Here is a 55,334-nt window from a genome sequence, read left to right on the forward strand (position 1 = left end):
ATGAAATTGCACGTGTTGCTGAGCATTATAAACTAGACACATACCCTAACCAAATTGAAGTGATCACTGCTGAGCAAATGATGGATGCTTACTCCAGTGTAGGCATGCCTATTGGCTATACTCACTGGTCTTACGGTAAAAAGTTTATCCAAACAGAACAAAATTATAAACGAGGTCAAATGGGCCTTGCATATGAAATTGTGATTAACTCCAATCCATGTATAGCTTATTTAATGGAAGAAAATACGCTGCCGATGCAGGCATTGGTTATGGCACATGCGTGTTACGGGCATAACTCTTTTTTTAAGGGGAATTATTTATTTAAAACATGGACTGATGCCGGTTCTATAATTGACTATTTATTGTTTGCTAAAAACTATATTAGCCGCTGTGAAGAGAAATACGGTATTTCTGAAGTAGAAAGCATACTCGACTCTTGCCATGCATTAATGAGTTATGGTGTTGACAGGTATAAACGTCCGCAGCGTATTTCGTTATTTGAAGAACAAAAACGCCAGCAAGAACGGGCTGAGTACTTACAATCACAAGTTAATGAACTATGGCGTACCATTCCCTCTCAGCAACAAGAATCAAAAAAAAGTGAGCGCCACTTTCCGCAAGAGCCACAGGAAAACATTCTGTATTTTATTGAAAAAAATGCTCCTTTACTTGAGCCATGGCAACGAGAAATCGTACGTATTGTGCGAAAAATATCGCAGTACTTTTATCCGCAAAAACAAACACAGGTTATGAATGAAGGTTGGGCCACTTTTTGGCACTACACTATTTTGAACCACTTATATGATGAGGGAAAACTAACCGACTCATTTATGTTAGAGTTTTTACAAAGCCATACAAATGTTGTATATCAACCCCCTTATAATAGCGATTATTACTCAGGTATTAACCCCTATGCGCTGGGTTTTAATATGATGGTAGATATACGCCGAATTTGTGAAAACCCGACAGAAGAAGATAAACGCTGGTTTCCTGAACATGCTGGTAGTGACTGGCTTGAAACTCTTCACTTTGCAATGCAAAACTTTAAAGATGAAAGTTTTATTAGCCAATTTTTATCGCCAAAACTGATCAGAGACTTTAAATTGTTCACTATAGTAGACCATGCTAACAACCCACATTTAGAAATAGGCGCTATTCATGACGATAATGGCTACAAAGCGGTTAGAGAGGCACTTTCTTCACAATATAACCTTAGTAATCATGAACCTAACATACAAGTTTACGATGTAGACTTGCGTGGCGATCGCTCATTAACCCTGCGATATATCCCTCACAACGCCATTCCACTGGCCAACTCCCATGAGGAGGTATTAAAACACCTTTACAGACTATGGGGCTTTAAGGTAAAACTGGAACAGGAGTCAAATTCTGGTGATATTTCAACCATTGGTCAATGCCCAAGCGATGACTCACGCCATACAACAGAGTAAAAATATGCATAGCGAACCAATTGTGAGTTTTATGCAGGTTATACTGTCTATATTTCTCCAATATTAAGAGATTTAGGCTTGGTTTTTTCTAAGGAACAACTCGTTAATGCGTTTGAGAACTACCGCAATCGCAGCAGGCCCTTATAACTGATAATAACTTACGCTATAAGCTTCATATTAAAGCGGGATTCCCGAGCAGGTGATCTTAAGCTTAGTGGCTAAGCTTAATGCTGATTTAGTGATTATAGGCTCTGTAGGAAATGTAGGGATTAAAGCTAAACTCATTGGTAATACCGCAGAAAAAATAATGCGTTTACTCAAAACTGATTTACTTATTTTACCTCCCAATTAAAAAATGATGCTTACGCATCATTTTTTATATCAGCATATACCGACACTTTATTTCGACCGGTTTCTTTTGAATGGTAAAGTGCTTTATCGGCAGCTTCAATCCAACGCTCATGATCTTTAAATTCGTTGTCAAAGCAGGCAATACCCACACTAATGGCCATATGCATAGTGTGCTCTTTGTATTTCGCTGGTGAGGTTTCGATTAATTGGCGTAAGCGCTCAGCAAATACGATAGCCCCTTGTTTATCGGTATCTAATAAAGTAACAACAAACTCTTCACCGCCGTATCGCCCAGCAATATCAGTTTCACGCAATGCAGTTTTAAGTAAACTCGCTATATGACGAAGTGCTTCATCTCCCGCACTATGACCAAAGTCATCGTTTACCTTTTTAAAGTGATCAATATCAAAAATTAATAACGAGCAGCAACCTTCACTGCGCTTAGTACGTAAAAATTCTTGATGTAACAAATGCTCCCAATGTCCTCGGTTTGCAAGTTGGGTAAGGCTGTCAGTTTGGCTTACTTGCTCTAATTTTTTGTTTAACTCTTCAAGCTCTTTTTTGTTAACTGCAATATCCGTTACATCGTAGATAATAATACAAATATGCTCTACTTCCCCTCGTACATTCGTAAGTGGAATAAACGTGGCGTTTTGATACATATAATCCGCTTTACCTGTAATCGGTCGATAATTTTTAAAACGAAAAATATACGGCTGCTGTTCCCAAATAGTAAATGAGCGATTTTTTAATACAAACACTGACTCTGCTTTACTTCTAAACCATTTTTCATCTATGGCTGGAAATAGATCAAACAAGTCTTTATCTTTTACTGCACTCGGTAACAGCCCAGAATGGTTTTCCATAAAGCCATTCCAAACGCATACCTTGTAGTCTCGATCAAGCACCACAAGGCCTACATCAACAGTATTAAACATGTCCATTAACCAATGGATTTCATTTAAATCTAAATCAGCTGGCATAAATATTTAATCTTCCAGTAGATAGGCAACTTTATATTTCAAAGTTTTAAGTGAATCTTCAGTAAAGAGCAACATTAAATCACAACTAATATCATGATTTTCAATACCGTAACTAATTTCTATGGCAAGTGTCCGTTGCCAACGCGACTTATTAGACTGAACAAGCTCAGAAACATCACGGTGCTGGCCCAATACAATGGGATGGCCTTGACTAAAGGTCATGTCGAGCTGCTTTGATAAGCCTGTTAATATAGCGCCAATTAAAATGTTACTTACATCCATTAGCAACTCTAACTCAACCTTGTCGTTTAATTCACCTTCGTAATTCATTAATGAGGCTATTTCTTTAAAACTAGAATCATTTAAAAGTAATAACGCCTCACCAGATACCCCGCCGCCAATAAAACCTTGGCAAATACCCGACGTAGTGTCATTGGTATCAACAGAGCTTAGCGCCATATTAAGCTCACTGACTTCTAAAACATTAACATTAGGAATGGGTAGCTTAACAAATACATTAAGCAGTCGTGCAAGTAGATCCCCTGCTTGGCCCATAGCAACATTAGTCAGCTCTTGGTATATATCACGAACATCAGGGTCAACTTGTTCACCTAAAGTGTGGGACAAACGTTCACGCAGTGCTCTATCTCTTATGCCATGGTGCTCTATAATGGCAGCGAGCTTTTCAGGGGAACATGGTTTTTGAATAAAGTCTATGGCGCCAAGTTCAAGTACACGTTGATGTGCGCTTGGTTGAATATCGCCCGATACCACCACAGTGAGCACGTCTAGTCCCTGATCTTTCATTGCTGCCAACACACCATAGCCGTCCATCTCTGGCATATTTAAATCAAGGAAAAGAATTTCAGGTTGGGCTTTGCTTATTTGTTTTATGCAGTCTACACCGTCACATGCAAATTCAATTTTAATATCCCAATCATCGGGTAAGGAACGAGCCAACTGGCGTCGTGCTAATTTTGAATCATCACATATTAAAACCGATGTTGACATACAATCTCACTATTTTAAAACTGGGTGTAATTTTAAGCGTGTAGAACAAGCCACGGATACATAAAAAATAATACCTATTTCTTATACATACATAGTAATCAATGTATTACTTATTTTCAATTTTAGGCAAAAATAAAGCTGTGGATTTTTCTGCTTGGTTACTTATCTACATTATAATACACTCACAACTATTGCGTTAATTTAAAAGGAAAAAACTCCATGCGTCGTACATTAGCTTTTGCATTAAGCCTATTTTGCTGTGCCAGTTTTGCCGCAGATTTACCCGAAAACACACTCGATGCAGGAAAAGTAACTGCACAAGGTAAGCCAGTTACCTTATTAGGGAAAGGCCTTAAAGTTGGTGAAGATGCCCCTAACTTTAAAGTAGTTAATGACAGTTTCACTGCTGTTACGTTAGAAGATTATAAAGGCCAAGCTGTATTAATTAGTGTTGTTCCGAGCTTAGATACCGGTATTTGTAGCTTACAAACTAAGCACTTTAATGAAAAAGTCGCCCAACAATTTCCAGGCGTGGCCATGCTCACTATTAGTGCCGATTTACCATTTGCGCAAAAGCGTTTTTGTAAGGCCGAAAATATCGATAAAGTAACGACGCTTTCTGATTCTGTATGGCGTGATTTTGGTCAACAGTATGGCTTAATCATTAAAGATATGGGATTACTTACCCGCTCTGTTTTTATTCTTGATAAGAGCCATAGGGTTATTTATAAGCAATTAGTTAGTAGTTTATCAACCGAGCCTGAATATGATAGCGTCATTGAAAAGCTTAAAATGCTTTAAAGGTCAAATTTCAGGAAATAAAAAACCGCTATAAAAGCGGTTTTTTATTTTGCTGTGTGGTTAAAAAATTAACCTAGTAGCTCAGCTAGTTGCTTGCTTACTGCTTCAACCGCTTGGGTACCATCTAATTTATGGTACTGAGTATTACCCGCTTTAGCTTCTGCTTGGTAGTAGTCAACCAATGGCATTGTTTGCTCATGGTAAATACCTAAGCGTTTACGAACAGTCTCTTCGGTATCATCTGCACGAATAATTAGCTCTTCACCTGTTTCGTTGTCTTTACCTTCCTCTTTTGGAGGATTGTAAACAACATGGTAAACACGGCCAGAGCCAGGATGAACACGACGTCCGCCCATACGCTCAACGATAACTTCATCAGCAACATCAAATTCAATAACGTGATCAACCACTACGCCATTTTCTTTCATTGCATCAGCTTGTGGAATTGTGCGTGGGAAACCATCTAGTAAGAAGCCTTTTTCACAATCTGGCTTGGCAATACGCTCTTTAACAAGGCCAATAATAATATCGTCAGAAATAAGCTGACCTGCGTCCATTACTTTTTTTGCTTCTAGGCCTAGTGGTGTGCCCTCTTTAATTGCAGCTCGTAGCATATCACCGGTAGAAATTTGTGGAATACCGTATCTATCCATTAAAAACTGAGCTTGAGTACCTTTACCTGCACCCGGCGCGCCCAAAAGAATAATGCGCATATCATTGTCCCCTAATATGAGAGTTTATTTTAAAGTCTGAATTCTTCCATAAGCGCTGCAGATACTCAAGTAACTTATACTAATTGTCTAGGGTCTGTTGACCTTTGCGGATTAATATTTGTTCAAACTAGGGAGAATTTAATCGCGGCGCGGGGTTTGTAACCTAGTGGGCTAAGTAAAAACCGAGTAAAGCTTCCGCGTCCTGCTCACCCCCTGCCTATATCCATGTAAGCAACAAAGAGTAAATCGCCCTTAGGCAGAACCCTTCGAGCAGGGCATAAAAAAGGGAACAGACGTTCCCTTTTTACTCAATCATTGATTTTTATACTTATTTGCTTAAATCAAGCATAAGTTTATTTAAGCGAGTTACAAATCCAGTTGGATCTTTAAGCGTACCGCGCTCTGCAAGCAAGGCTTGGTCTAGTAGTACATGTGACCACTGTGCAAACTTATCTTCGTCTTGTTCATCATTTAAATGCTTAACCAGTTGGTGCTCTGGGTTTAATTCAAACACAGGCTTAGCCTCTGGAACAGCTTGACCTACTGACTCCATTAGCTTTTGCATTTGCGAGCTCATGTCATTGTCATCACTCACTACACACGCTGGAGAGTCGGTTAAGCGGTGAGTAAAGCGTACATCTTTAACATCATCTCCTAATGCAGTTTTGATACGCTCAACCAAGCCTGCAACTTCTTTTTCAGACTCTTCTTGTGCTTTTTTAGTTTCTTCGTCATCTAGCTTACCTAAATCTAGATCACCGCGGGTAATTGACTGAAATTGCTTTTCGCCAAATTCCGTTAAATGGCTCATCATCCACTCATCTACACGGTCGCTAAGTAATAGTACTTCAATACCTTTTTTGCGGAAGATTTCTAAGTGCGGTGAATTTTTAGCAGCAATAAATGAGTCAGCAACCACATAGTAAATTTTATCTTGGCTGTCCTTCATGCGCTCAATGTATTGCTCAAGTGAAACATCTTGAGTTTCTGAGTCGGTGTGCGTTGATGAAAAGCGCAGTAATTTAGCAATGCTTTCTTTGTTGGTCGCATCTTCTGCAGGCCCTTCTTTCATTACCTGACCAAATTCATTCCAAAATGTTTGGTAATCATCGGCTTTGTTTTTAGCCATACGCTCAAGCATTTTAATAATACGCGACGTACACCCCTTACGAATAGCTTGGGTAACTTTGTTGTCTTGTAAAATTTCACGCGATACGTTTAGTGGTAAATCGTTTGAGTCTAATAAGCCTTTAACAAAACGTAAGTAGCTTGGCATAAACTGTTCAGCGTCATCCATAATAAACACGCGTTGAACATAAAGTTTTAAACCACTTTGGCGCTCACGATTCCATAAATCAAAAGGTGCTTTTTTTGGAATGTATAACAAACTGGTGTATTCAGTTTTACCTTCAACTTTATTATGTCCCCAGCTAAGCGGATCTTCCCAGTCGTGGCTTACATGCTTATAAAACTCTTTGTATTCGTCCTCAGAGATTTCTGATTTGTCACGTGTCCATAATGCAGTTGCACGGTTAATGCTTTCCCACTCACCTGGAACAGCCGGAATTTTTTCACCATCTTCACCTTCAGACTCAGGTACTTCTGCCTTGTACATTTGTACTGGTGTAGAAATATGATCAGAGTATTTAGTTACGATACTGCGAAGACGCCATTCATCTGCATATTCATTTTCTTCTTCACGAAGATGTAAAATAATATCTGTACCACGGCCTTCTTTTTCGATTTCTTGTAGCGTGTACTCGCCTTCACCTTTTGACTGCCATTCAACCGCTGTTGTCTCTCCTGCTTTACGAGTACGAACAGTCACTTCATCAGCAACAATAAATGCTGAGTAAAAACCAACACCAAATTGACCAATAAGCTGTGAATCTTTACTTTGATCGCCCGTTAAGTTTTTGAAAAATTCAGCCGTACCCGACTTAGCAATGGTGCCTAATGAGCTGATCACTTCATCACGCGTCATACCAATACCATTATCAGAAATGGTCACTGTGTTAGCGTCTTTATCTGCGCTTATACGTACGCGTAAATCTGCATCACCTTGATAAAGGTCACCGTTTGAAAGGGCTAAAAAGCGTAGTTTATCGGCTGCGTCAGATGCATTTGATACAAGCTCGCGTAAAAAGATTTCTTTATTTGAATAAAGCGAGTGAATCATTAAGTTTAATAGTTGTTTTACTTCTGTTTGAAAGCCTAATGTTTCTTTTTGTGCTGCAGTCATTTATGTATCTCCAATTTGCAAAGTGTCTGCGTTATGCACTTAATATGGGGTGAGCCGTGAGAAGTTCAAGTAAAAAAAATAAAAAACCCCATTCAAAGACACTTTAAAGGGCTTAATCAACTAAAAAGGCGTTGTGGCATGCCCGTGCATTGGCTTATCAGTGCATGGATGCACAAAAAATAAATCGCTGGCATGCAATAATAATCGTTGAGCACCCAGATCACTGCAATCATTTTTATATAAATCACATCCTAGTATAGGGTGGCCAAAAATTAAACTGTGAATTCTAAGTTGATGAGTGCGTCCAGTTATAGGAGTAAAATCGACCAAAGTTTTTTGCTCTTTGTTAAAGCGTTTAACCACTTTAAATTGAGTGCGCGAGGGTTTGCCGCTCTGGTGACAAATTTTCACTTTCGGAAATAACATTTTATCTTTTGCTATAGGTGCAGTAATTTCTCCCTGAGGCTCAGCAACCAATCCAAAGAGCATTGCGCGATATTGCTTTTTAACACTTCGGGATTGGAATTGCTGATTCAGTGCTTTAGCTGCTTGCTCATTAAGTGCTACCACCATCACTCCGGAGGTACCTAAATCTAAACGGTGGGGTAATATCGCAGTAGGAAACGCTGCTGTAACGCCTTGTTGGCCATTAACAAGCCTATAGTGAACCGAATCCCAGTTAAGAGGGTTTTTACCCGACAAGCTCAACAAGCCGCTAGGTTTATTGATCAATAAAATATCATCATCTTGATAAATAATTTTTATGTGTTCATGGCAAACAGGTGCGATAAAGTCATCAACAATCACATTAGCACTTTGAGTTATTGCAGCCATACCATCCTTAAACTTTTGTTTATATTGCAATTAAAGCCAACAAAAAAGCCTACAGTATGTATGTAGGCTTTTAAAGTAAGTTCAAATAGTTAAGCTTAAAATAAACTATTCATGGCTGACTAAGCGCCTGCCACTAAATGCATGCATTAAGGTTGTGCCATCGACTAAATCAAGCTCGCCACCCACAGGAATACCATGAGCTATTCGCGATGCACCCACTTTGTATTTATGACAAAGCTGGGCAATATAATGAGCCGTTGTTTCACCTTCAACCGTAGGGTTAGTGGCTAATATAACTTCATTAATACCGCCATGCGCAAGCTTTTGCTCAAGCACGTCTAGACCAATTTCTTTAGGCCCTATGCCATCAATCGGTGACAAATGTCCCATTAATACAAAATAGAGTCCTTTGTATTGGCCTGTTTGCTCAATCGCTAACACATCTGTAGGCGACTCAACCACACATAAAATGCCGCTATCTTGGCGTTTAGTACTTAAGCAAATATCACATTGTGCTTGCTCGGTAAACGTGCGGCACGACTGACAATGCCCTACAGCCGTCATCGCTTTTGTTAGCGCATTCCCAAGCTGAGTGCCACCTTTGCGGTCGCGCTCTAATAAATGAAATGCAATACGCTGAGCAGATTTCGGGCCAATACCTGGCTGACAACGAAGTGCTTCTATTAGCGATGTTAAACTATCTGAAAGTTGCATAGTTGCTTAGAACGGCATTTTCATACCAGGTGGTAATTGCATACCGCCTGTTACTTTGCCCATGCGCTCTTGAGTTTCTTCAGCAACACGGCGAACAGCATCATTACACGCTGCTGCAAGTAAATCTTCAATCATGTCTTTGTCGTCTTCCATTAAGCTTTCATCAAGCTCAACACGACGAACATTGTGGTTGCCAAGCATGGTTACTTTTACTAAACCAGCACCGGCTTCACCAACCACTTCCATCGTTGCGATTTCTTCTTGGGCTTTTTGCATGCGCTCTTGCATTTGCTGCGCTTGCTTCATCATGTTACCCATTCCACCTTTAAACATAATCGTCTCTCTTTCTTTTAATACATTAACTGGAGTATAAATAAGGGCACTGGTCGTTAATTACAATGCCTGAATACTGTTTTCGTCAATTTCAGCGCTAAATAGCTGTTGAAATTGTACTATATTTTCATCGCCGGTGATCACATCAATCGCTTGCTGGTGACGACCTGCATCAATTTTTTGTTGAATCAAATAAGGTGAGTCAATCACCCCGCTAGCAAAATCAATATTAAGCTCAACGTTGTGTCCATAAATACTTGATAACGCCACATTTAACTTTTGACGTAACATTGGCGTATCTAAGTGCTTTTGCGATTCATCCACTTCAATATGGAAATGATTGTCTTGTTTGGTAAAAATTGAATGCAATGCAAACTGGCGCATGCGTCCGCCAAGTCCCATACGCTTTATTAAATAGGCCCATTCGTCTTGTTGATGGGCAAATCTGATTTCACTAATTGGGCTTTGAAAATCATCAGGTATCGGAATGCTAGGCTCTTGTTCAACAACAGGTGCTGGTTTTTGCGGGTTAATTTGCTCTAATAGCTCCGGTGCTAAATTTTCAGTAATCGTTTGATGCTTTGCTTTAAAGTCAACTTTACTCGCTGGCTTATTTGCTACCTGAGCTCGGCTCCCCTGTGCTGGGAGCTGAGGCTTTTTTTGCAGGTCATCGCTCACCTCATTATCCCATGGTGGTGGCTGCTGTGATACAGTTTGTGCTTCATTGCTCTGCGGGCGACTAAAATCGGATTTTGTCGGTGCTGGTTTTTCTTCAGTTGGCTTTTCAATTGCGGCACTTGAAAGCTTACCGGCACCCGAAATGTTTCTATCGCGTAAAATACGCGCTATTGCTGACTGTGCTCGCGCTTCTTGCTCACCCATTGATGACGCAGACTGATCTGCGTTACTTGTGGCATTTGCTAACTCAGGGTTAAACCCTTGATCAACAGCGCTACTCATTACATCATCGTATTGTGCGGCAATAGTTTGTTCTACATCACTGTGCTGCATGTAGGCATCATCTTCGCTTTGACGCTGCGCTTGTTCATCACTTATTACAGGGGTATCTACAATTTGAGGCTGACTTTGTATCGAACTTTGCTCATTCTGTGTTTGGCTATAATCAGGCTTTGAAACCTCAGGCTCATCGGCTTTTGTTGGCTGCGTATTAGTTGCTAATGGCTGAATTTGAGGAGCATTACTCTGCGCTGGTTTATTTTTATTTAAAATATCACGCAGTGCATTAGCACGCCCTGCACTATTTTGCTCTGGCGCAGCTTGTGAGCTAGGTTCAGGTTGATTGGTTTGCAACTGCGTAGGTTCAAATGCCAATAACCTGAGCATAATCATTTCAAACCCTAAACGAGGCTCAGGTGCCCATTGTAAATCTTTTTTGCCATTGAGTAATAACTGGTAATACACTTGAATTTGTTGGGCATGGGTATGCGCTGCAACATGCTCAATGTAATCGGCGTTATTGCTATCAAGCGCTGCTGCTTCAGGGACTAATTGACTCAATTGAATCACATGCGTTAGCGCAATTAAGTCATCAAGCAGCGCAATGTAATTTGGATTTCGGCTAGCGACTTGAGCAACTTCATTCATCAAGGCTGTGCCATCTTGCGCTAATAATGCCGCAAGTAAACTTTGACTGTAATGGGTGTCCATTAAACCAAGCATGTCTTGTACAGCTTGATTTTTAATATCACCATTTGTTTGAGCAATAGCCTGATCGGTCAGACTTAATGCATCTCGCATACTACCATCGGCCGCTTTGGCAATAATACTTAGCGCATCATTATCAAAATTAAGCTGCTCATGGGTAAGCACATACTCAAGCTGTTGCTTAATCTCAGCTTGCGACAATGCATTCAGATTAAACTGTAAACAGCGAGATAAAATAGTCACTGGTAATTTTTGAGGATCAGTGGTTGCGAGCAAAAATTTCACATGCTCAGGCGGCTCTTCAAGCGTTTTTAATAACGCATTAAAGCTGTGCTTTGACAACATGTGTACTTCATCGATTAGATATACTTTGTAACGTCCGCGCGTTGGCGCATATTGAACGTTATCAAGTATCTCACGCGTATCCTCAACCTTAGTGCGTGAAGCCGCATCTATTTCGAGTAAATCAATGTAGCGCCCTGCCTCTATATCAACACAGCTACTACATTGACCACATGGTGTGGCAGATATACCTTCATCACAATTTAAGCTTTTAGCAAAAATACGGGCAATGGTGGTTTTACCAACACCACGGGTTCCAGTGAATAAATAAGCGTGATGCAGTCTATTTTGAGTCAGCGCGTTTACCAGCGCCTGTTTTACATGAGACTGCCCAACCAATTCATGAAAGGTTTGAGGACGCCATTTTCTCGCTAGAACCTGATAACTCATCGATTATTCGCCTTCGAATTCAACCAATTTTAAAATATTGATGCCCATTTTTTCAATACGTTGCTCACCACCAAGCTCTGGAAGTGATACAACAAAGGCAGCATCTGTGGCGTTACCGCCTAATTTTGCAACCAACTTGGCTGTTGCTTCAATTGTACCACCGGTCGCCAACAAGTCGTCAACTAACAAGACTTTATCACCGGCTACAATCGCATCAGTATGAAGCTCTAGTGTATCTTCGCCATATTCGAGTTGGTAATCTTGGCGAATAACTTCGCGCGGTAATTTACCTGGTTTACGAACAGGGATAAAAGGAATTCCCAAAGCATAAGATAGCGGAGCACCAAAAATAAAGCCACGTGATTCAGTGCCGATAATTTTAGTAAAACCTTGGTCTTTATAAGCGTCAATAAATGCATCTATGGTTGCTTTAAACGCTTCAGGGTTTGCCATTAGGGTTGTTACATCGCGAAACATAATGCCCGCTTTAGGATAATCAGCAATTGTAGTAATGCTGTTTTTGATAATTGCTGGTGTTACTTGAGTCATAATTTTAACTGCTCAATGATTAATATTACAAAGCAGGTGATTATAACCTTAAGTGGTCGTAAATTGCGAGTTTGCGATAATTATAAAGTGTCGGGAGAGGGAAGTGATAAAAATGTAAGGCTGATGAAAAACAACAGCCTTAAAATAAAACCTGATTAAGTTAAGCTGGTGATCCAACCTAAAATGGCATTTAAACACCCTATTCCAGCAAATACGGCTAAGAATGCAAAAAAGTAAGCCGCATTGAACGGGTCTTTAAAGTCTTTATCATCTGACATGGGTACAACCTTTTATTAAGCACAACAAATAAAGGCGCTATAATAGACGATGTGAAATAATCAATAAAGAGCTTAGTATTGATTTTTTGTCACTATAATTTGCCGCTGTGCCATAGCTGTTAAGGTACTCAGTGCCCCTTGTGTTATTTGCTCAAGATTAAATTGTGGTGCATTTTCACTAACCTGTTGGCAAACCTGCTCAAACGTACTCCCCGCTTCATTTTCAATAATAGACAGTAGCATGGCGGTCATGGCATTGGTGGCCAAAAATTGCACCTCATCACTCTCATCGCGGTAAACAACAAAGAAATACGGCTGCTCTGAAGGCTGTTGAGGTTGAAACTCTTCACTTATATGTTGCACTGGATAGTCGTAGCTTAAGTTACGCGCTGTTTTAGATAAATACAAAGGAGAATGAGTAAGCTTATTAGTGCTTAGAGGGAGCTCACGGGGGTCAGCCTTCATTACAGACACGTCAAGCTCAATCCATTCATAATGGGCTAGCGCCAGCATAAACACCGGATCAGACTCTCTAGGTACATAGCTTGTCATTAAATAGGTAATAAATTCTTCTCCTATATCTAAAAAATAAGGAGATTGGCAATCATGTTCACTAAAAAATTGACGAACCAGTAATAGCCACTGTTGATCACTATAAAGTGTTTTTAAAACTGGAAATGCCGATGAAACAAAGCCATTAATATTATTAAAAAACAGATCTCGGTAAATAGCCATTCGTCTGTCTTCAACATCGGTTGGACACGGCTGCTTATTAGGCTCTCGAATATGGGCCATAAACTCATTTTGCACATCGATAAAACTCATAATAACGACTCTTATAAAACCCTAAAATAGCAAGTACTTATTAAATTCAAACAGCTAAGCACTTTGTGCTGTTGATAACAACTTAAGGTGCTTTGCCTGTAATTGATGGATTATATCCAGCTCTTTGGTTAACACGTTAATAGGCGGAATATTAAAATCTCGCTCTAGCAGTGTGGGAAAAACACCATGTGCCTGATATGCGCTATCGAGCAATTGCCAGACAGGGTCAATAACATCTGCGCCATGAGTATCTATAATAAGGTCATCAGCCTCATTGTAGTGGCCTGCAACATGACAATAGGCAATTTTATTAGTTGGTAGCCCACTTAAAAACGCTTGCACATCATAACCATGATTAATCGAGTTCACATAAATATTATTAACGTCTAATAGCAACTGGCAGTCTGCGTCTTCTAAAATAGCATTGGTAAATTCAAGCTCTGATAGCTGCTGACCAGGGGCACCATAATAAGACACATTTTCCAGCACAAGTGGTCGCTCTAATATATCTTGAACCTGCTTAACCCGAGAAACGACATGTTTGATCGCTTCTTCAGTAAAAGGAATTGGCATTAAGTCATACATATGGCCTTTACCTGAGCAATAGCTTAGATGTTCGCTATAAGCTTTAATATCGTGGTTATCAAAGAAAGATTTTAACGACTTTATAAATTCAATATCGAGCGGTTCAGGTGAGCCAATAGAAAGAGATAAACCATGACAAACAAAGTGATTATTATTAGTTAACTGCTTAAATTGCTTTTCAAAGCGCCCACCTAGCTTTAACCAGTTCTCTGGGGCCACTTCCATAAACTCAATTTGTTTTGGTATGACATGCTCAAGCTCATCTAGCATTTCTCTTCGCAAGCCTAAACCGACCATGCCAAAGTTAGGCGTTTGATTTTGAGCCATAATAAAACCTCATATTAAATAAAAAGGGCCTAATGGCCCTCTCACTTATCGGAAAAAGAAAAGTTTAGTGGCTACCACCACATTTACCTTCGCCGCATTTGCCTTCTTTTTTGACCTTAGCATCGCCACCACATTTACCTTCGCCGCACTTGCCTTCTTTTTTAGCCTTAGCATCACCGCCGCATTTACCTTCGCCGCACTTGCCTTCTTTTTTGGCCTTAGCATCACCGCCGCATTTACCTTCGCCGCACTTGCCTTCTTTTTTGGCCTTAGCATCACCGCCGCATTTACCTTCGCCGCACTTGCCTTCTTTTTTCGCTTTAGCATCACCGCCGCATTTACCTTCGCCGCACTTGCCTTCTTTTTTCGCTTTAGCGTCGCCGCCGCATTTACCTTCGCCGCACTTGCCTTCACCAGCGTCTAATTGATAACCAGCTACCATTTGTTGAAACTCAAATGGATTAGCTTGAACATTAGTACTCGCCATACTTGCGCTGCCAACAACCACTGCGCCTAATGTTAATGCAATTGAGTTTTTCTTTATTGTATTCATTTTTAATTACCTTTTAAACTTGTTGAACATCATTATAAAAGTAGACCGGTATTAAACTAAAAACTTTCAAATTTTCTATTTTTTTGCAAATAAGTTATTTAACTCTCTATGAACGCTAATAAGCGTTTTATCAATTTATCATTTACAGGTAAACTGGCGCTCCTTTTTTAGTAATACATTAATCACACTATGAAACTTATTTTAGCACCGATGGAAGGTGTCGTTGACTTTAAAATGCGCCAACTACTTACCGACATAGGCGGCTTCGATCTTTGTGTGACCGAATTTATCCGTGTTGTAGATACTTGCCTTCCAGATAAAGTATTTCACCGTTATTGCCCTGAACTTAAAAATGCGGGGCTCACTCGTAGTGGTACTCCAGTTCGCATTCAGTTATTAGGCCAAGTAGCCGACGTGTTAGCAGAAAATGCTGTAAAAGCAATTGGCTTAGGCTCTCATGGCGTTGACTTAAACTTTGGTTGCCCAGCAAAAACTGTCAATAAAAGCAAAGGCGGTGCAGTATTACTCAAAGATCCTGAACATATGTACTCGATTATAAAAACGGTAAGGGATGCCGTTGATGATGAGTATGAGGTAAGTGCTAAAATTCGCTTAGGTTTTGATGATGATAGTAATAGCCAAGAAATTGTCGATGCCGTTGTTAGCGCTGGTGCTAACAGCATTGCAATACATGCACGTACTAAACGCGATGGCTACAATCCACCCGCCTATTGGGAAAAAATCCCTCCTTTAGTCAAAGATAAAAAAATTGCAGTAGTCGCCAATGGCGAAATTTGGCAAATAGAAGATGCACTTCTATGCCAAAAACGTAGTGGTTGCCGTGATTTGATGATTGGTCGTGGCGCTCTTTCACATCCTGATCTAGCAAGAAAAATTAAAGCGCAGGTTAATAAAGAAAGCTACAGTGAACTGACATGGGAAAATATTTTACACCATATTATTCATTCATCTATGCACCAAACAGCCAGCAAAGATACTAAATACTTCGCATCTCGAACAAAACAATGGCTTGGTTATTTAAAACGCCAATATCCACAAGCAGGACTATTATTTGATGAAATTCGTCGTTTAAAAGCCAAGGATGAAGTAGCCGAAGTGTTAAAGAAGTATGCGAAAGCGCCACAATTTGATACAAATCATAACACCTAAGTAAATCTAAATAGATAATAGCAGTATCACTACAAATTAACTTAAGGGTTATACTGCTAATGCATCACCAGCAACGACTAAACGATGAAATAGAAAGTGTTAAAGCAACTATATTAGGTTTGCTGTCACAATCGACTCACCCTACACATCAAAATTTGCTCTGCATCCTAACCCATACATCCAATGAAGAGTGGCTCGATTTAGCCGCTCAACAATTAGGTACTGAGTATAATCCGTTAATTGAACGAATGAACAAGCTTGAAGCAGCTATTAGTCAAATGGATATTGGTCAATATGGCTACTGCTGTGACTGTGAAGAGAAAATATCAGAGCAGCGCTTAGAAAGAGACCCTGCTGCTCAGCGGTGTGATAAGTGCGCTAAGTAGTAGCGCACTTAAATTTAATTGAGTAATTGCGGTGCAAAACTAAATGATTGCCCTGGATAAAAAATAATATCCTCAACTAATATCCTCGCATCTTCTTCACTAATATTTAAACGTTTTAGTAAATTCAAACGCGCTTGCGATAGTGTCCACGCATGATAATGCACCCCAAGATCAGTTTCCATCATAGCCATATAGAGCTGCGCATCGGCAGGTTCTAATTGTGTAGCGTTAGCCCGCTGAGGTAATAGCGTATAACCCGTTGACCAGTCTAAACCCATTATTTTAGAATCAGTTAAAAGTAATTTGGTAAGCTGTGAGGCATTTGAAGCTTCTACCATTGTGTGCTGTTTTTGACTCTGCATTGATTTAAATTTACTATCAATGCGACTTAGCCACTCAAGCGGTGAAAGCACATCATTTGCAAAATAATTTAATTTACTTTGATACCACTGGCTGCCATTAGCAAGGCCAGACAACCCAATGCTGCCTCTTGGCTTATAGTCCGCCAAATAATTGTTTAACTCAGTCAACGCTGCATTAAGTTCAACCGGTGTGTTAGTGCGATTTATCCCTTGTTGCACGTACTTTTTTAAATAGCTATGTTCAACTTTATTTAGCTTTAAATTACTTTGCTCGGCAGCTTCTAGCTGAGACTTTACAAACCTTAGCCATTGCTCAATATTTTTATACTGGGCATCATTTTTCGCCATAGAGAGCATATTAACCAAAACATTTGTTTGTGCAGGCCATGCAAAATAGCGCTCTGGAAATCGCTCAGCAATAACTAAATAATTAACCTGATTGGTTTGCTCTGCTGATAACTGCATTTGCATTAGCTGTTGATAAATGGCGTGGCGACGCTCTAAATAAGCATCTGTAAAAGGGAGCTGCTCATTGCTAAGCTGTGTAATCTGCGAATGCTGCTGCGCACTTAAAGCCGTATTAAGTGATATTAACGCGGTTTGTGCTTCTTCATAAGATGAAAATAAGTCAGCTGGCTTAGAGCAGGATGCTAAAAGCAAACAAAAGAGCAATGAAATAATAGGCGTTTTGTTCATGTTAATTCCAATAAAAAAAGCCCCAATGGGGCTTTTTAAAAATACTAGAGTACATTAAATATTAAATTTTAACACCGTTGCGAGCGGCTTTATCTTTAATATATGTAGCCCAACCTTTTGCAAACCTACGTGTGCTTGGGTCGTCCATAGCTTTAGTAATAGCAGCATGCGCTTGCTTATACTTGCCTTGGTAGTAAAACGCTTCAGCTAAATCTGAATAAATAGTACCTTTCTTTTCAGAGCCAAGCTCTAATGCTTTGTTCAAACGAACAACAGCAGCACTGAATTTTTCAGATTGTAAAAGTAATGAACCTGCTTTGCGGTAAAGCTCAGCGTCATTATCAAATTTAGCAGCTTCTTCGTAGTACTTAGCAGCTTTCTCTATATCTTTCGAACGATGGTAGTTACTAGCAATCGCACTCATGTTTTGCTTAGTGCGTTTAACTTTTTCTTCTTTAACGGCCTTTTCAAGCGTTACAGCTGCTTTATAAGGAATTTCGTTTAAAGAATAAAAGTTAGCTAAAACTTTGTATTCAACTTCGTTTTCAAAGTAACCGTTCTTGTAAGCAACTTCCATAGTTGCTAGGCCTTTTTTATAGTCTTCGGTTTGTAAATAATACTTACCTAAGCCTACCCAAGACTTTTTGTCTTCAGGCCATACACGAACGATTTCTTCAGCAACTTTAACCATATTTTGATATTGCTTTTTCTCAAAATAGGCAGCTAATTTAAGTTGATAAGGAGCTTTATTAGGCTCTTTTGCTAACTTAATTGCTTTGTCTGCCGGCTCAAGAACCTCATTAAATTGTTTAAGCTCATAACTTGCTTGCGCAATACGAGTGTAAACTTTTGGGTCTTCTTCGCCTGTAAAGTCCATCCAATCATAATATGCTTGCTTGGCAGCACTGTATTGTTCAGTACCTGCATACATATCACCTAAGGTTTTTAAACCTTGAGCCTGATCGGCAAAGTTTAATACATCTGGTGCAATCGCTGCTTTCATATACTTAATAGCAACTTTGTACTGCTCTTTTTGAGCGTACATACTGCCCAAGTAACGATTAACAGTTGCTTTGTCAAAGTCGTTAGACGGATCTAACTCTTTCAATAAAGCAATTGCACCATCAACATCATCTTCATTATAGAATTCAAACGCTTTAATTACTTTCTTACCAGTACGTTCGCCCATGATTTTAGTCTTTGCTTTCTTACGCTCTTCAATTTTCGCGTAATCTGGCGCCGCTAAAACAGGTGCAGTCAATACTACACCTGACACAGACATAAGAATTGCAAGTGCAGTTACTTTAGAAAAATTTCTCATTACTCGCCTCCTTAGTTGCCTTGGTTAAGTTTAAAGTCTAGTTGAACTTGTAAACCAACTTGCTTTTGTGGTTTTCCGTCAATGATCTTAGGACGGTATTTCCACTTACGCAATGCACGTTTAGCTTCACGGTCAAAGATACGTTTTGGATCTGCGTCGATTACATCAACATCAATCACACCACCTAACTCATCAATTGTGAATGAAAGTTGAACCCAACCTTCTTTACCATCACGTGCTGCTTGTGTTGGATATTTTGGTTCAATACGAACGATCGGTGTCGCATCACCATCTCGTCCAAATGCACCTGGACCACTTAGCCCACCGGCCGTACTTCCCACATCGATGCTTGGCATATTAAACGACAAGCTCGTACTTGGGTTGCTATTTTCCGGCTGTGGCGGCTGCGGTTTAGGCGGCTGCTTTGGCGGTGGCGGAGGCGGAGGCGGTACACGCTTCCTCTCCTGCACCTTAGATTCAGGCGGATTCGTCATAATTTCGACTATGATCTGCTCTTTTTGTTCCGTATTACGGTCAGCCCCACCAGAGATGAGGTATGCCATGAAGTAGAACAAGCCGAAAGTAACTGCCCCACCTGCAATCAGTGAAAACAGAAAACGAATCATTACTGATCTCCAGCTATTGAAATTCTCAGGTTATCACCTGTCGCTTTAATCTGGTCCATCACTTTAACCACTGTACCGTGTTTTGCTTCTTTATCAGCTTGCAAAATTACAACATCAGTAGGTTGTTCTGCTAATAAACTTTCGATTTTTGCTGAAACACGTTCAACATCAACTTGCTGTTTATCAATCCAGATTGCACCGTCGCTGCGAATTGCAATAAAAATGTTAGCATTTTTTTGCTTCGTAGCTTGGGCAGCTTTTGGTTTATTGACCTCGATACCAGCCTCTTTAACGAACGATGTAGTTACGATAAAGAAAATAAGCATGATAAATACGATGTCAAGCATTGGCGTCATATCTACCGCTGCTTCTTCTTCTTCACGAAAACGTTGTTTACGTGCCATATTTAATTCTCTCTCTAGTGATGAGGCATACTATCTACAAGTTTGGCTTTCACCATTCTCGCTCTTGCCTCAAGGCGTGAGCTAAAGAATACCCCAGATAGTGCCGCAACCATTCCAGCCATTGTTGGGATTGTTGCCATTGATATGCCTGATGCCATTAAACGTGCATTACCTGTACCTTGGGTTGCCATGGTTTCAAAAACCGCGATCATACCCGTAACAGTACCAAGTAAGCCTATTAAAGGACATACAGCTACTAATGTTTTAATCAACAACATACGCTGATCTAATTTTTCAGACGCTTCAGAAATCCATGCTTCACGGATTCTGTGTGCGTACCAAGACGTAGTGTCTTGGCGGGCATCCCACTTGGCTACTATTTCCTTCGTTAAACGAGGAAATTCAGCAAGTAGGAACCAATAGCGCTCAATCATTAAAACCCACATAAGAAAGAGTGCTATCGCGACCACGTATAATACCTGGCCGCCTGTGCCAACAAAATCCCTGATAGATTCCCAGATCTCCATCAGGACTAGCATTAGGCTTTCTCCTTCTCCGCGTGAGTCGCGATGATACCCGCGCTTTGCTCATCAAGGATGTGTAATACCGACTTACTACGACCTGCAACAATAGAGTGAAGTAGGATAAGTGGTAGAGCTGCAATTAGACCTAGCGCTGTAGTTACAAGTGCTAGAGAGATGTTACCAGCCATGATCTTCGGATCGCCCGTACCGAACAATGTGATTGTTTGGAACGTTAAGATCATACCGATTACCGTACCTAGTAGACCTAGTAATGGTGCGATAGCAGCAAGGATCTTGATGATGTTAATACCCGCTTCGATGCGTGGCGTTTCACGTAGAATCGCTTCATCAAGTTTAAGCTCAAGGTTTTCAACATCTTGGTTTTTGTTGTCAGAGTACACTTTAAGAATACGACCCAGTGGGTTATTTGTATTCGGTGTAGACAAGTTCTTAAGCTGACCTTTGATCTTAGAAGTAGTAAGCGCTAAATCAACGAAACGTACTAAGAAGATTAAAAGACCTACAACGAGTAATACTGTGATGATGTAACCAACTTCAGCACCTTGCTCGTAGTACTCCATAAGAGACTTTTTCTGCGTGTTGATACGTAAAATTGCACCACGTGTAGGATCCACGTATACGCCAGCGTAGTTATCAGCTGAAGTACCTTCTAGATCAGAAATACCTTTAAGGATATAGCTATCAGGTTGCTTACCTAGAGGCTGGATAGATTTAGTCTCTGGTGAGTAGATTAAGTAGCCGTCGTCTGTAACTAAGTTGAAGTTACCGATACGTGTTACTTTTTTCATAGACGGGTTACCGTCAAGACCTGCAACTTCAGTTTCAAACGTTGAAACTTTTGCTGATTCAGTCATTTCTGTTTGAAGTGAAATCCAAAGCTCTTCTAATTCACGAACAGTTGGAAGTTCTTTAGCGGCTGCTAATGAACGAAGTACTTCAGCACGACCTGGTTTTTCAGCACTTACTAAAGATGCTTCAATTGAACCAATCGCGTCAGCTGCTGCACGACGAACAACACCAAACATTTCACCTAACGTACCTTGCGCGTTTTGAAGAGCTTGCTCTTTTTCCGCTAAAGTATTTTCGTTTTGTGCATATTCTTTGCTAAGACGATCACCACGTGCTTTTTCAGCAGCTAGTTGGCTTTTCGCTTTGTTAAGTAACGCTTGCTTATCAGCACGATCTGACAAGAACTCTTGTTCACGTTGCTTATTGATTTTTCCTTCAGAGATACGCTCTTGCTTTACTTGCTCAAGAATTTTATCTAAAGCGTCAGTATTTGCATGTGCATTAAGCGCGGTACCGGCAGAAACAGACAGTACTGCTGCAACAGCAAAACCTTTAAATAGTTTCTTCATTATTGATTACTCCGCGCCAAAAATTGGTAGTTTAACAAGTTCTAGTGTCGCTTGCTTACGTGCCATACGGATCACTTCTTTAACAGGTTTTAGGTATTCTTCACCTAATTCTTTCCACTGTTTAGTGTTGTTATCCCACACCCAAGCGTGTTTTAGATCGAATGATTGCGCTACGTAAGTAATACGACCTAAACGACCGATATCTACGTTAATGCTACGACCATCAACATCTAAAGTACCTTGAGAAGCAGTTACAGCTGAGCTGTATGCTGTTTCAACAGTGTACGCTTCAAGAACCTGACGGAACTTCTCAGACGTTGTTACAGATGCAGATGCCATGATCTCACGTAATCTTTCAACGCGTCCAAGACGAGTTTCAAGGTTAAATGGAACGTCCGCTTTGATGAATTGCTCAAGCGTATCGATCATGCGATACATCAAAGGCACAACGTTTTGTTTAGTGTTATCGATAGTCGCGATTTGACGATCGAACGATGCGATAGACGCGTTTTGGTCTGCGACCAAACGTGCTACGTGATCGTTGTACACTTTCATAAGTTCAGTCTCATCAACGATGCTACGGTACTCAGCGATTAGCTCCTGAGTTTGACCATATACATTGTCAATTTTAGTTTGAGACTTAACCGCAGCCTTTTGAATTGTTTGACCTGCTTTTTGCACGTCATTCAAAGGATCTGCAATCACATTGCTGCTTGCAAATGCAAAAGCGCCAACCAACGCAGTTGCTACAAGACTCTTTCTGATTTTAACAGACATAGTTCCCAACCAATTAAGTAATGTTACTTTTATAATTTAATTATCAACCCGCTAAGGGGAAGACAACCCTGATATCTTTTAATAGATATCAACTTACCAATAATGCTAAATGCATTAAGTCATGTCAACTTCATGTTTAGCATAACCTATAAATAAATCAGCTTGTTTGTAAGATATTTACTGGGCCCGAACAAAAAAATTAACATTATTATAACTAACGTGATAAACACAATTTCTGCAAGCCCTGATATAGTAAGAATAACGATAACCACCACCGTTAATGTAAACAAAAATATAACATTTAAAATTAACTTAATCGTTGCTGAAAAAAAATTAAAAATAAGCTAATTTTCTGTCCCGAATATTCATTTTGAAGCTTTTTTAAGACTTTTTAGACCAAAAATACAGCTAATCGTTATTATTAGGTTATTCATCGCATCATAATAATGACGTGCAGATTTATTAAAAAGCAATACAAAGGGGGGGAAGGTAATTACAAAAAATCATTTTTATTAACACCTGTGTTTTTTCATCCAATTAATATAACGCTCCCTGGCCACTGTTAATATTTTCATAGGTACGAATGCCAATCCTACACACTTTTAAGCTTTTATTAACCAATAGGATTTGCAGTGATAACGCTGATAGGTTCACTGTAACGTTAAGTAATACCAACTCGCTTAATTAAATGAGCTATTTTTAAAAAGGAAAACTATGTAGATAGCAAGGCAAAAAATTTACTTGTTTTTTTCTAGACGAGAAATTTTTAACGCAGTTATCGACTCATCTGCCCTCTCAATATGGTTAAGTATTTTACGTAATGGCACAGCTAATATGTAGTTGGCCGATGAAATACTCAAAGCACGAAGTTTTATAAACATATAGATAAAATGAGGGTTTAAAGGAATTATAGCTACTAAAAGAATTAGGGCGTTACAGAGGAGTAAATGAGTTTTGTAGATGTATATAAATTATGGTGAAACAGGTTAGTGCTTCACCACGATGAACTTAGGTTCACATAATAAATTATGCTACTTCTACGTTCTCAGCTTCTGGGCCTTTTTGACCTTGCTTGATGCTGAAAGTCACTGCTTGACCTTCGCTAAGAGTGCGAAAACCAGAACCAGTGATTGCGCTGAAATGTACAAACACGTCAGGACCATTTTCTTGTTCAATGAAACCAAAGCCTTTAGCTTCGTTGAAAAATTTTACTTTACCAGTAACCGACATACTAAATTTTCCTGTAAGTCAATAATTAAAATTCAGCCATATAATTATGGCAATATCCTCCCTGAGTCAATGCCCAAAAAACTGGAGGTGATAGTACAGGAAGAAGTAATAACCAAACCGGTAACCTTAAACGCAGCACAATACCGTAATTCAATACGCAAAAACTCAAAGCCAATTAAGGTTAACACATTAATATTTTTTTAGCTCTATTAATTGGGATTTATTTTTGAAGATTCATCGATTTATTACTTTCTTTATAAGTTTCTAATTTTTATAAGGATAAACAACCTAAAAGTTGTGTTTTTTATAAGCAGATTATAAATTTTTAAAATAGGGTTCCTCCAAAACGCTTTTTTGGTAATTGAAAATAAAAAACCACCTTAGTTTAGGTGGTTTTAGCTTAATCTTTACTATTTAACTTGCCAGTCAATAACACTATCGGCTTTAATCGGTACTACTTCTGAGTCGCCTAGCGAATAGCTAGACGGCACTGTCCAAGGCGCTTTCTCCAAGGTAATAGTGCCTGTATTACGCTCAAGGCCATAAAAGTCTGGACCAAAGTGGCTTGCAAAGCCTTCTAACTTATCAAGCGCTCCTGCCTCTTCAAAAGCTTCAGCATAAAGTTCAATAGCTGCATGCGCGGTATAAGCACCGGCACAACCACATGCTGCTTCTTTTTTATCTTTATAATGTGGGGCTGAATCCGTGCCTAAAAAGAATTTTTTACTACCACTTGTCGCTGCAGCCATTAGCGCTTGTTGATGAATGTTACGCTTTAGTATAGGTAGGCAGTAATAATGTGGGCGAATGCCCCCAGCTAACATATGGTTGCGGTTATATAATAAATGATGCGCAGTAATTGTAGCTGCTACATTATCCGAGGCATTTTCAACAAACTCTACTGCATCTTTAGTGGTTATGTGTTCAAGAACAATTTTCAGCTCAGGAAAGTCTGCGACAACGTCGCCTAAAATAGTGTCTAAAAATACTTTTTCACGATCGAATATATCAATAGAAGAGTCAGTGACTTCACCATGGACAAGTAAAAGCATGCCAACCTCTTGCATTGCTTTTAATACTGGGTAGATATTTTTTACTGATGTTACACCAGAATCCGAGTTAGTTGTTGCACCCGCTGGGTACAATTTAGCTGCAAAAATTTTACCTGTCGCTTTTGCTTTTTTTATTTCATCAGGCGTCGTTTTATCAGTAAGGTAAAGCACCATTAAAGGTTCAAACTGCCCTTGTGGTTTTGCAGCCATAATTCGCTCTCGGTACGACAATGCGGTTTCTGTACACGTAGCTGGCGGAACTAAATTTGGCATAATTATCGCGCGGCCCATATAACGGCTAATGTCACGCACCGTATCTTTTAACTGATCCCCATCGCGTAAATGCACATGCCAATCATCGGGTCTAGTAATCGTTAAAGTTGTCATTTTGCTCGTCATCGTAAAGTCCTAATGCTTAAGTTAACTGATCATAGGCATATGGTGTTTTCGAGTAAAGGGCTTATTAGAAATAATCCTTAGATACTACATTTAAAGTTAACTTTACACTTGATGATTCTCATTTAACGTTTTATTTTGTAGAAACGTTAATATTAGGTTAACGTATGTACCTTTAATAATAATTATAAGGCCTCCCAAAGCTGCTTATGTCGAACACTATCGATACCACTAAAGCGCTCGAAACTAAAACGGATCAATTGAGTATAATCAATCAGTTCTCGTCAAGTTTATTGCAACTGAATACGTTAGAAGCGCTTTTTAGTTATGTCACTACACAGGTTGTTAATCGACTTGGGTTTGTAGACTGCGTTATTTACTTAGCAGATGACAGCCAATCTTTGCTGAATCAAGTAGCTTCTATGGGTATTGAAAGCGAACATATCAGTTATCAGTCTGAACGCAAAATCATTCGCTTTAGCGAAGGCATAACAGGCTATGCAGCATCCACAGGGCAAGCATTAATAATTGGTGATGTAAATAAAGACAGCCGTTACATAGCTGATGAACGCCCTGCCCAATCAGAAATATGCGTCCCCTTAATATACAAAGATCGCGTGCTTGGGGTTATAGACTGTGAGCACCCAATAAAAAATTACTTTACTAGTTCGCATTTAGAGATTTTAACTACGGTAGCTCATTTATTAAGCGCAAAAATCAATCAAGTGAATACCGTTAATAGCTTGCAAGACACAGTAATGCAGCTCAACAATGCACAAAAATTAGAAAGCAGCCTACTGCAAATAGCTAACTTAACCTACAAAGCACAAAATTTAGATACGTTTTTTAAATCGCTGCATGTAATTATTGACAGCTTATTGACTGCAAGTAACTTTTTTATTGCGTTGTACGACAAAAAAGAAGATGCGCTCGACTTTGTTTATACCGTTGAAGGCGGTGTACAAACAAATACCCATAAAATAATTTCCAAAGATCAACTAAAAGAAACAGCCTCTTATTATTTGCTGATTAATGAACGACCATTACTACTTAATAAACAGCAATATCATGAACATATTGCACAAGGCCATTTTAAGTTAGTAGGTGAACAAGCTGATTCATGGTTAGGTGTGCCTTTTAAAGTTAATGAGCGTATGAGTGGCGTCATTGTTGTACAAAGTTATGACGAACAACATTACTACAATGAGCATGATAGCTCGTTGCTAACCTATGTAAGTCGTCAAATAAGCATGGTTATAGATAGGCATTTAGCCCGCCAAGAGCTGGAGCACAAAGCGCTGCACGATGAGCTAACTGGGCTGGCAAACCGTTCGCTACTGATTGAAAGAATGAAGCATGCGATTTTACGCCTAAACCGCGCTCAAAAAGGCACTTTTCATGCCCTGCTTTATCTTGATTTTGATCGCTTTAAGAGTATTAATGATTCGTTAGGTCACGAAGTAGGTGATCACTTTTTAATTGCTATTTGTAAACTCATTACTCAAACGGTACGCAATACCGATACCTTTTCTCGCTTAGGTGGCGATGAGTTTGCTATTTTTATGGAAAACCTCAGTCATCGTGACCAAGTAAACGATGCTCTTACTCGCATTAAAACGGCACTATCTGAACCAGTTAATATTGATGGCCATTTACTGCAGCCCTCCACCAGTATTGGCGTTGCATTTAGTGACAGCGTAGACGATGAAGCATTTGTATTATTGCAACAATCAGATGCGGCTATGTATGAGGCAAAATCATCAGGGCGTGGCCAAGTTAAATTTTTTAATAACGTGATGCGCAATAAGCTAAAAACGCATGCAGATCTTGAAAACGATTTACAGCACGGTATTGAGCATAATGAATTTGAACTGTATTTTCAGCCTATCTTTACTATTAACAGTGGCGAGGTTATAGGATTTGAAGCTCTCGTACGTTGGCATCACCCAAAAAAAGGGTTTATATCACCGAACGACTTTATTCCAATTGCTGAAAAGACCGGGCAAATTATTAACTTAGATTTGCATTTACTAGACCTCGCAGCGCAACATATTGCTTTGTGGCAACAACAAGGGCATCGCTTTTTACGTGTCACGGTTAATGTATCTTCTCGACACTTTGCCAGTTTAGAATTTGTAGAGCAGCTCCATAGTATTTATAAAAAACACCACCTACCACTGGGCTCATTGTGCCTTGAGATAACTGAATCGGGACTGATCGAAAATTTAGAATTAGCGACGCAAATTATACAAGGGTTATCACCTTTAAAAGTGTTGCTTTGCCTAGATGATTTTGGCACAGGCTATTCTGCTCTAGGCTACTTGCACCAACTGCCAATTCATGTGATGAAAATTGATAAAAGCTTTATTGATAACTTAAAAACCACTGCTAACCCATTAATAGATGCTATCTTAACCTTGGCTATTTCTTTAGATCTTATTGTTATTGCAGAAGGAATAGAAACCGCTGAGCAACTTACTATTTTACAAAAAACCCAATGTGATTATGGGCAAGGCTTTTTAAAATCAAAACCTGTTACAGCAACAGAGGCCATAGCATTAATACACAGCCCTCTTTAATGGCTAGGCACAGCTGGAATTTACAACCAAGTATTTAGGATTAAACTGACCACTGTGCTTACTCGCTTTAATACCTTAATAATTTAACCTCGTTTGTAAGAGCATACCAATTAAACCTTGATTCTAACCTCAACAGCATGTTTTACAACAACACATTAATCGCTAAACATGCATAACTTACTCCATAACCAAATTCACACTGCTTTATTTTAATTTCAGCTTAACTATTTAAACCCGATTTAACATGAGCTAAATTCAACAATAAACAAATAACAAAACAATATTTGACTATGCAAAGTTAATAAATTTAATGTTTGCAGTAAAAAACACACCAAACCTCACTTTTATAGCCATCTAGACGTTGAAACGATTTTTATATAAGCGTAGTATGTAGTTAATCTAAGCAATACTCACCATACCCATGAGATTTATTAAAGATGATTGACATTAAACACCTAAAAACTATAGCGACCCTTAAAGAAACGGGATCGTTAGTTAATACAGCCCGCGAGCTATTTTTAACTCAGTCAGCTTTATCGCATCAGATCAAAGATTTAGAAAATAAATTAGATTGCCAGTTGTTCGAACGAAAAACTCAACCCGTCCGATTTACACCTCAAGGTATGTTATTACTTGAATTAGCACACGAAATATTACCTAAGTTAGAAGCTACTAAATGCCGATTAAAAGAAAGTTTAAATCAGCCAATCTCACAACTGCGTCTAAGTGTTGAATGTCATGCCTGTTTTCATTGGCTATTGCCTACTATTAAAGAGTTTAATAATTTTTGGCCTGACATAAAGATTGATTACGAACGTGGTTTTAGTTACGACGCCATCCCAGACTTATTAAATGATGAATTAGACCTAGTGCTTACCTCAGATGTGCGTGAACCCGACAAACTAGAATACGCCCACCTATTTGACTTTAAACTTAAGCTAATAGTGGCACCGGATCATGACTTAGCTAAAAAAGCCTACGTAACTGCGCTTGATTTAAAAAACGAAACGATTATTTCTTACCCGATTCCCCGTGAGCGCCAAGATATATTTAAGCATTTTATTCAAAATGCACGTTTTGACGGCACGCTTAAAACAGTTGATCAGGGCTTACTTATATTTCAATTAGTCAGTGCAGGTATGGGTGTAGCCGCCCTACCTGATTGGCTAGTTACTCCATATGAAAGCCAAGGGCTAATTAAGTCAATTCCACTGGGCGCGCTTGGTTTAACCCGTCAGATGTACTTAGCGATGAAAAAAGACATGAAAGACAATCCGGTTTACCGTCATTTTTTAAATACCTGTAAATTAAATAACGGTCGATAAATCTAAAACTTATGAGTAACATGTTAGTAAATATATTCAACCGTGTTACTCATTATGTTTGAACTTAAAAAAATATTGGGCGGTTTACTCATGCCGTTACCATTACTAGGTTTACTTAGCCTAATACTGCTTATTTTTGCACTCAAACAGCGAAAGCTTGTTATTACCTTGTCTTTTTTGAGTCTTGCAACCTTATTACTTGCCAGTACGCCCTGGGTTGCCAACTTATTGATTAAACATAATCAACCTACTTCATTGGCTTTTAGTATCAATGAGCACCCTAGCATAGATAAAATTGTGGTACTTGGCTGCGACATAAACCCTAACCCAGCCCTTAGTGCTAACAGCCAGCTAGGAAATTGTGCATTAACACGTTTAGTGGAAGGTATTAGGCTCGCTAATATATATCCGCGAGCTCAGTTAATTGTATCAGGTGGGGGTTATGAAAAAGTCACCAACAGCGCACTTATGTATAAAACGGCAATTAGCTTGGGTATGAATAAAAGTCGCATTGTACAAAATCCAAACGCAATGGACACAGCGCAAGAAGCCGCATTTTTAGCCTCAAAACTTGTTGACTATAATACCGTTTTAGTTACTTCTGTAAGCCATATGCCCAGAGCAATAAATTTATTTAATGCTCAAGGCATCACTGTGATCCCCGCAGCAACTGACTACCACAACTTTGCAGCGTACCCTTGGTATAAGCAACTCATACCCAACGCAAAAGCATTACTAGTAGTGACTCAATTTGCCCATGAAGTACTTGGCGATACATGGATAAAAATACGTCGTACAATAAATCCTGAAGCCCTTTGATTTTTTATTGTTGATGGGTTTTAACCTCAGCGGAAACTCTTTATAACATATTAAAGTAATAAGTTATTTTAACTTTAGATTTTAAAGAACCTACTCAAGTTAAGTATGAATAGGTTACTTAGACGGCATTGTATTTACGGCAAAGCTTACACTGGGTTGTCTATATCAATAAATGTTACATCAAAGCCATATTTATCAGCAAGGTATTCACCCAGCGCTTTAATACCGTATCGCTCTGTGGCGTGGTGGCCAGCAGCAAAAAAGTCGATATTTTGCTCGCGAGAGCTATGTATTGTTTGTTCTGACGCTTCACCGGTTAAGTAAGCATCTAGCCCCTGCTCAGCTGCTAAATCTATATAGCCTTGCCCGCCACCAGTGCACAGGGCAATAGTTTCAATTTTATCATTACGCACTAAACTTGTCAGAGGCTCGCGATTAAGCACTTGGTTTATTTTTTTAGCAAATTCGCACCCCGTTAGCGGCGTTTTTAACCGCCCTTTCATCGCGACACTGTTATTGACTGGCTCTAAACCTGCTTCAATCTCAATATCGAGTAATTGCGCTAGCTGAGCGTTGTTGCCGATTTCAGGGTGAATATCTAATGGCAAATGATAAGCAAATAAATTGATGTCGTTAGCTAAAAGTGCAGCCACACGACGTTTTTTCATGCCAATGATAGGTTGTGACTCGCCTTTCCAAAAATAGCCATGGTGTACCAAAATGGCATCGGCATTTTTTTCAATCGCGGCATCAATAAGTGCTTGGCTTGCCGTTACACCCGTTACTATGGTGCGTATCTCATCTTTACCTTCTACCTGAAGTCCGTTTGGACAAAAATCGTTAATGGTTTCTGGCTTTAACAGGGTATTTAATAGTTGATTAAATTCTCTACGTTGCATACTACTTACCTTACTTTGCACTGAATTTTGTACAAATTTTGGCGGTTATGCGCTAAAAATGAAAGGAAAATCGCAAAAAATTGAAAAACAGTTCTAAAATAGGTATAAATACCTCTTCTTTATCTGTGTAAACAACGTATAGGGTCTCTGATGAGCAAACTAGACAAAACAGAAGTGTTATCTGCCTTTGAAGCTGCATATGAAGCTGCCAACGGTAAAAAACCTGAAATAACAACTAAACCTGGCTGGTACAGCGTTGATGGCGGCAAGAATATGCGCCTAGCTGATGTAGCAGAGCTGACTAAAGAATTAAGCTCTGGAAAGTCTACAAAAAAAGCTGCAGTAAAAGCACCCGCTAAAAAAACTAAAAAAGCTGCTCCTGTAAAAGCACAGAAAAAAGCGCCTTTCACCGTGATCACTGAGAACGAAGAAGGTTACACAGCAGAAGAGCTTTGGATAGTAGAGCTTGCTCGTAAAGATCACGACTGTCGCCTACCGCGCGGTGTAGTGTAATTCACTGAGTGCTCAGTATAAAAGAAACCGCGTTAAGCGGTTTTTTTATGTTTAGTTTCTATCAATAGCTGCAAAAACCACGTCGCGACAAAACCACACACCACAATAAACACTGTCCCGGCAAGTACTGGCATTATTAAAAAATCCCAACTTTGGCTAGACTCAATAATTAAGATAGGGTTTGCACCGGCAGCAGGGTGAATGGTTTTAGTAATCATCATCAAAGTTATAGCAATACCCACAGCCAGCCCAATCATGATCGCACTATCAGCACTATAATAGCTAAAAACAACCCCAATCATTGCGGTCAGCATATGCCCCCCTATTACGTTTTTTGGCTTAGCTAATGGGCTATGTGGTACGCCAAAAACAAGCACAGCTGTTGCGCCGAATGGCGCCATTAACCAAATACCGTAATCACCCATATAATTTAGCCACGCCAAAAAAGCCAAAACAAAAGTAGAAAAAACACCTGCGATTAATGCCAACTTTATTTGCTCACTATGCATATTACCTCCTCAAAAGTAGACCGATTTGTCTACACCTGCAATATAGACAAGTCGGTCTACCTATGTCAAGCTGTGTTTTTACTGCTCAAATTTGGAATATCATGAATAAACAACAACAAATAATCAGTACGGCACTGAGCCTTTTTTATAAAAAGGGTATACACGCTGTTGGTATTAATGAAATTTTAGCTGTATCCGGCATTGCAAAAAAAACCTTATACAAGCACTTTGAAAGCAAAGATGCGCTTATTTGTGCTTGTTTAGTCGCACGCGACATGTGCTTTAACGCTTGGCTAAAAAAAATATGTCTACAACCAAGTGCTATATTAGTCGCGCAAGCAATTTTTTTCGGACTGAAAAAGTGGATTAATAATGAGGTTTCAGAGTTAGGTAACTTTAATGGCTGTTTTTTTATTAATACTGCAGCTGAATACCCTATAGAGAATGACCCTATTGCCAAACTTTGCAAACAGCATAAGCAAACGAACTTTGAGATTATACTATCAGCTCTTTTAGAAACCCCTGAATTTGCTCATAATAGAGAAAAAGCAATTGAAGCCGCACACAATTTACTCATTTTAAAAGAAGGATTTATAACTAGAGCGAGAGTGATGCATGATGTATCAGTAGCTCCACCTAGTGATAATATTTTAAAAGCGATAGTAGCAGTTGGTTAAATAGGTAAACACAATATAAAAAAAGCGGCTAAATAGCCGCTTATTAACTAAAAAACGCCTGCCTTATTCAAAAAATAATGGGGCACGTTGTTTTTTACCAACTTCGTTCATCGTTGCTGCGTCGAACAAGCGGCCGTTGATCATGGTGTAATCAATTTTGTCTGAATCGCGGATGTTTTTCAGTGGGTCGCCATCTATAACCATTAAATCTGCCAGTTTACCGACTTCTAATGAGCCTACGTTTTTATCTAAACCTAGGTATTTAGCAGGATCGAGCGTTGATGCTCGAATAGCCTCAAGCGGCGTCATACCACCTTGAGCAAACATCCACATTTCCCAGTGCGCACCTAAACCTTCACGCTGACCATGTGCACCTAAATTAACCAGTACACCTAAATCTTGTAGTTCAGCTGCCACACGTGCATTGTTAAAGTGGTTATAGTGATGATCGGGCGCTTTAACACGACGCATTGAACGTGGTAATAATTGATTTTTTGGCACAAACTTGCTCAATCGAGGATGATTCCACACATCAGTTTTATCGTACCAGTAGTTTTCCCCCCAAATACCGCCATAGGCAACCACCAATGTAGGCGTATAACCTACATCACTTTGTGACCACAACTGCTTAATATCATCATAAATATGTTCAACCGGAATGGAATGCTCAATCCCTGTATGCCCATCAACCACCATACTCAAGTTATGTTGTAATAATGAGCCCCCTTCTGGCACGACCATCATTTCAAGTTCACGACCAGCCTCAATCACTTGCTGACGCTGCTCTCTGCGAGGTTGGTTATAAGACTTAACACTAAACGCCCCTACTTTTTTCAAGCGTTCTAAATGAAATTTAGCATCATCTAATGAATCAATATGCGAAGTATAACCAGGCATATTCGCGCCATATAAAATAGTACCAGTAGAAAAAATACGCGGGCCGACAATCATACCGGCTTTTTGCATTTCACTGGCAGTGAATATTTCAGTGGTGTCGTTTGATGGATCGTGGATGGTGGTAACACCTAGCGCAAGGCCTGCAAAGTTTTTCCAATTTTGTTGTGGGATAATTTCATCGCTTGCTTGTGAGCCATGCGCATGCGCATCAACCATACCAGGCATAATTGTTTTGCCTGTTACATCAACAATCTCAGCATTTTTTGGAATGCTAATATCTGCAGCAGAGCCAATAGCTTTAATATGTTTACCATCGGTAACAATAACGCCATTTTCAATGACTTTTTCGCCGTCCATGGTAATAATTTTTGCGCCAGTTAAGGCAATCATGCCTTCTGGTTCAGCCATTTTTTTGCTAAAACCAATGTTAGTCCCGCTTTTGACTTTAACCCCTTGGTCATCGGCTTTATTAATAGCAAACATTCCCTCTAAACTGGCATGGTATAGCTCAGGGCCAAGTGTCCAATAGAGTTTATTGCTGTTGGCACTCCAGCTAATATTTTCACCAGCACGAACAGATAATTGCTCAATTGGAAATTGGCTGTCTTTAGGCCCAATATTAATGGTCTTACCACGCTCAACAAACGGTGTTACAAACACTTTAAAGCGCTCTGCAAATGCTAAGTACTCACCATCAGGCGATACCCTAAATTCAGTGGCATGCTCTGATTCATAGAGTTTGCGCACTTTTTTACTTTCAAGCTCAACCACACTTAACGTTGGTTTAGGCCATGGGCTCATAATATAAACACGGTCATTGGCACTACCAAACTGCGGTTGATAACCACTTTTAGAAATTAGTTCACTCTTACCGCCTTTAGCACTGACACTGTAAACCCCAGGGTGCAGTGACCATTTAGGATTTAAAATACTGCCACCACTGGCTTTACGATAAACTACAGTTTTGCCATCAGGGCTAAAGGTAGGCTCTACATATTTACCCGGTTCATCGGTAATCGTATCGCCGCGACCACTTCGTGCAGAGACAACGCGCACTGTGCCTTGTTCGTTATCGTCCCACGTGGTGTAGACAATTTTTTTACCATCACGCGAGTACTGTGGAAATAACTCATAATGATCGGTTTGCTTGGTTAAACGTTTGATTTTTCCTGAGTCTAAATCGCGTTTATAAATATGACCCAGTGCTTCAAACAATGCCGTTTCACCATCTGGGCTAATTTGTACATTTCGCAGCATTTTTACATCAAATTCTTCAGTATCGATATTTTGAGTAAAGCGCACCGCTTTTTGAATTTTTTTCGTGGTGTCTATTTTGAATGCAATATCGCTGACAGATTTATCATCGACATTGAGTTTATGAATGGTGCCACCAGCCCAAAATACTAACTCTTCATTATCTGGTGTCCACGCAATTGTTGGGTATACCCCATGAATAGCCCATGTTTCTTGCATATCGCGCTCTAGCTTGTCATATAGCTTGGTATGCTCACCGCTGGTTAAATCGTATAAGTACAAGCTAGTTTGAAAGTCATCACGCTTTACATAGGCAAGTTTTTTACCATCAGGTGACGGAGTTGGTCTGATTGCCCCACCCATACCACTAATAATCGTTTCTATTTCACCGGTTTCACGATCATAGCGCTTAATTTTATAAATACCCGCAACCGAATCTTTTGAGTAATGAAAGGTTTTACCTGGGGTGGCATCATGAGAAAAATAAACATAACGGCCATCAGGTGAAAACATCGGCTCACCTAAATCTTTTTGATCGTTTTCACGTTTAGTCAGTTGTACCCCTTTACCACCCGCTTTGTGATAAAGCCAAACTTCACCCGCGCCCAAAGAACGACTGGCGGTAAAGTGCTTACGTGCAACTAAATAATCGCCATCAGGGCTCCATGCCGGGCTATTAAGTAAACGAAACGTTTCGTCCGTTACTGCAGTTTGATTCTCGCCATTAACGTCCATAACCCAAATATTATCACCGCCCCCCTGATCTGAGGTAAATGCGATATGTTTACCATCTGGGCTAAAACGCGGCTGCATTTGCCATGCGATATCTGAGGTTATTTGAGTGGCTTTACCACCACTCATTGGCATAGTGTAAATATCGCCCAGTAAGTCAAATACTAAGGTTTCTCCATCAGGGCTTATATCTACATTCATCCATGTGCCTTGCTCTACACTAATAGAAGCATCTACAAATTGCCCTTTTGGTGAATCAACTTGCCATTTTTTTTCATCTGTTTGCTCTGCGTGTACTTGACCCAATGCCAATGAAACTGATAACGCAAGCGCTGTTTGCAGCATTTTCTTCATGCTTATCTCACTTATTATTGTTGCTGTGTGTTGCTCTATTACATGATTGCAACAAAAACGCTAGCAAGTTACCAGCGTAATAGGATGAAGTGCATAAAATTAATGCCAAACAATAGGATCAAATTGATAAAAATCTACCAGCAAACGGTAAATTTCAGGGTCATCGCGGCGTAAATCTGCGGGTTTTTCTAAGAACGTTTCGGTGATCACCGCAAAAAATTCTGCCTCATTTGTGGCTCCGTAGCTATGAATAACATGCGGCATGTTATAAGCAACGTGTGTTTTTAACTGCGAAAACGCTCGGCTAAATACCTTGCCCCATTGTTGATAGTGAGTCTGTGATGTAAGTAATGGCGTGCCGGTGGTTTTACCGGTCTCTTGATCAAGTTGATGCGCAAACTCATGAAACACTAAATTATGCCCGTCACTGGGTAAGCGGTTACCCTCAAGCACATCATGCCAGCTCAGCACCAGTGTGCCTCCTGGCCATGACTCACCTTGCCTTACGGTATTATGAAAACTAACAAGTCCTGCGTTATCGCGACTTGATTGAGGCGCATAATAGACGCTGGGATAGAGTAAAATTTCCTTCACGTTTTTATACAAAGGCCAAGGTTTATTTAGTACCAGCAGGCAAGCATCGGCGGCAATAATGAGTTTCATTGCTTCAGTTAGTTGCAACCCATCACAGCCAACAAAGCGCTTTTCATTTAAAAACCACACAATATGACGAGCCAACTTGGCTCGATCTGCATCAGTCATTTTGTTATAAATTGGCATAGCCCGCAGCAACAGCGCATGCTGTTGTGGGCTTAATGATAAATGACTGTATTTACGGCGCCACAGAGTATTTTGAATATCAGGCCAACGCCAAAAAATAACGACAAACGCAAAAAGTAAGAAAATCAATAATCCGTTTACCATTTAATAGCCCTATAATTATCTATACAGTATTAATTGGTCCATAAAACTAGAATTCAATTATTTAGCACTAAATAAAAAGCCACACATCTGTTAGAGCGTGGCCTTTTCTTTAACAAGTGAACTGTTTATTTATATCATTCTAGCGATACAAAGGCTGCCATGCACATGTACGATAGCCATATCGTTCAAAATAGAAACGATTACAGTTGGTGTCATAATTACTTGAGCCAACATCAATGCGATGCTCACTTATATATTTATTATGCAGAGAAACCTGTTGCCCATTATACAATAAAGTAAAGTGGACATGAGGACCTGATGATTGGCCGCCCTCACACAATGCTTGATTATAATTATTTGCATAGCGACCTAACCATGCACCAGGTTGAACATAATCACCACTGCTATATTGAAGGTTTGACATGTGGTAGTAGTTGGTTGAATAGCCACTGGCGTGTGTTACTCGAATATTGCAGGAAGAAAAGCGAGTTACCGTTCCGCCATGCGCAGCTTGAACAAAAGGAGTATTAGCGCCCCAGCCACCAGAGCCATTGTTAAAATCAAGTGATGAGTATGGGTAGCCAGAACCTGTATTTGAGTGAGCGCCACCACTGTACCAATAGCCAGACGGCCACGGTAAATTCATTTCAAAACTAGCGGCTAAAAGTTGTTTTTCATTATTTTGATCTACACTATTCAATGAACGTTGCAATTGACTAGTGTTACTAGGAAATACACGGTCAAACGTAGCTAAAAACTCAGTCAAAGTCTGTTGATTATTTTTAGAGTTTGATGCCAGTCTATCGCTATCTGCAAACAGACTTACTAGAGCCGCAGTTGCAGCTGTGCTACTCGTAGTTTGGGTTGCCTGATTGCGTTTTTTTAACTTATCTTGTGACTCTTGCCACTGCTTATATGCATAAAAGCGTTGACTTAATTTCATCACTACGTCTTTTACTTGCGCATCAAAACCACGCTTGTCTGTTATACCAGCTAAAGGGTTCTCAATATCAGCATTTGGGTTTGAAAGTAAGCCACTTTGTTGCTCTATCAGCGCTAAAATTACTTTTGGATTAATACTGGTATAACCTGCCCAGTGTAAAATGAGCTCTTTTTTATCTTCAATTGCTGACGCATGCAAAGAAAAAAAGTTATCCCAATCTTCGTTTAATAATGAGTCATTAAACACAAATTGCGTATCATCAATAGTCAGTAAAGAGTTAAGCTTGAGTGATGCTAAAGACTGTTTAGTAAACAAAAAGTCATCATGCTTATCGCCTTCTGCTAATACCACGGGTGAGGCCCCTAGAAGACTTGCGAATGTAATATTAATTATCTTGTTTTTCATCTTATATTCCTTAAGTAAAAAGCAAAAAAACCCCTAATGGGTACACAAGGTATAGCACCCAAATTAAAATAAAGTTAATTAATATTACTTATGCTTACATATAATTACTTAATGAATTCACTTAACCTACACAAATAATAAAGAAGTTGAAATTATCTATATGATAAAAGCTGTCGGAAAAAACGATTTAACGCATTAAAGCAGCTCTTTTTAGGAAGTTATGCACTCAACCCTATTTCGGCCATTGTTTTTTGCCTTGTATAAAGCTTGATCAGCACGAGATAATAACCGATCGTAATCATCGACATTATCTGAGTCAGAAACACCAAAGCTCACGGTTACACTAAGCCCCTGGGCAATAGACGAAAAATCATTATTTTCAATTTCTTTGCGTAATTGTTCACATAATTGCTGTGCTTGCACAGTATTCATGTCAGGAAATACAAATGTGAATTCTTCACCGCCCCAACGAGCCACTTCTTGCTCGCCTTCACAATGCGCTTTAAGGATATTGGCGACTTCACATATAACCTGATCGCCAATCAAATGAGACCAACCATCATTAATGCGTTTAAAGTGGTCAATATCCATAATGGCAATCGCAAGCGGAGTATTACGCGCTTTAAAATCTGTAAAGTTGTCGGCCAGCCAACCATCAAATGCCCGGCGATTCGGTAAGTCGGTGAGCTGATCATGGGTAGCTTGATAAGCAAAGGCACTTGCTTGCTCTTGCAGTGCTTGGGTTTGCTTCACCACTCGGCTAGTTAGCTCTTTTTCTACCTGCTTATAGCGATACAAGCGATAACGATATGCACTATATATGACAACCACAAAAATAAAAAACACCACTAGCTTAAAGCTGGTTTTTTGCCAAAAATGCGATTGAATTTCAAAATGAATCACTTTGTCATTTTGCTGCCAATCGGTATTAGGATAGGCAGAACGCACTGCAAATGAATATTTCCCCGCGGGTAAATTAGTATATTCAGCTGTTGCAATATGAAAACGATCCACCCATTCATCATTAAAGCCTTTCATTTTTGTTTGAAAGTTTAATCGCTGCGGCATAATAAAACTTAAACCCGCATAATGGAACGACAGCCGTGTAACTCCAGGTGGCAAAACAAGTGTGTCACCATCAACAGGCAATAACATGGGTTTACCATCTACAGAAAAACTTTCTACAATAGTTGGTAACGGTATCTCGGTGGCTTCTTTTAATCGCGCGGGTTTAACCGTACTCACCCCTTTTGCGGTGGCAAACCAAATAGTACCATCTGAATGCGCTGTAGCCGAAGGCGTTGACCCTCCATTGGCTTGCGCACTGAGCATGCCATCGCCCTCATCGTATAATTGAAAAGCTAGCGTCTGACTACCTTTTGTAGCTGAATCTAGTAGCTTATTAACTTGCTTATAATTAACTTCAATAATGCCACGGTTACTTGATAGCCAAAGTGAATCTTTAAAGGGCACAATTTGAAAAAGCTTATCAACCGGTAATCCTAACTCCCTCCCTAAAATAGTCATATGGCCATTTGAATGTTGATAACGCAATAAACCTCTATCGGTCGCCATCCAGGTATATTTATCGTCAATATAAAAGCCAAACGCATATTTAGCCGAAAACGCTTTAGGGAACTGAATTGGTTTAAATTTATCCGTTTGGGTATTGTAAACTACTACGCCATTGCCAGTGCCTATCCAAATATTAGCCCTCTTATCCTCACTCAAAGCTAGAATAAAGCCACTCGGTAACTCTTTCTCATTAGTAAATTGCACTAAACTGCCGTCGGTATTAACTCGCGTTAACCCCATGGCTGAGCCTATCCATAAACGATTTTTTGAATCAAAAAGTAACGAGCGTACTTCATTACTGCCAAGGCCAGTATCACGATTTAAGTAAGGTACAAGCTCGTTATTCACCACCTTTAACACACCTGAAGTATAAGTACCGACCCAAACATCACCTTGGCTTTGTTCAAGTAAGCTCAATACTGAATAAGGAGAGCCTTGTTTAGTCCCTTTAATTTGGGTAATTTTATTATTTTGCAGCCGATCTAAGCCTGTACTCCCGCCTATCCATAAACTGCCATCAGAATGTGAAAGTACCGTGCGTACGTAGTCGCTAGATAAGCCTCGCTTTTTTCCCCACGATGAAAACGGGGCTTCTCTTAATCTAAATACACCCGCGTTGGTACCTACCCAAATACTGTTTTCTCTGTCTTGCAATAATGACAATATGCGGTTTGCAGGTAAGCCATTTTTAGCATCTAATTGTTCTATGCCATCAACACTAAGCCTAAATACCCCTTTATTAATAGTGCCAAACCATAAATCACCATGGTTATCTTCTAATAAACTAGAAATCGACTCAGCACTAAGCTGTGGATGGGGTGACTCGAACACATTGCCATTTAATACTCGCGCACCTCTTTCACTACCAATAACAAGGCGTCCTTTACGGGTAATCAATAGAGTATATACAGGTGCATCTGGCAAACCATGATGTGGAGTCATCAATGTAGCTGTGTAGTTAACTATTTTATACAGCCCATCACTGGTTGCAGCCCATATAGTGCCCTGCTTATCTTCAATTATTCTATAAGCACTGACGTTTTGTATTATTGGGATATCTTGAGTGCTTTTGGCAGGTCGATAAAACACACCATCATTTTCAAGTGCCAACCACAAATCCTCGTTTTTACTCTTAAATACGTGATTAACCATTGCTTGGGCATTAGGTTGAGTGTCCCATTGTCGGTGCTGATATAAACTAATACCGCCGCGCGCTCCGGCTATGAGTAAGCCGCCATCGGAGGTGGGGGTAAGCGCACGTACGCCTGAGTCAGGCAAATCGGTAATTTCTGAGCGGGTAAATAGTTTAAATTCTTGACCGTTAAACCGGGCAAGCCCTTCCCAAGTACCTACCCATAAATAGCCATCTTGTGTTTGTGCAAGGCTATTAATGCTATTGTGAGGAAGGCCCGAACGGGTATTCCACGTTTCAAAAAAATAATCGCGCAACGGCAGCCGAGTCTGTTGCTGAGCATTAACAGTAAAAATCACCAACAAGAAACATAAAATCACCAAGCGATTCATCAGACACTGCCTTTATAATTATTAGTTTTTATATTTGAGTAAATTCAAGGTGAAAATTTAATTAGAAAACATCACCAACAAATAATAACATAAGATTTACAACTTTTTCATTAAGTATTATCACTCAAACTATCAAATGTATGTTGCAATCGTTGGATGAACTTAGCCACATGTAGTCCATCTAATAACGCATGATGGACATCAATTGATAGTGGCATTTCGCCTGTATCGGGGTTGTATTGACCAAACACAAATTTAGGGATGCCACAGCTTTGGCCCTGGGTAAACGCATGCGAAAAGCTGCTAAAGTTTAACCAAGGTAAAACAGAAACGTGAATTAAATCAGCTTGTCCTTCAGTTGCTGCAAAGGCATCAGAAAACAGCGGGTTTAACCTTGCTTCATGACTAATCGCTTTTGCTTTATTAGCAAACTCATTTAACGAGTTTTGCTGTTTAAAATAACTAAAGCGAAACGAGTCATCATCGGCAAGCTCAACAACACTCGCGCGCATGGTGTTTAAATAATAAGGTTTTTGATTAACAATACGCAGCATCATCGGCTCATACTCATGACATGCTTTTAATAAGCAATAAACATAACCATGAAAAAAAGCACGATTAGTTTGCTTACACACGGTATATAGCTTTTTAGCATTGAGTCTTACACACACATTAAAATAAGGCTGAGTGAAGTTTTGAAACAATTCAAAATGTTGTTTGCGCGGCCACTGATCAAAATCAATAGCCCGAAGAGATAAATCGGCAGAGGACATAAATTATACACAGAGCAAAAGTAAAATTTTACCTCGCTTTGCCTATATTCGCATTAACTAAAATGATGCTTTGGGTGTAGTTATACCAAAGTCTTATATAGGCATAAAAAAAGGAGCGATATTCGCTCCTTAGTTGAACTAAATAAAAACTTAAAGTCCGTTTTCAATAATTTCTTGAGCAAGCTCATCAGCAATTAAATGCGTTGATTTTTGTTCTTTTTCACTACGGGTAAAGATTTCGCTTAATGTATCGAAAATTTTCTCTACGTGTTTATTAGACGCCTCTTTACTGTAACCTTCAGGCGCTGTTTCGTAATACACGTTAATAATACCGCCTGCATTTATTACATAATCTGGTGCGTATAAAATACCTTTTTCACGTATAATTTCACCATGGCGTGATTCTGCAAGCTGATTATTTGCACATCCTGCTATTATAGTTGCTTTTAAACGAGGGATCGTTGTGTCATTAATAGTGGCACCTAACGCACAAGGCGCATACACATCAACATCTAAGTCGTATATTTCATCAATACCAACCGCTGTTGCACCAAAATCGTTGACTACACGCTCTACCGCTGCTTGGTTAATATCGGTAACAAATAATTCTGCACCAGCTTCAGCCAAGTGCTTACATAATCCATAAGCCACCGCACCTAAACCTTGCACAGCCACTTTAATGCCTGAAAAATCTTGAATGCCGCGCTGGTGATGAAGCGCTGCTTTCATACCTAAAAACGTGCCGTAAGCTGTAAATGGCGATGGGTTACCACTTTTGCCTTCAAGGCCTAGCACGTAATTTGTTTCTTTGTTCATTAACGCCACATCATCACACGTGATATTTACGTCTTCTGCTGAGTAGTAGCTGCCATTTAAACGCTCTAATTGACGACCAAATGCACGAAACAACTGTTCAGACTTGATCTCTTTTGCATTGCCAATAATAACTGACTTACCACCACCAAATGGCAAGCGTGCCACAGCATTTTTATAGGTCATCCCTTTTGATAAGCGCAATACATCGTAAACTGCATCCTCATCGTTGGCATAATCCCACATTCTACAACCGCCTACAGCTGGACCTAAGTTTGTGTTATGTACCGCAATAATGGCTTTTAAACCAGACGCTTTGTCTGAACAAAAAACCACTTGTTCATGGTTATCAAATTCAACTTGATTAAATACAACCACTTTAAATACTCCGAAAATAATGGGCCCTTTTGGGCAAGCACGCTACAAATTGACGAGACTTTATCACTTCAGTTGATGGTTCGCCACACTATGAGTAGATAAACCAAATAAACCGCACTCAATAGAAAAATAAAACGGTTTATCGCGATAAATAAGCATAAAAAATTCAATAATAATTATATTATTAAGTATAAAAGCTAAAAACGTCATCGCGATTAAAGTTTACGCTTACGTGAACGTCACTTTGAATTTATATGTAAACTTAATAGTACATCTTGAAAAAGAACACTACATGATAAAATACAATGGGTTATATAATATCTGTCTGCGCAGCATGAACTGGTCTGAGGTGTTTAAGTATCTGCAAATTTTAAAATTAAAAAAACGAGCACGGGGTGCTCGCTTTTATGATTGCTGTTTATACAGAAAACTTACTTCATTTTACTGTCTAGTTCTTCAATTTTTGCTTTCCAAATTGCAGGACCTTGGGTGTGAGCATTTTCACCTTCGCTGTCAACGGCTACCGTTACTGGCATATCTTCTACTTCAAATTCGTAGATAGCTTCCATACCTAAATCTTCAAAGGCAACAACACGTGCTTTTTTAATTGCTTTAGATACTAGATAAGCCGCACCGCCTACAGCCATTAAATACACTGACTGATGCTTTTTAATAGACTCAACCGTTGCAGGGCCACGTTCAGCTTTACCAATCATTCCCACGATGCCTGTTTTTTCTAACATCATGTCAGTAAATTTGTCCATACGAGTAGCCGTTGTCGGGCCTGCAGGACCTACTGCTTCATCGCCTACTGCATCCACAGGACCAACGTAGTAAATAAACTTGTTATCAAAATCAACACCTTCAGGTAAACCTTCCCCTGAGTTGATCATATCTTGCAGACGCTTATGAGCAGCATCTCGACCCGTTAAAATAGTACCTGAGAGTAAAACGGTTTCACCCATTTTCCATTCTTTAGTGTCTTCTTTAGTCAGGGTATCTAAATTAACACGGCGTGTGCCCTCACCGACTTCGAAAGTCACTTCTGGCCAGTCTTCTAATTTAGGTGCTTTTAAATTCGCAGGGCCTGAACCATCAAGCGTAAAGTGAACGTGGCGCGTAGCAGCACAATTTGGGATCATAACCACTGGCTTTGAAGCCGCGTGAGTTGGCGCCGTTTTAATTTTAATATCAACAACCGTGGTTAAACCGCCAAGACCTTGCGCACCAATACCTAATTTATTCGCACGTTCAAAAATTTCTAAACGCAGCTTTTCTTCTGTTGTTTCTGCGCCGCGCTCAATGAGTTCATGAATATCAACCGGATCCATTAATGATTCTTTCGCCATTACCGCTGCTTTTTCTGCAGTGCCACCAATACCTATGCCTAGCATACCTGGTGGACACCAACCCGCCCCCATTGTTGGTAACGTTTTTTCTACCCACTCGGCCACATCGTCAGATGGGTTTAACATCACCATTTTACTTTTGTTTTCTGAGCCACCACCCTTAGCAGCCACCATCACTTCAACTTTATCGCCTGCAACTAAGTCAATGTGTACCACTGATGGCGTATTATCTTTAGTATTTTTACGTGTTCCCGCAGGGTCGGCAACAATCGATGCACGCAATGGGTTATCTGGATTTAAGTACGCACGACGCGTCCCCTCATCAACCATTTGTTGTACTGTTAAGTCGGTTTTATCCCAATTAACATCCATACCTACTTTTACGAAACAGGTGATGATCCCAGTATCCTGGCACAGCGGACGCTTACCTTCTGCCGACATACGCGAGTTAATTAAGATTTGTGCAATCGCATCTTTAGCGGCTTTGCTTTGCTCTTTGTTATACGCTTTTTCTAGCGCTTGAACAAAATCAAGAGGGTGGTAAAACGAGATATATTGCAGAGCATCTTCAATGCTATCAATAAAGTCTTGCTGACGAATTGTACTCATAGTGGTTCCTTAAGTTGTTGTTACGCACGCTGCACGTAAGCGATATCAAACCCGTGACGGTGGTTCGAACTGTTTTCAACCACAGCGCTCACTAAACGCTGCCAAATAAATTTGACTTATGATACCCTCCCAGCCCGTTTCGAGCCAGTTCTTAAAGGGATAGTAAATGCTAAACAATAAAAAAAATTGTGTTGAATTAGCCATATCACAAAATTGTATAGAGGTATTTTCGCATTTTGCTCATTTGCCCTACGCCATTTTGCTAGATTCAGGTGATAGCGATCACATTAACAGTCGTTTTGACATAATTGCTATTGAGCCTCAAAGCACTCTGGAAGTTAAAAATAATCAAACCGTTTTTAATAACCAAGTGAGTGCTAAAAGCTGCTTTGAAATAATGAACGTTGAATTAGCTAAGCTCGATACAACAAAAGCCGCCCACAATTTACCCTTTAACGGTGGCTGGCTTGGTTATTTTGGTTATGACTTAGGGCGTACTATAGAGCAACTACCAAGCAATGCTCTTAACGACATTGATTTACCGCAAATGGCCGTTGGACTTTATCTTGATGCACTCATTTACGATAAACAACTGGATACTTGGTTTTATGTTTCACAGCCCAATGTAAATCGTCTCTCGCTGTATCAGCAATATTTAATGCAACCACCTAAACATGAAAGCTTTTCGCTTACATCACAGTGGCAGTCAAATATGAGTCAGACAAGTTATAGCGAAAAATTTGCCGCGATTGAAGAATACTTAAAAAGTGGTGATTGTTATCAAATTAACCTAGCGCAGCGTTTTAGCGCACATTACCAAGGGTCTCCTTGGGCGGCCTATGTTAAATTAACGCAGGCCAATAAAGCGCCTTTTTCTAGTTTTATAAATCATCCGCAAGGCGCTATTTTATCAATATCACCCGAGCGTTTTATTGCAGTGCACGACAACAAGGTAGAAACAAAACCTATTAAAGGCACGCTACCACGTAAAGCCGATGCTTTAGAAGATGCCAAACAAGCCACATTACTGGCAAACTCCAGTAAAGACCGCGCTGAAAATGTTATGATAGTAGACCTGCTACGAAATGATTTAGGTAAAGTCGCAAAACCGGGCTCTGTTGTTGTACCTTCTTTATTTGCTATTGAAAGCTTTCCGGCAGTACACCATTTGGTAAGTACAGTTACATCCATCCTTGATGAAGGAAAAACAGCAGTCGATCAACTTGAAGCTGCATTCCCTGGAGGGTCTATTACCGGGGCACCAAAAGTGCGCGCAATGGAAATAATAGAAGAGCTGGAGCCACACAGACGCAGTATTTATTGTGGCTCTATTGGCTATATTAGCGCCTGCGGTAATATGGATACCAGTATTACCATTCGAACTTTAGTTACTCATCATCAGCAAATACATTGTTGGGCTGGCGGTGGCATTGTTGCTGATTCAAAAGTCGAATTGGAATATCAAGAAACTTACGATAAAGTAAATAAAATACTTCCTATATTAAATGAAGGTCGCTTTGAATAGTGAAACCATTTCGGCTCGTTTTCAATTAAACCGCAGTTTAGCCGTGGATCAGCTCAAAGATAATAAAAAAAAGCGCGCAAGCGCAGTAATGCTGCCATTGATTGATATAGATAACGAAGCACATATTTTATTGTGTAAGCGACCAACCTACCTTCATCACCACCCTGGGGAGATTTGTTTACCGGGCGGTAAATTTGAAATTAATGATGTTAACCTTCGCACCACCGCACTGCGTGAATTACATGAAGAGCTTAATATTGCCCCGCAAAATGTCCATGTGTTAGGTCAGTTACCTGAATATTCAACCCTGACCGGATTTACTATACGCCCCTTTGTAGGCTTAATTAAAAAAGAAACAGTGTGGGAAAACGACCACAACGAAGTGCAAGCTAGCTTTTTACTCTCTATAAAAGCGCTGAATAACGCGGCTAACTGGCAACCATTGCCATTTGAACGAGGTGGAAAAATCATTACCTTAAATGGCTTTATCACCCCACATGGGCTTTTGTGGGGAGCCACAGCCAGCATTATTAAAAACTTTACAAAACAACTCGCCATACCAGTTTAAATCTTTACTAATAAGGGTTACACACCTGCGTTTCCACGTTATTATAGTCGACCGTTCAAAGAACAGCTTAATGCTGAGAAAACTAAGTAGAGACACACATTATGATCAGTGCATTTGATATGTTTAGCATTGGTATTGGCCCTTCATCGTCACATACCGTTGGCCCAATGCGTGCATCACGCTTATTTGTTAATGACCTAAACGAACAACAACTATTAGCAAATGTGACCGATGTAAAAGTAGAGCTTTACGGCTCGCTTGGCCAAACAGGTGTTGGCCACGGCTCTGGTAAAGCAGTGATACTTGGCTTAGCAGGGTATGATCCTGAAACCATTGATGCCGATTTAGTGGACGATATTTTAGCAAAAATAGAAAATGAGCAGGTTATTTATCTAAACCAAACTCATAAAGCTAAATTCCCTAAACAAGGCGCTATTGTTTTTCATCGCAGAAAGACACTCCCTAAACATTCCAACGCAATGGAAATTATTGCCTATAACAATGGCGAAAAAGTATATAGCAAAGTTTACTACTCTATTGGTGGCGGATTTATTGTTACGGATGAAGAGTTTGAAAAAGAAAAACAAGCGGCCTTAGATATTCGCGAAGAAAACCCTGCCCCGTTCCCGTTTGGAACGGCTAAAGAATTACTCGAAATGTGTAAAGAGTCGGGTTACAGCGTATCAACGTTAATGATGAAAAACGAAAAAACCTTACGCAGTGAAGAAGCCATAAAAGATGAATTATTTAATATTTGGCAAGTAATGAAAGCCTGTATTGAACGTGGTATGCGTACCGAAGGTATTTTACCTGGTGGTTTGAAAGTAAAACGCCGTGCACCAAGCTTATATTTAAAGCTCAATGTAGAAGTGAGTAACGATCCACTTCGTGCTATGGATTGGGTTGATTTATTCGCATTAGCAGTGAATGAAGAAAATGCAGCAGGCGGTCGTGTGGTTACTGCACCAACAAATGGTGCAGCTGGTATCCTACCAGCCGTATTAATGTACTATCATACTTTTATCAAAGAAGTTGATCGCGACATTGCTACTCGGTATTTATTAACCGCGGCCGCTATTGGTATTTTATACAAAAAAAATGCCTCTATCTCAGGTGCTGAAGTGGGTTGCCAAGGTGAAGTTGGTGTTGCCTGTTCAATGGCTGCTGGTGCGCTGACTGAAATTGTTGGTGGTAACGTGGTACACGTAGAAAATGCCGCTGAAATTGGCATGGAACATAACTTAGGATTGACCTGCGACCCAGTGGGCGGCTTAGTGCAGGTACCTTGTATTGAGCGTAATGCAATGGGCGCTATTAAAGCAATTAATGCTTCTCGTCTTGCTATTCGCGGTAGTGGCGAACAAAAAGTATCGCTTGATAAAGTAATTAAAACCATGCTCGATACCGGTAACGATATGAAAACAAAATACAAAGAAACCGCTCGCGGTGGATTAGCTGTTAACATTATCGAGTGCTAATTAGAAAGCATAAAAAAAGCCGCTTAGTTGCAAAACTAAGCGGCTTTTTCATTACTGTTTATGGCGGTTATTTAACTGGCAATTCGATATCAGCAAATAATTTATCAACATCGTCTTGATTACGCAGCAAACTTGCTCGCTCTACTCGCTCTTTGGTTAAATGCGGTGCAAAACGTTCGATAAAGTCATACATGTAGGTACGTAAAAAGCTACCTTTTCTAAAACCAATCTTAGTGGTGCTTGCTTCAAATAAATGGCTAGCATCAATGCACACTAAGTCGTTGTCGTTTACCTGATCAATTGCCATAGATGCAACCACACCGACACCTAATCCCAGGCGCACATACGTTTTAATAACATCGGCATCGGTGGCGGTAAATACAATATGTGGCTCAAGCCCATAGGCGTTAAATGCTTTATCAAGTTCTGAGCGACCAGTAAAACCAAATACATAAGTGATCAAAGGATACTGCGCTATATCTGCCACCGTTAAGTTATCGACTTTTTTCGCAAGGGGGTGATCTTTAGCAACCACAATACTGCGATTCCAGTGATAACAAGGCAACATAACTAAATCTGAATATAAGTGCAGTGCTTCAGTAGCAATCGCAAAATCTGCATCACCGCGCGCAGCTGCATCCGATATTTGCTGCGGCGTACCTTGGTGCATATGCAGTGACACTGCTGGGTATTTTTGGGTAAAGCCTTGAATTACGCTTGGTAACGCATAACGTGCTTGGGTGTGCGTAGTCGCAATATTAAGTTTACCTTGATCGGGCAGCGTATGTTCATTAGCAACCGCTTTAATGCCCTCAACTTTTGAGAGTATTTCTCGCGATATGTTAATGATTTCTTCGCCAGCACCTGTAACGTGAGTTAAATGTTTACCACTACGGCCAAAAATTTGTACACCGAGCTCATCTTCTAACATACGTACTTGCTTAGAAATACCAGGCTGGGAGGTAAATAAACTCTCAGCGGTAGCTGAAACATTTAATTTATGATTTTGAACTTCTACGATATATCTAAGTTGTTGTAATTTCATGGCTATGTAGTTTCGTTATAATTCACATTGACAGACAAAAGCGCACCCTAATTAATAGGTAACTATATAAAGGCTGATTAAGGTTACACAATGTAACAATTAATTTATTGAAATTTCAGGTTAACACAATAAATAAAGTTGAGATAGCAATGATTATCAGCAAACAAAACATAACACATTAAGATTTAAACGCTTTATACATGGTGTTTTTTTTAGTTAATCGGCGCAAAGTTTCCCACCTTTTATATATTTAATGTAAGATTAGATAATAAGGTTAAGAATTTGAGAATTATAACATGATCGTTTCCATTATAATTGTATTAATTGTTGCGCTTATCGTCATTGCACTGTGGGTTAGTGCTGTTCAACAACATAAAGAAAAACAAGAAGCTGAACGACGTAAAGAGCTAACAAAACAAAAAGCTATCATTGAAGAAACTGAAGAGGCGTTAATGAATAGCGCTAATATCCCTCTTTCAGAAGCAACTCAGCGAATATTACAACGTCGTATTCATGATGCGCTAAGTAATATGGTGTCTATTTCAAGCGGTGGTAGCGGACTAAAAAACCGCTTAAAAGAAGCAAAAGAGCGACTACAAAATCCGATTCAAGACGGCTCGGATGGTTTTGTTTTGCCAGGTAATGACAAGCAACTGATATCACTAATACAGGGTATAAAAAAGCTCCGTACTATTATCCGTTCTGAGCACAACAAGGGGAAAGTTGACAGCCAAGCGTTTATTGCAGAAGACAAACGCCTTGAGAAGCTACAACTAAGAATCAACATTGAAAGCCAGATAAAACGTGGTCTAGCAGCTCAAACAGCCGGTATGGTAGGCTCTGCTAGGCAGTACTTTGAAAAAGCATCGACGACGCTAAACAGTGTGTCATTTAATGATGATTACATTACTGCAAAACGAGTTGAAGTTGAAGGCTATCTAGAAACAATAAGCACTGAATTAAAGGCATCAAACGCTACATCATTGAAGAAAAAGAACGAACAAGAGCAAGATGATTTAGACGTACTGTTTGCACCGAAAAAGAAATGGTAATTCATTACCTAATAAAAAGCCCATACAACTGTATGGGCTTTTTTATTACTGAAATTTAGTCACTATATAAATTTACATACCCAAACTAAATCTAGCTATTTAACAGAAGCATTAAGATAAAAATGCAAACTTAATAATAAACAGTGCCGTTAAAATCCAAACACTAATACTTACCTGATCTTTTTTACCACACAGTACTTTAACCGCTGTATAAGAAATAAAACCCAGTGCAATACCGTGTGCAATTGAAAAGGTCAATGGAGTCATTAACAATACAACACTCACTGGAATTGCATCGGTCATATCATCCCAGTTTACAAACTTTAAGTTTTGTAGCATTAGAACGGATACATATAAGATTGCCCCTGCTGTTGCGTATGCGGGTACCATTTGTGCCAAAGGTGCAAAAAACATCATTAATAAAAAGCAGCAACCTACAACTACAGCCGTTAAGCCCGTTCGGCCCCCCACTGATACTCCCGCTACAGATTCTATATAAGAAGTTGTTGTTGAAGTTCCCAGCATTGCACCGGCAATGGTTGCAGTGCTATCAGCGCTTAATGCGCGACCTAAGCGCGGCATATTGCCGTTTTTATCTGCTAGGCCCGCTTTTTGAGTAACCGCTACCAACGTACCTGAGGTATCAAATAAATCAACAAATAGAAACGCAAAAATAACACTCAACATAGACAGTTCAAAAGCAGCACTAAAATCAAGTTGCATAAAAGTTGGCATTATTGAAGGTGGCATTGCAACAACACCATGATATTCAACTAACCCCATCGACACTGCAATCGCGGTAACGAGTAAAATACTAATTAATACACCGCTTTTAAAATCGCGATAAAGTAATGCCGCAATAATAAAAAAACTAAAAATAGCTAATAGCGGACCCGGTGACGTTATATCGCCTAGCTGCACAAGTGTTGCTGGGCTTGATACAATAATACCTGCACTTTTCAGCGCAATAAGTGCCAAGAATGCACCAATACCGGTTGCTATTGCTTGTTTGAGCACCAGGGGGATTGCATTAATAATCCACTCTCGCACCTTAAATAAGCTTAATATTAAAAATATACACCCTGACATAAACACCGCGCCCAGCGCTGCTTGCCAGCTATAGCCCATACCTAGCACCACGCCATAGGTAAAAAATGCATTTAATCCCATACCCGGTGCCAATGCCAATGGATAATTGGCCCACAACCCCATAATAAAACACCCTATTGCAGCGGCAATACAGGTTGCAACAAAGGCAGCACCTTGGTCCATGCCTGCTTCTGCAAGCATAGCTGGGTTAACGAATACGATATAAACCATCGTAATAAATGTAGTCATACCGGCAATACATTCACGGCGAACCGAAGAATCATTTGCACGGATTTTGAATAAGGCTTCGAGCATAATAAACTTGTGGTTGTAAAAAGTGGCGAGATTTTAGCATAAAAATAACTTTTTACAGGACATTTTACCTTGCTATATACTAAACTAGCTAAGTGATTAAAATAACAAACGAAGTAGCATGATCAAAACGACACCAAGTGGCCAAGACTTAGAGCAACAATTAGACAACATTCTTTCTTTTGTAACGCAACCAAGCGATGCAAATCCCCCTGCGAGCTCTAAAAACACCGATCAAGACACATTAAATAAAGCTCTTTATTACCTTAAAAATGAACAATGCGCCTTAGCCGCAAAATGGATGCGTTTAGCAGCAATGGCAGGAAACTATCGTGCACAGTTTTACTTAGGGCTATTTTTCATTAAAGGCCAAGGTGTGCCACAAAGTGTATTTCATGGGGCTGCGTGGCTCAGCTTAGCTAGTAGCCAAGGATATGAGCCAGCAATAGAGGCAATGAGCGATATACGCAAACACATTAGTACCAAACGACTTAAAGACGCCCAGTGTTATGCCGCCAGCTTATATGAACAAATTCATCAGTTACAATTTTCACATTTGATCCCTATAAGTCACGAAAAATAGTTTTACTACCTAGTAACTCATTCTATCTGTAAATTGATTAAGCGTTTTATAAGTTAAATGCAACAACGCTTAATTTTTAAACTACTGTATACCTCATGCATTTCAAGATTTATTTAGTTATAGATTAAAAAGCTACCGTCAAAAGTATTCATCCTAAAAAATTATAATCTATTGTTATATATGAACTATTTATTTTTAAATAGTTTCATTATCGTGCTCAGCTGAATAACTGTACAAAAAAATAGCAAAAAACACTTGCACCAAACAACTGTATAAACTACTGTATACATGTACTGTATAAAAACCCAGTGAGTGAGACGATTATGTTACAGCCTATTACCGTAAGAACAGTTAAGAGCTACCAACAAGATGACCAATCTGATTGTGTTAACGTTGTACAAATTGAAGATGAGATTTCAGCGACGTTTGAATTATTAAAAGTATTACACCAATACAATAGCTTAAATGCATGGACACTTTTAATTGCGCCAGACCATGTACCTAGTAAAGCGTTACTTGATTCATGTTCAATTGATACCAGTAAATTATTAGTTATACGCCAAAAACATTTAGTTAATATAGAGTATGTTTTAAGTTCTGCACTTCACAATGGAAATTTTGCAGCGGTGATCACCTGGACCGACATAATAAATAATCAGCAACTATCACAGTTATCATTAAACCTGAGCCATACACGCACTAAGCTGTATTGCTTTAGCAAAAAAAGCGCTCAAGCTGAGATTTCACTAACGCAATAAGCTTGGTAAACTAGCGTTTTAATACACAGTACATTTATTATGACCTCTAACGCACTACTATGTTTTTGTGGCAGTCAGCAACTTTATGCTGATTGCTGTGAACCTTTTCATTTAAAAACCAAACAGCCACAAACACCTGAGCAACTTATGCGTGCTCGCTACAGTGCATATGCGGTTAAAAACGCGGCTTTTGTTCGTGAAAGTTACGCAAAAGAAAAGCAAGCTGAAAACTCACTATCAGAAATTAAGGACTTTGCAACTAGTTGCCGCTTTATAAACTTAACCGTATTAGATTCTGGTTATAATGATGAAACAGGGTTTGTAAAGTTTAAAGCCCATTACTTTTATCAAGACTTGTATTGCGAGCTGGCTGAGCATTCAAGATTTATTAAAGAAGATGAACAGTGGCGATACCTTGATGGTGAGATCACACCGGTTGCTGATATCAAAGTGAAACGCAATGATACTTGTCCTTGCGGCAGTAATAAAAAGTATAAAAAGTGTCATAGTGTATAAGTAACAACCACAAAAAATGGGCCACTTGGCCCATTTTCAAAAACTACACTAAACGCAACTTAGCGCTTTATTCGTCATCATCTTCATCGAAGTCTTGACGCTGTGCAGGTCTTGCTAAAATCTCTAAGTAGAAAGAGGTTAAACCTTGCTTTTCAATTTCACTGATGTGATTGTTAATTTCAGCAACGTGAACCACTTGGGCCTCTTCAGCCGTGTTACCAAACTTACAATCAAATGCCCAGTAGTCGGCATCAACAGGTAAAGTTTTATTACGTTCTCTTTTCAAATATTTTTTCACTTCATGCTTTGCAGCATCAACCATACGAGGGTATTTGATTTTCTCATGATTCAGCGTGAATGTTTTCTTCATTACGTTCCTAATTACCTTGGTTTAATGATAATGGCATTTAATGTCATACCATTTGCGCCATTATAGCAATTGCATTTAAATTTTGGATGCTTTTTTTATATTAAATCGGTTATTAAAATAAAGCACCTACAAAACCACTAATATAAACACAGTTTATTACAATCTAATGGCGTTTAAAAAACTGCATTTAATGTAATTTAATTAGGCACTAAACAAATGTAATGGCTGGTGGAGGGCTTCATTTTGTAAATCATCATAAAATGCTGCGGCATCCATTTGCATATTTGAGAGCGGCATATCACTGTTTTTAATTCGCCGACGAACCGCCAGTTCACAATTATCAATCACGTTAAGCGGAATATGATTTTTATCATCTCGAATATTTAACGGTTCAGGCTTTAAGCACTGAGTTAACTTAATATCACTCATCCCTATAGCGCTTCCCATTTTTGCTAAAAGTTCCGTGTTATTTTTGCCAATTAACATATTAAAGGTATCTGGCGCTAATGGCTGCTTTGGACCCGCACCAAATTGCTTTCTCAAGGTCTCTTCATCGGCTTGATAACCACTTGCATCACTTTTAGGTAAGTGAAACTCACTAAAATCAAGCGCATCATGAGAGAGCATTGCTAATAAAAGTGCAAACTCGCCTCGGCGGTTATCGTGCACACTTTCATTAAGCCTCGTTTTTAACTGGCTCTCCGTGATTAACAAACCACCAATCTGCATAGACTTTAGCCTATTTAACTAATTAATAAGTATTTATCGGCTAAATTTGAATTTTCTTTAGCTTTTTTCTTTACTTAAATAAGAAGTTTGCTATTATCTGCCGCGTTGCATTGGAGGGGTTCCCGAGCGGCCAAAGGGATCAGACTGTAAATCTGACGGCTCAGCCTTCGCTGGTTCGAATCCAGCTC

The 55,334-nt window shown here is 39.6% G+C and carries 52 protein-coding genes (1 of these 52 cut by a window edge); 17 read left to right on the forward strand and 35 right to left on the reverse strand.

Annotated features, from left to right (window positions below; genetic code table 11):
- On the forward strand, positions 1-1,451 hold the 3' portion of the coding sequence (locus MTF66_RS26785; RefSeq protein WP_138621288.1) for a SpoVR family protein. 64 nt of this gene lie to the left of the window's left edge; only the last 1,451 of its 1,515 coding nucleotides appear in the window; its start codon lies beyond the left edge, outside the window; it ends in the stop codon at positions 1,449-1,451.
- Between the two features lie 214 nt (positions 1,452-1,665).
- Positions 1,666-1,803: a universal stress protein gene (locus MTF66_RS26790; RefSeq protein ID WP_248529153.1), complete on the forward strand. Its 138-nt coding sequence runs from the start codon at positions 1,666-1,668 to the stop codon at positions 1,801-1,803.
- Positions 1,804-1,813: 10 nt separating this feature from the next.
- On the opposite strand, the gene MTF66_RS26795 is transcribed toward MTF66_RS26790, so the two are convergent.
- Positions 1,814-2,785 (reverse strand): diguanylate cyclase, encoded by a 972-nt coding sequence (locus MTF66_RS26795; protein ID WP_010388598.1) that lies wholly within the window; start codon positions 2,783-2,785, stop codon positions 1,814-1,816.
- 6 nt (positions 2,786-2,791) lie between these two features.
- The gene (locus tag MTF66_RS26800; protein ID WP_010388597.1) at positions 2,792-3,796 is read right to left on the reverse strand and encodes a response regulator; all 1,005 of its coding nucleotides are present in this window, start codon (positions 3,794-3,796) and stop codon (positions 2,792-2,794) included.
- Between the two features lie 219 nt (positions 3,797-4,015).
- Between MTF66_RS26800 and tpx the strand changes: the two genes are divergently transcribed.
- A complete protein-coding gene (gene tpx / locus MTF66_RS26805; RefSeq protein ID WP_138621290.1) occupies positions 4,016-4,597 on the forward strand; it encodes a thiol peroxidase in 582 nt (193 codons plus the stop codon).
- Between the two features lie 68 nt (positions 4,598-4,665).
- Here tpx and adk read toward each other — a convergent pair whose 3' ends face one another.
- The 11 genes from adk to MTF66_RS26855 form a co-directional block, all read right to left on the reverse strand.
- Positions 4,666-5,310 carry an adenylate kinase gene (adk, locus tag MTF66_RS26810; protein WP_008468042.1) on the reverse strand — a complete coding sequence of 215 codons (645 nt, stop codon included), beginning with the start codon at positions 5,308-5,310 and terminating at the stop codon, positions 4,666-4,668.
- A 328-nt stretch (positions 5,311-5,638) separates the two neighbouring features.
- A complete protein-coding gene (gene htpG, locus MTF66_RS26815) occupies positions 5,639-7,552 on the reverse strand; it encodes a molecular chaperone HtpG (RefSeq protein WP_138623835.1) in 1,914 nt (637 codons plus the stop codon).
- 120 nt (positions 7,553-7,672) lie between these two features.
- The gene (locus MTF66_RS26820; protein WP_138623833.1) at positions 7,673-8,386 is read right to left on the reverse strand and encodes an RluA family pseudouridine synthase; all 714 of its coding nucleotides are present in this window, start codon (positions 8,384-8,386) and stop codon (positions 7,673-7,675) included.
- A 105-nt stretch (positions 8,387-8,491) separates the two neighbouring features.
- The gene (gene recR, locus MTF66_RS26825) at positions 8,492-9,100 is read right to left on the reverse strand and encodes a recombination mediator RecR (RefSeq protein ID WP_010388591.1); all 609 of its coding nucleotides are present in this window, start codon (positions 9,098-9,100) and stop codon (positions 8,492-8,494) included.
- Positions 9,101-9,106: 6 nt separating this feature from the next.
- Positions 9,107-9,433, reverse strand: coding sequence for a YbaB/EbfC family nucleoid-associated protein (locus tag MTF66_RS26830; protein ID WP_010388590.1), 327 nt, complete (start codon positions 9,431-9,433; stop codon positions 9,107-9,109).
- Positions 9,434-9,493: 60 nt separating this feature from the next.
- Positions 9,494-11,830, reverse strand: coding sequence for a DNA polymerase III subunit gamma/tau (gene dnaX, locus MTF66_RS26835; RefSeq protein WP_138623831.1), 2,337 nt, complete (start codon positions 11,828-11,830; stop codon positions 9,494-9,496).
- A gap of 3 nt (positions 11,831-11,833) precedes the next feature.
- Positions 11,834-12,379 (reverse strand): adenine phosphoribosyltransferase, encoded by a 546-nt coding sequence (apt, locus tag MTF66_RS26840; RefSeq protein WP_008109316.1) that lies wholly within the window; start codon positions 12,377-12,379, stop codon positions 11,834-11,836.
- Positions 12,380-12,534: 155 nt separating this feature from the next.
- Positions 12,535-12,657 carry a hypothetical protein gene (locus MTF66_RS38540; protein ID WP_008109320.1) on the reverse strand — a complete coding sequence of 41 codons (123 nt, stop codon included), beginning with the start codon at positions 12,655-12,657 and terminating at the stop codon, positions 12,535-12,537.
- Between the two features lie 72 nt (positions 12,658-12,729).
- The gene (locus MTF66_RS26845) at positions 12,730-13,482 is read right to left on the reverse strand and encodes a DUF2063 domain-containing protein (RefSeq protein WP_138623829.1); all 753 of its coding nucleotides are present in this window, start codon (positions 13,480-13,482) and stop codon (positions 12,730-12,732) included.
- 54 nt (positions 13,483-13,536) lie between these two features.
- Complete coding sequence (locus MTF66_RS26850) at positions 13,537-14,394, reverse strand: DUF692 domain-containing protein (protein ID WP_248529156.1); 858 nt, start codon at positions 14,392-14,394, stop codon at positions 13,537-13,539.
- Between the two features lie 64 nt (positions 14,395-14,458).
- Complete coding sequence (locus MTF66_RS26855) at positions 14,459-14,947, reverse strand: hypothetical protein (protein ID WP_248529158.1); 489 nt, start codon at positions 14,945-14,947, stop codon at positions 14,459-14,461.
- A 189-nt stretch (positions 14,948-15,136) separates the two neighbouring features.
- Here MTF66_RS26855 and MTF66_RS26860 point away from each other — a divergent pair, with 189 nt between their 5' ends.
- Positions 15,137-16,117 (forward strand): tRNA-dihydrouridine synthase, encoded by a 981-nt coding sequence (locus MTF66_RS26860; RefSeq protein WP_138622087.1) that lies wholly within the window; start codon positions 15,137-15,139, stop codon positions 16,115-16,117.
- A 59-nt stretch (positions 16,118-16,176) separates the two neighbouring features.
- Positions 16,177-16,503, forward strand: a complete 327-nt coding sequence (locus MTF66_RS26865) for a TraR/DksA C4-type zinc finger protein (protein ID WP_010388576.1) — start codon at positions 16,177-16,179, stop codon at positions 16,501-16,503.
- A gap of 14 nt (positions 16,504-16,517) precedes the next feature.
- Here the strand turns inward: MTF66_RS26865 and MTF66_RS26870 are convergent, their stop codons facing one another.
- From MTF66_RS26870 to pyrC, 9 genes are all read right to left on the reverse strand, one after another.
- Positions 16,518-17,561 carry a DUF885 domain-containing protein gene (locus tag MTF66_RS26870; protein ID WP_138622084.1) on the reverse strand — a complete coding sequence of 348 codons (1,044 nt, stop codon included), beginning with the start codon at positions 17,559-17,561 and terminating at the stop codon, positions 16,518-16,520.
- Positions 17,562-17,622: 61 nt separating this feature from the next.
- A complete protein-coding gene (locus MTF66_RS26875) occupies positions 17,623-18,882 on the reverse strand; it encodes a tetratricopeptide repeat protein (RefSeq protein ID WP_055012926.1) in 1,260 nt (419 codons plus the stop codon).
- A gap of 11 nt (positions 18,883-18,893) precedes the next feature.
- Positions 18,894-19,508, reverse strand: a complete 615-nt coding sequence (locus tag MTF66_RS26880) for an energy transducer TonB (protein ID WP_010388569.1) — start codon at positions 19,506-19,508, stop codon at positions 18,894-18,896.
- A complete protein-coding gene (locus MTF66_RS26885; protein ID WP_006792384.1) occupies positions 19,508-19,912 on the reverse strand; it encodes a biopolymer transporter ExbD in 405 nt (134 codons plus the stop codon). Before MTF66_RS26885 ends, MTF66_RS26880 begins: the two co-directional genes overlap by 1 nt.
- A gap of 14 nt (positions 19,913-19,926) precedes the next feature.
- Positions 19,927-20,451, reverse strand: a complete 525-nt coding sequence (locus MTF66_RS26890; RefSeq protein WP_010388565.1) for a MotA/TolQ/ExbB proton channel family protein — start codon at positions 20,449-20,451, stop codon at positions 19,927-19,929.
- Positions 20,451-21,815, reverse strand: a complete 1,365-nt coding sequence (locus MTF66_RS26895) for a MotA/TolQ/ExbB proton channel family protein (RefSeq protein ID WP_010388563.1) — start codon at positions 21,813-21,815, stop codon at positions 20,451-20,453. Before MTF66_RS26895 ends, MTF66_RS26890 begins: the two co-directional genes overlap by 1 nt.
- Positions 21,816-21,821: 6 nt before the next feature.
- The gene (locus MTF66_RS26900) at positions 21,822-22,592 is read right to left on the reverse strand and encodes a DUF3450 domain-containing protein (RefSeq protein WP_013465204.1); all 771 of its coding nucleotides are present in this window, start codon (positions 22,590-22,592) and stop codon (positions 21,822-21,824) included.
- Positions 22,593-23,618: 1,026 nt separating this feature from the next.
- Positions 23,619-23,822 carry a cold-shock protein gene (locus tag MTF66_RS26905; protein WP_004588138.1) on the reverse strand — a complete coding sequence of 68 codons (204 nt, stop codon included), beginning with the start codon at positions 23,820-23,822 and terminating at the stop codon, positions 23,619-23,621.
- 410 nt (positions 23,823-24,232) lie between these two features.
- Entirely contained in the window at positions 24,233-25,273 is a 1,041-nt protein-coding gene (pyrC, locus tag MTF66_RS26910) for a dihydroorotase (RefSeq protein WP_138622082.1), read from the reverse strand.
- A gap of 206 nt (positions 25,274-25,479) precedes the next feature.
- Between pyrC and MTF66_RS26915 the strand changes: the two genes are divergently transcribed.
- The 3 genes from MTF66_RS26915 to MTF66_RS26925 all read left to right on the forward strand — a co-directional run bounded on the left by MTF66_RS26915 (position 25,480) and on the right by MTF66_RS26925 (position 29,993).
- Positions 25,480-27,849 carry an EAL domain-containing protein gene (locus tag MTF66_RS26915; RefSeq protein WP_138622080.1) on the forward strand — a complete coding sequence of 790 codons (2,370 nt, stop codon included), beginning with the start codon at positions 25,480-25,482 and terminating at the stop codon, positions 27,847-27,849.
- A 437-nt stretch (positions 27,850-28,286) separates the two neighbouring features.
- The gene (locus MTF66_RS26920; protein ID WP_138622078.1) at positions 28,287-29,174 is read left to right on the forward strand and encodes a LysR family transcriptional regulator; all 888 of its coding nucleotides are present in this window, start codon (positions 28,287-28,289) and stop codon (positions 29,172-29,174) included.
- Between the two features lie 54 nt (positions 29,175-29,228).
- Positions 29,229-29,993: a YdcF family protein gene (locus MTF66_RS26925; protein WP_171043257.1), complete on the forward strand. Its 765-nt coding sequence runs from the start codon at positions 29,229-29,231 to the stop codon at positions 29,991-29,993.
- A 146-nt stretch (positions 29,994-30,139) separates the two neighbouring features.
- Here the strand turns inward: MTF66_RS26925 and MTF66_RS26930 are convergent, their stop codons facing one another.
- Positions 30,140-30,892, reverse strand: coding sequence for a Nif3-like dinuclear metal center hexameric protein (locus MTF66_RS26930; protein ID WP_054201128.1), 753 nt, complete (start codon positions 30,890-30,892; stop codon positions 30,140-30,142).
- Between the two features lie 150 nt (positions 30,893-31,042).
- Here MTF66_RS26930 and MTF66_RS26935 point away from each other — a divergent pair, with 150 nt between their 5' ends.
- Positions 31,043-31,405: a hypothetical protein gene (locus MTF66_RS26935; protein WP_010388549.1), complete on the forward strand. Its 363-nt coding sequence runs from the start codon at positions 31,043-31,045 to the stop codon at positions 31,403-31,405.
- A 32-nt stretch (positions 31,406-31,437) separates the two neighbouring features.
- Here the strand turns inward: MTF66_RS26935 and MTF66_RS26940 are convergent, their stop codons facing one another.
- Positions 31,438-31,914 carry an HPP family protein gene (locus MTF66_RS26940; protein ID WP_138622074.1) on the reverse strand — a complete coding sequence of 159 codons (477 nt, stop codon included), beginning with the start codon at positions 31,912-31,914 and terminating at the stop codon, positions 31,438-31,440.
- A 101-nt stretch (positions 31,915-32,015) separates the two neighbouring features.
- Here MTF66_RS26940 and MTF66_RS26945 point away from each other — a divergent pair, with 101 nt between their 5' ends.
- On the forward strand, positions 32,016-32,591 hold the full coding sequence (locus tag MTF66_RS26945; protein WP_138622072.1) for a TetR/AcrR family transcriptional regulator: 576 nt from the start codon (positions 32,016-32,018) through the stop codon (positions 32,589-32,591).
- Between the two features lie 63 nt (positions 32,592-32,654).
- Here the strand turns inward: MTF66_RS26945 and MTF66_RS26950 are convergent, their stop codons facing one another.
- The 7 genes from MTF66_RS26950 to MTF66_RS26980 form a co-directional block, all read right to left on the reverse strand.
- The gene (locus tag MTF66_RS26950) at positions 32,655-35,828 is read right to left on the reverse strand and encodes an amidohydrolase family protein (RefSeq protein WP_138622070.1); all 3,174 of its coding nucleotides are present in this window, start codon (positions 35,826-35,828) and stop codon (positions 32,655-32,657) included.
- Between the two features lie 99 nt (positions 35,829-35,927).
- Positions 35,928-36,752, reverse strand: coding sequence for a M90 family metallopeptidase (locus tag MTF66_RS26955; RefSeq protein ID WP_138622068.1), 825 nt, complete (start codon positions 36,750-36,752; stop codon positions 35,928-35,930).
- Positions 36,753-36,891: 139 nt separating this feature from the next.
- The gene (locus MTF66_RS26960) at positions 36,892-38,100 is read right to left on the reverse strand and encodes a M23 family metallopeptidase (RefSeq protein WP_054201132.1); all 1,209 of its coding nucleotides are present in this window, start codon (positions 38,098-38,100) and stop codon (positions 36,892-36,894) included.
- A gap of 210 nt (positions 38,101-38,310) precedes the next feature.
- Positions 38,311-41,199 (reverse strand): ligand-binding sensor domain-containing diguanylate cyclase, encoded by a 2,889-nt coding sequence (locus MTF66_RS26965; RefSeq protein WP_138622066.1) that lies wholly within the window; start codon positions 41,197-41,199, stop codon positions 38,311-38,313.
- A 110-nt stretch (positions 41,200-41,309) separates the two neighbouring features.
- Positions 41,310-41,972 carry a CatA-like O-acetyltransferase gene (locus tag MTF66_RS26970; RefSeq protein WP_010388537.1) on the reverse strand — a complete coding sequence of 221 codons (663 nt, stop codon included), beginning with the start codon at positions 41,970-41,972 and terminating at the stop codon, positions 41,310-41,312.
- A gap of 150 nt (positions 41,973-42,122) precedes the next feature.
- Entirely contained in the window at positions 42,123-43,163 is a 1,041-nt protein-coding gene (locus MTF66_RS26975; RefSeq protein ID WP_010388535.1) for a Glu/Leu/Phe/Val dehydrogenase, read from the reverse strand.
- Positions 43,164-43,594: 431 nt separating this feature from the next.
- On the reverse strand, positions 43,595-45,121 hold the full coding sequence (locus MTF66_RS26980; protein WP_010388533.1) for a fumarate hydratase: 1,527 nt from the start codon (positions 45,119-45,121) through the stop codon (positions 43,595-43,597).
- A 166-nt stretch (positions 45,122-45,287) separates the two neighbouring features.
- Between MTF66_RS26980 and pabB the strand changes: the two genes are divergently transcribed.
- The 3 genes from pabB to MTF66_RS26995 all read left to right on the forward strand — a co-directional run bounded on the left by pabB (position 45,288) and on the right by MTF66_RS26995 (position 48,692).
- Positions 45,288-46,646: an aminodeoxychorismate synthase component I gene (gene pabB / locus MTF66_RS26985; protein WP_138622064.1), complete on the forward strand. Its 1,359-nt coding sequence runs from the start codon at positions 45,288-45,290 to the stop codon at positions 46,644-46,646.
- Positions 46,639-47,214 carry a CoA pyrophosphatase gene (locus MTF66_RS26990; RefSeq protein ID WP_138622062.1) on the forward strand — a complete coding sequence of 192 codons (576 nt, stop codon included), beginning with the start codon at positions 46,639-46,641 and terminating at the stop codon, positions 47,212-47,214. The genes pabB and MTF66_RS26990 overlap by 8 nt, the downstream gene beginning before the upstream one ends.
- 101 nt (positions 47,215-47,315) lie before the next feature.
- Positions 47,316-48,692, forward strand: a complete 1,377-nt coding sequence (locus MTF66_RS26995; RefSeq protein ID WP_138622060.1) for an L-serine ammonia-lyase — start codon at positions 47,316-47,318, stop codon at positions 48,690-48,692.
- A 67-nt stretch (positions 48,693-48,759) separates the two neighbouring features.
- On the opposite strand, the gene cysB is transcribed toward MTF66_RS26995, so the two are convergent.
- A complete protein-coding gene (cysB, locus tag MTF66_RS27000) occupies positions 48,760-49,737 on the reverse strand; it encodes an HTH-type transcriptional regulator CysB (protein ID WP_010388526.1) in 978 nt (325 codons plus the stop codon).
- 296 nt (positions 49,738-50,033) lie between these two features.
- Here cysB and MTF66_RS27005 point away from each other — a divergent pair, with 296 nt between their 5' ends.
- The gene (locus MTF66_RS27005; protein WP_075169051.1) at positions 50,034-50,789 is read left to right on the forward strand and encodes a hypothetical protein; all 756 of its coding nucleotides are present in this window, start codon (positions 50,034-50,036) and stop codon (positions 50,787-50,789) included.
- A gap of 111 nt (positions 50,790-50,900) precedes the next feature.
- On the opposite strand, the gene MTF66_RS27010 is transcribed toward MTF66_RS27005, so the two are convergent.
- The gene (locus MTF66_RS27010; protein WP_054201141.1) at positions 50,901-52,193 is read right to left on the reverse strand and encodes an NCS2 family permease; all 1,293 of its coding nucleotides are present in this window, start codon (positions 52,191-52,193) and stop codon (positions 50,901-50,903) included.
- A gap of 118 nt (positions 52,194-52,311) precedes the next feature.
- On the opposite strand from MTF66_RS27010, the gene MTF66_RS27015 reads away from it, so the two are divergent.
- The 3 genes from MTF66_RS27015 (at position 52,312) to MTF66_RS27025 (ending at position 54,047) form a co-directional block, all read left to right on the forward strand.
- Positions 52,312-52,773: a tetratricopeptide repeat protein gene (locus MTF66_RS27015; RefSeq protein WP_248529160.1), complete on the forward strand. Its 462-nt coding sequence runs from the start codon at positions 52,312-52,314 to the stop codon at positions 52,771-52,773.
- A 323-nt stretch (positions 52,774-53,096) separates the two neighbouring features.
- Entirely contained in the window at positions 53,097-53,531 is a 435-nt protein-coding gene (locus MTF66_RS27020) for a SulA-like leucine-rich domain-containing protein (RefSeq protein WP_010388516.1), read from the forward strand.
- 39 nt (positions 53,532-53,570) lie between these two features.
- Positions 53,571-54,047 (forward strand): YchJ family protein, encoded by a 477-nt coding sequence (locus tag MTF66_RS27025; protein WP_109874479.1) that lies wholly within the window; start codon positions 53,571-53,573, stop codon positions 54,045-54,047.
- A gap of 67 nt (positions 54,048-54,114) precedes the next feature.
- Here MTF66_RS27025 and MTF66_RS27030 read toward each other — a convergent pair whose 3' ends face one another.
- Positions 54,115-54,417 (reverse strand): DUF6172 family protein, encoded by a 303-nt coding sequence (locus MTF66_RS27030; protein WP_010388513.1) that lies wholly within the window; start codon positions 54,415-54,417, stop codon positions 54,115-54,117.
- A gap of 201 nt (positions 54,418-54,618) precedes the next feature.
- Entirely contained in the window at positions 54,619-55,146 is a 528-nt protein-coding gene (locus MTF66_RS27035; protein WP_138622058.1) for a VC2046/SO_2500 family protein, read from the reverse strand.
- Between the last annotated feature and the right edge of the window lie 188 nt (positions 55,147-55,334).

The sequence above is a fragment of the Pseudoalteromonas sp. 2CM39R genome, from assembly GCF_023161845.1.

Excerpts from the sequence above, each read along its gene's own strand:
- MTF66_RS26870 (WP_138622084.1), bottom strand. The coding sequence starts at position 17,561 with ATGAACAAAACGCCTATTATTTCATTGCTCTTTTGTTTGCTTTTAGCA.
- MTF66_RS26885 (WP_006792384.1), bottom strand. The coding sequence starts at position 19,912 with ATGGCACGTAAACAACGTTTTCGTGAAGAAGAAGAAGCAGCGGTAGAT.
- dnaX (WP_138623831.1), bottom strand. The coding sequence starts at position 11,830 with ATGAGTTATCAGGTTCTAGCGAGAAAATGGCGTCCTCAAACCTTTCAT.
- tpx (WP_138621290.1), top strand. The coding sequence starts at position 4,016 with ATGCGTCGTACATTAGCTTTTGCATTAAGCCTATTTTGCTGTGCCAGT.
- MTF66_RS26890 (WP_010388565.1), bottom strand. The coding sequence starts at position 20,451 with ATGCTAGTCCTGATGGAGATCTGGGAATCTATCAGGGATTTTGTTGGC.
- MTF66_RS26915 (WP_138622080.1), top strand. The coding sequence starts at position 25,480 with ATGTCGAACACTATCGATACCACTAAAGCGCTCGAAACTAAAACGGAT.
- MTF66_RS26930 (WP_054201128.1), bottom strand. The coding sequence starts at position 30,892 with ATGCAACGTAGAGAATTTAATCAACTATTAAATACCCTGTTAAAGCCA.
- MTF66_RS27035 (WP_138622058.1), bottom strand. The coding sequence starts at position 55,146 with ATGCAGATTGGTGGTTTGTTAATCACGGAGAGCCAGTTAAAAACGAGG.
- pyrC (WP_138622082.1), bottom strand. The coding sequence starts at position 25,273 with ATGACGAGCAAAATGACAACTTTAACGATTACTAGACCCGATGATTGG.
- MTF66_RS26950 (WP_138622070.1), bottom strand. The coding sequence starts at position 35,828 with ATGAAGAAAATGCTGCAAACAGCGCTTGCGTTATCAGTTTCATTGGCA.
- MTF66_RS27025 (WP_109874479.1), top strand. The coding sequence starts at position 53,571 with ATGACCTCTAACGCACTACTATGTTTTTGTGGCAGTCAGCAACTTTAT.
- MTF66_RS26880 (WP_010388569.1), bottom strand. The coding sequence starts at position 19,508 with ATGATTCGTTTTCTGTTTTCACTGATTGCAGGTGGGGCAGTTACTTTC.
- MTF66_RS26940 (WP_138622074.1), bottom strand. The coding sequence starts at position 31,914 with ATGCATAGTGAGCAAATAAAGTTGGCATTAATCGCAGGTGTTTTTTCT.
- MTF66_RS26850 (WP_248529156.1), bottom strand. The coding sequence starts at position 14,394 with ATGGCTCAAAATCAAACGCCTAACTTTGGCATGGTCGGTTTAGGCTTG.
- htpG (WP_138623835.1), bottom strand. The coding sequence starts at position 7,552 with ATGACTGCAGCACAAAAAGAAACATTAGGCTTTCAAACAGAAGTAAAA.
- MTF66_RS26900 (WP_013465204.1), bottom strand. The coding sequence starts at position 22,592 with ATGTCTGTTAAAATCAGAAAGAGTCTTGTAGCAACTGCGTTGGTTGGC.
- MTF66_RS27005 (WP_075169051.1), top strand. The coding sequence starts at position 50,034 with ATGATCGTTTCCATTATAATTGTATTAATTGTTGCGCTTATCGTCATT.
- adk (WP_008468042.1), bottom strand. The coding sequence starts at position 5,310 with ATGCGCATTATTCTTTTGGGCGCGCCGGGTGCAGGTAAAGGTACTCAA.
- MTF66_RS38540 (WP_008109320.1), bottom strand. The coding sequence starts at position 12,657 with ATGTCAGATGATAAAGACTTTAAAGACCCGTTCAATGCGGCTTACTTT.
- MTF66_RS26875 (WP_055012926.1), bottom strand. The coding sequence starts at position 18,882 with ATGAGAAATTTTTCTAAAGTAACTGCACTTGCAATTCTTATGTCTGTG.
- MTF66_RS26905 (WP_004588138.1), bottom strand. The coding sequence starts at position 23,822 with ATGTCGGTTACTGGTAAAGTAAAATTTTTCAACGAAGCTAAAGGCTTT.
- recR (WP_010388591.1), bottom strand. The coding sequence starts at position 9,100 with ATGCAACTTTCAGATAGTTTAACATCGCTAATAGAAGCACTTCGTTGT.
- apt (WP_008109316.1), bottom strand. The coding sequence starts at position 12,379 with ATGACTCAAGTAACACCAGCAATTATCAAAAACAGCATTACTACAATT.
- MTF66_RS26860 (WP_138622087.1), top strand. The coding sequence starts at position 15,137 with ATGAAACTTATTTTAGCACCGATGGAAGGTGTCGTTGACTTTAAAATG.
- MTF66_RS26845 (WP_138623829.1), bottom strand. The coding sequence starts at position 13,482 with ATGAGTTTTATCGATGTGCAAAATGAGTTTATGGCCCATATTCGAGAG.
- MTF66_RS27010 (WP_054201141.1), bottom strand. The coding sequence starts at position 52,193 with ATGCTCGAAGCCTTATTCAAAATCCGTGCAAATGATTCTTCGGTTCGC.
- MTF66_RS26970 (WP_010388537.1), bottom strand. The coding sequence starts at position 41,972 with ATGTCCTCTGCCGATTTATCTCTTCGGGCTATTGATTTTGATCAGTGG.
- MTF66_RS26955 (WP_138622068.1), bottom strand. The coding sequence starts at position 36,752 with ATGGTAAACGGATTATTGATTTTCTTACTTTTTGCGTTTGTCGTTATT.
- MTF66_RS26800 (WP_010388597.1), bottom strand. The coding sequence starts at position 3,796 with ATGTCAACATCGGTTTTAATATGTGATGATTCAAAATTAGCACGACGC.
- MTF66_RS27020 (WP_010388516.1), top strand. The coding sequence starts at position 53,097 with ATGTTACAGCCTATTACCGTAAGAACAGTTAAGAGCTACCAACAAGAT.
- MTF66_RS27015 (WP_248529160.1), top strand. The coding sequence starts at position 52,312 with ATGATCAAAACGACACCAAGTGGCCAAGACTTAGAGCAACAATTAGAC.
- MTF66_RS26925 (WP_171043257.1), top strand. The coding sequence starts at position 29,229 with ATGTTTGAACTTAAAAAAATATTGGGCGGTTTACTCATGCCGTTACCA.
- MTF66_RS26935 (WP_010388549.1), top strand. The coding sequence starts at position 31,043 with ATGAGCAAACTAGACAAAACAGAAGTGTTATCTGCCTTTGAAGCTGCA.
- pabB (WP_138622064.1), top strand. The coding sequence starts at position 45,288 with ATGCTAAACAATAAAAAAAATTGTGTTGAATTAGCCATATCACAAAAT.
- MTF66_RS26795 (WP_010388598.1), bottom strand. The coding sequence starts at position 2,785 with ATGCCAGCTGATTTAGATTTAAATGAAATCCATTGGTTAATGGACATG.
- MTF66_RS26965 (WP_138622066.1), bottom strand. The coding sequence starts at position 41,199 with ATGAATCGCTTGGTGATTTTATGTTTCTTGTTGGTGATTTTTACTGTT.
- MTF66_RS26830 (WP_010388590.1), bottom strand. The coding sequence starts at position 9,433 with ATGTTTAAAGGTGGAATGGGTAACATGATGAAGCAAGCGCAGCAAATG.
- MTF66_RS26995 (WP_138622060.1), top strand. The coding sequence starts at position 47,316 with ATGATCAGTGCATTTGATATGTTTAGCATTGGTATTGGCCCTTCATCG.
- MTF66_RS26895 (WP_010388563.1), bottom strand. The coding sequence starts at position 21,815 with ATGAAGAAACTATTTAAAGGTTTTGCTGTTGCAGCAGTACTGTCTGTT.
- MTF66_RS26855 (WP_248529158.1), bottom strand. The coding sequence starts at position 14,947 with ATGAATACAATAAAGAAAAACTCAATTGCATTAACATTAGGCGCAGTG.
- MTF66_RS26945 (WP_138622072.1), top strand. The coding sequence starts at position 32,016 with ATGAATAAACAACAACAAATAATCAGTACGGCACTGAGCCTTTTTTAT.
- MTF66_RS27030 (WP_010388513.1), bottom strand. The coding sequence starts at position 54,417 with ATGAAGAAAACATTCACGCTGAATCATGAGAAAATCAAATACCCTCGT.
- MTF66_RS26980 (WP_010388533.1), bottom strand. The coding sequence starts at position 45,121 with ATGAGTACAATTCGTCAGCAAGACTTTATTGATAGCATTGAAGATGCT.
- MTF66_RS26920 (WP_138622078.1), top strand. The coding sequence starts at position 28,287 with ATGATTGACATTAAACACCTAAAAACTATAGCGACCCTTAAAGAAACG.
- cysB (WP_010388526.1), bottom strand. The coding sequence starts at position 49,737 with ATGAAATTACAACAACTTAGATATATCGTAGAAGTTCAAAATCATAAA.
- MTF66_RS26820 (WP_138623833.1), bottom strand. The coding sequence starts at position 8,386 with ATGGCTGCAATAACTCAAAGTGCTAATGTGATTGTTGATGACTTTATC.
- MTF66_RS26960 (WP_054201132.1), bottom strand. The coding sequence starts at position 38,100 with ATGAAAAACAAGATAATTAATATTACATTCGCAAGTCTTCTAGGGGCC.
- MTF66_RS26865 (WP_010388576.1), top strand. The coding sequence starts at position 16,177 with ATGCATCACCAGCAACGACTAAACGATGAAATAGAAAGTGTTAAAGCA.